Below are 57,671 nucleotides of genomic sequence, written 5' to 3'. Positions count from 1 at the left end.
CGCCGAGGACGGGCCGGTGGTGCTCGCCGCGCAGGTGCACGCCGACGGCTACCGCGCGGCCCTCGTCGGACTCGGCGGCCGCATCGTCGCCACGACCCCGGGCTGCGAGATCATCGACCCCGATCCGGCGGACGTGCTGCGCTCCGTCGTGGAGGCGGGCGTCCGGCTCCTTCAGACCACCGGGCGGCGCTGTGCCGGTGCGGGCCTCGCCGTGCCGTCCGCGGTCGCGGAACCCGAGGGCACCGCCCTCAACCCGCTGCACCTGGCCTGGCCCGCCGGGTCCCGGGTGCGGCAGATCTTCGCCGACTGCGTGCGCGAGGCCGCCCCGGGCATCCCCGCGTTCGCCGCGAACGACGTGAACCTCGCCGCGCTCGCCGAGCACCGGCACGGTGCCGGGCGCGGCGCCCGCGACCTGCTGTGCGTCGCCACCGGACACCGCGGCGTCGGCGGCGCCCTGGTCATCGACGGCCGTCTGCACACGGGCAGTTCGGGGCTCGCCCTGGAAGTCGGGCACCTCACCGTCAACCCCGAGGGCCGCCCCTGCCACTGCGGCAGCCGCGGCTGCCTGGACGTGGAGGCCGATCCGCTGGCCTTCCTCACCGCGGCCGGCCGTGCCCCGGACCCCGACGGTTCGCTCCTGGAACAGGCGCTCGGGCTGTTGCGCGAGGCCCGGGACGACCTCGGTGTGCGCGCGGCCGTCGAGACGCTCGTCGACCGGCTCGGACTCGGTCTCGCGGGCCTGGTCAACATCCTCAACCCGGACCGCATCATCCTCGGCGGACTGCACCGCGCTCTCCTCGACGCCGCCCCGGAGCGGCTGCGCGCCGTCGTGGCCGACCGCAGCCTGTGGGGGCGCAGCGGCGGCGTCCCCATCCTGGCGTGCACGCTCGACCACAACAGCCTTGTAGGGGCGGCCGAGTTGGCCTGGCAGCCCGTTCTCGACGATCCGCTGGCCGCGCTCGCGGAGGCCTGATCCGTCAGACGCGTGCGCCGACCGGGTCGGGCTCGCGTTCCCCGGACACGGCGGCCGCCCTCTTCCCGCGCTCCAGCAGATCCGGCACCAGGGTGGCGATGCCCGCGACGGCGAGCACCAGGCCGAGCCAGAGCGGCGCCCGCAGCCCGTACGCGTCGATGGCCACGCCACCCACCGAGGTCGCCACGATGATGCCGAGCGTGATGAACGACGTGTGCACGGAGGTGACGAGCGCGCCCGCGTTCGCCCTGCGCTGCACCCGCACCGCCATCGCCGGATTCATGGTGACGCCGACCAGCCCGATGCCCAGCATGCACAGCACGGCCGCGGCACTCAGCTGGGCGAACAGCGCGAAGCCCAGCAGGAACAGGGAGTTGAGGGCCAGGCCGGCGAGCAGCACGGTGAGGGTGTGCCGGTCCGCGAGCCGCCCGACGACCATGTTGCCGACGACGGTCGCCGCCCCGTACGCCACCAGCAGCAGCGGCACGGTGCCCGTGGTGAATCCGGAGATCCCGGTGAGGATCGGGTTGAGGTAGCTGAACGCGGCGAACGTCGCGCCGATCACCAGGGTGCTGGTGGACAGTGTCAGCCACAGCCGCGCGGAGCGGAACACCCGGAATTCGGCGCGGAGTTGCCCCGAGCCGCTGGTCCCGGGGATGTTCGGTACTCCGGCGAGCGTGGCCACGGCGGCGAGCACGGCCAGCGCCGACACGACCCAGAACGCGGCCCGCCAGCCGAGCCGGTCCCCGATGTACGTGGCCAGGGGCAGTCCCAGCAGGGTGCCCAGCATCAGCCCGTTGAGCGCCACGGACACGGCCCGGCCCCGCACCTCGGGCCGGGTCAGCTGCGCGCACAGGGACAGGGCCACACCGAAGAAGGCCTGCGAGGCGACACCGGTCACGAGGCGCGCGGCCAGCATCACGGCGTACGTCGACGCGGTCGCGGCCAGCACGTTGCCGGCGAGGAAGACGGCGAACAGGATGGCCAGGGCCCGCTTCTGCGGGACCTTGAGCAGGGCCACGGTGAGGAACGGGCCGCCGAACGCCATCGCTGCGGCGAACGCGGTGATCAGATAGCCGATTTGCGCGATCGTCGCGTGGAGCCCGTGCGCCATCTGCGGCATCAGGCCCGCGACGACGAACTCACTGGTCACCATCGCGAAGACGCCGAAAGCCAGGACGTAGACGGCACGTGGCATGAGGGTCCCTCCGGAGAACGTTGTGCTGGATGCACGTTTTGGATGGAGCAGTACAAAATTTGGTCATGCGTGAGCCGGGAGCCGGGTCGGGCGCCCGGCGGCGGTGCCCGGCGTCCGGTGGCGTACGGGGTCAGTGTGTGAGGGCGTCCAGGGCGATCCGGGCCGTGGACTCCAGGGTGGCCCGGTCGGCGCCGCCCTGGCCGGAGACGCGCATCCCGCCGATCACGGCGTTGAGGAAGCGCGCTAGTTCACCGGCGGAGCGGCGGGACGTGATGGTGCCGTCCCGCTGGCCTGCCGCGATGGCCGCCTCCATGGCGGCGAGCCGGCTGCTCAGATCCCGCTCGAGCAGTCCGGTCGTCTCCGGATCGCGGCCCGCCAGCTCCACGGTCGTGTTCACTGTGAGGCAGCCGCGGCTGCGTCCGTCCCTGCGGGTCCCGATCTCGATGTCGATGACCGTCGCGAACAGGTCGCGGATGCGGTCGAGCGGCTCCCGCTCCACGTTCTCCAGAAGGGTCACATGGTTCGCGCCGATGCTCTCCATGTAGCGGACCAGCGAGCGCGTGAACAGCTCGTGCTTGCTGGCGAACGTGTTGTAGATGCTGCTGCGACCCAGGCCGGTGGCGGTGCACAGGTCCTGCGTGGAAGTGGCCTCGTAGCCGTTCTCCCAGAAGGCGTGCATCGCCGCGTCCAGGGCCCGCTCCTCGTCGAACGTCCTCGGTCGGGCCATGGAGGAACCGTAGCTGTTTTGGATCGCTCAGTGCAATACCTCGGGAGGCGGCACGCGGCAGGACTCGCCCCGATGCCCGCGCCGGAGCGCGACCCCCACCGGCCGCGCCGTCACGCCCACTCGACCGCGAACGCCTCCGCGGGATTGCCCACGAGTACGCGCTCCACCGTGTCCTTGCCGAGGGCCTCCACCAGTCGCGGTCGCACCCGGCGCAGCAGATGGGGCATCCCGGGGCCGCCGCTCACCGACCGCGCCCCGGCGGTCGTCGTGTCGCCGCCCAGCAGCAGCCGGTCCGCGTACCCGGCCTCGGCGAGGGCCGCCATCGCGTCCGGCATGCGCCAGTCCGTCGCGTGGTTCGCCCGCGAGGGGCCGTCGAAGGCCAGGTAGGCGCCCGAGCGCGCCGCTTCCTTCTGCGTCACGAAGTCGGGGGAGCGGTTGAGATGCCCGAGGATCACCCGTCGTGCCGGTACCGCCAACTCCCCGCACAGCAGGTCCAGTACGTCGAGCGCGGCCGTGCCCAGCTCGTGGTGGACGGCGATCGGAGCCCCGGTCGCGTGGTGCGCCTCGGCGGCGGCCCGCATCGTCCACCGCGCGTGGGCGTCCAGGGCGTGGAACCCGCCGGCGACCTTGATCAGACCGGCCCGGACGCCACTGTCCGCGATGCCCACGGTGAGTTCGCGCACGAACACCTCGGCGAGATCGGTGGCACGGGATGCGAGCAACTCCGGTGCGTAGTGCGCGGATTGATGCATGCCGGTCGCGGCCACGACGCGTACCCCGGTAGCCGCCGCGAGCGCGGGCAGCTCCTCGGCCCGCCGCCCGAGCCCGTACGGCGTCCACTGCACGACGGTCCCGCCCCCGACGGCCGCGAACGCGGCCAGCTCCTGCCGGGCGAGGCCGGCATCGTCCAGCTCCTGCCCCACCAGCAACGGGCTGCGGAAGAAGAGGTGATCATGTGCGTCGACCACACCCAACTCGCCCGGCAGAACGTCCCCTTCGACGGTCCGCACGACGCCGCTCACCAGTGCCTCACGCGGGGCAGCAGGTCCCGCTCGGGCTGCGAGAGGTGCAGAACCTGGTAGATGTCGCCCGGCGCCTTGGGGGAGTCGTGGTCCCAGACGGAGAAGGTCAGCAGCTCCCAGGTGCGAGGGTCGACGGCGGCGGCCGCCAGCAACACGCCGTCCAACACGCCGAGTTGCTCGATCTCGTGAACCGACTGCGCGAGCACCTCCGAGAGTTCGGCATCCGGCTCGATCGGAGTGCGCCGTCGCACCGCTGTCCGCGCGGCAGTTGAGACCGCGGGCCCTTCCGCGTACGCCGCCCCCGCCCAGTGCTGGACCACGGGCCGCCCGAAGTCGGCCGAGAGGCCCTGGAACGCCGGACCCCACAGGAACGTGTTCATCCCCTCCGGGGTGCGCCACAGATACAGCGGCGCGTACGCGTTCACCGGCGAGCCGTCGACGCCCTTCTCCCGCATCAGGTACGCCTTGACCCCGAGCCCCTCGAACGCGTCCGTGAACGTGTGCCGGGTCGCCACCCGCTCACGGATGACGCCCATGTCGTAGTCGGCCGGGAACGTGATCTCGTACTGCATCACGTGCATGCTCGTGCCCTCCTCGAAGTGCGGGTACGCCTCAGAGCGCCGGGTGCGCCTCGTCGTCGCCGACGTGCGCGCCCCAGCAGACGGTCGTCCCGTCCGCCGCCGCCTCGACGGCCGCCAGATGCGTCATGAAGCTGCGCGGGCCGGCGCCGTGCCAGTGCCACTCGTCCGGCTCGATCCAGACGGTGTCGCCCGCCCGGATCACCTCCACGGCGCCACCCTCGCGCCGCACCCGGCCCTCGCCCTCCAGGACGTGCAGGACCTGGCCGTGCGGGTGGGTGTGCCACGCGGTGTGCGCGCCAGGGGCGAAATGGACGCTGAACATCCGCAGCCTGGAAGGGAGTTCGGGGGCCGCGACCTCGTCGAGCCAGACCGTGCCGGTGAAGTTCTCGGCCGGGCCCTGCCGCGTGTCGGGGCGGGTGCGCGTGATGTGCACGTTCGTGTCCTCAGTCGGCCGAAGGGGTGCGGGCGGGGGCGAGGAGCGCGAGCAGGCCGCGGGCGCCCGCTTCGAAGGCGTCCGTGTCACCGGAGGCGCGGGCCAGGACGTAGCCGCCCTGCACGGTCGCCACGATCGTCGCCGCGATGTCGCGCGGTACCAGATGTGGCCCGAACTCGCCGTTGTCGACGCCCTCTTGGACCACCTCGGCGAGCCGGGTCCTGACGTAGGCGATGGTCTCGTCCACGGGTGCCCGCAACTCCTCGCTCGTGATCACGTCCGGGTCCATCGTGAGCCGGCCGACAGGGCAGCCGCGCAGCACGTCGCGCTCCCGCAGCAGATACGCCTCGATCCGTTCGTACGCCGTCCCTCCGGCGGCGAGCAGCCGGTCGACCGTGGCCCGCAGCTCCTCGCCGGTGCGCCGGATCGCGGCGAGCGCGAGGTCCTGCTTGCCGGTGAAGTGGTGGTACATGCTGCCCTGGCCGACGCCCGCGCGCTGCAGGATCGCCTTCGGGCTGGTGCCGACGTATCCGCGCTCCCACAGGAGGTCCCGGGTGGTGTCGATCAGTCGCTCCTGAGTGCTCATGAGCACACCGTACATACTAGTAGTTACAGTTGGCAAGGCAGCTTTGAGAGGCCGATGGCCAGAGGGCGGGGAGGGGCCGGGAGCAGGGCCGTACCCCTCCCCGTACTCCCACGGTGGTACGCGTGGTGCCGCTGGCCGTACGACGACGGCGACCCCCTGCCGGCGCGACGCTCGACTCATCACCCACAGCACCGCGACCCCTTCGGGAGATGAGTCAGATGCAGACCCTCGCGCACTTCGGCGGCGACGGCCCCGGCCCGTGGATGCTTCTCTTTCCGCTGGTCTGGGCGGCCGTCGCGATCGGCGTCGTCACCCTGCTGCGCCGCACCGCCGGACGCGGCCGGCGTGGACCGTGGCGGGCCGGGCCGCGGATCGACGAGCACTCGCCGATCGCCGTGCTCGGCCGCCGGTTCGCCGCCGGTGAGATCGACGAGGACGAGTACTGGCGCCGACTGACCGTCCTGAACGAGGAGTTCGGGCACTACGCCACCGGCGACGCCAGGGCCAAGGGCGGTGCGTCATGACCACCACGACGCTCACCGGGGCGGCAGCGGCCTCAGCCCGCGGCTCGCCCCGGCCCTCGCCGAGCGTCCCGAGGTGGCCACGGCCGTCGGACTCGGCAAGGGCGTCGCGGACATCGACGGAAAGGGCCGCGCCCTCACCGTCACCGACCCGGCCGCCCTCGCCGAGGCCTTCGACCTCGGCACGGTCCAGGGCTCGATGGACGACCTGGGCACGGACGGCATCGCCCTCACCCGCACCGAGGCGGACCAGCGGCACCTCCGGGTCGGCGACACGGCCCGGCTCACCTTCACCGACGGCAAGCGGGAACCCTTCACCGTCCGCGCCGTCTACGGCCGCTCCGAACTCGCGGGCGACTACGTCATCACCCGTGCGGCCTGGACGCCGCACCGCACCCAGGACGCGGACACCCTGATCTCGGTGACGTTCAAGGACGGCGTCGGCAGGGCGGACGGCACAGCCGCCGTCGAGAAGGTCGCGTCCGGCTACGGGAATCCGGAGGTGCAGACCCGCCAGGAGTACGCGCAGTCCTCGGCGGGCGGCATCGACATGATGCTCACCCTCGTCTACGCGCTGCTCGCCCTGGCTGTCCTCATCGCGCTGCTCGGCATCGCCAACACGCTCGCCCTCGCCGTCCACGAACGCACCCGGGAACTGGGCCTCCTGCGGGCCGTCGGCCAGACCCGGGCCCAGCTGCGCGCCATGGTCCGATGGGAGTCGGTCCTGGTCGCCGCGTCCGGTACGGCCGGCGGGCTCGTGCTCGGCGGATTCCTCGGCTGGGTCCTGGTCGAGGCCTCCGACGGGGCGAGCGACAGCGCGTTCGCGTTCGCGCTGCCGCCCGTACGACTGCTCGTCGTCGCCCTGGTCGGGCTCGTGGCCGGCGCCCTGGCGGGTCTGTGGCCGGCGAGCCGGGCGGCCCGCCTGGACGTGCTCCGCGCGATCGCCACGGAGTGACGTGCGGGTGCGGTCGTCACCGCCCGGTCAGCCTGCGACGGCCGACCGGGCGGGAGCGGGTTCCGACATGTGGTGCTCGGCCGCGTCGGCACACAGCGTGGCCGCCGGTCCGTACACCGGCTGCGGCGCGGCCACCGCGGGGGGCGGGGCGGGCAGGGTGAACCAGACGGCCTTGCCGCCTTCGCCGTGCGGACGCACCCCCCAGCTCTCGCTGACCGCGGCGACCATCGCGAGGCCCCGACCGCAGGTCGAGAGCGAATCCGCGTCGCGCAGCACGGGAAGCCGTGGATCGTGGTCGTGCACCGAAAGCGTGAGCAGGTCCCTGCGCAGCTCGATCTCCACGGTGCACATCTTGTCCGGCTCGGCGTGCCGGTGGACGTTGGTCAGCAGCTCGGTGACACCGAGCGCCGCGAGTTCTATCAACGGATCGAGATGCCAGTAGCGCAACTGCGCCGATACGATTCTGCGGACCTGTCCGATCCGCGACGGCAGGGCCTGGAGCTCCACCGTGCAATGCCTGCTCGGCTGGCTGATCACGGCTGCGACTCCCCGAATGAGGTCCGGAAGAAGACGAGAACGGATCGAGCGGAGCGATCGAGCTGTGACAGGACCGCCCGCTACTTTTGTCCGGCGGGCTGGTTCGCAGCGTCATCGCCGGTGCACCCTGAGTAGTGATGTGTGACCAGAGTGGCCCAGGGGATGCAGGCGTGCAACTTCAAAGGCTGTTCCCCGGTGCTGTGAAGGTCAGGTGGTGCGCGCCGCGGCGCTGCGCACGGCCTCGATGAACCGGCGGGCCGTAGGAGGTCCGGCGTCCGCGCTCTGACCGCCGAGGCGCAGCAGATACCGCCTGCCGTCGACCTCCGCCGTGGCCCGGTCGTCGGAGCCGAACCAGGGTTTGCCCGCACGGACTTCACGCAGAGGGGCGCTGTCGATCTCGCTGCCGTAGCTCGTCAGCAGTTCGAGCCTGCCGCCCGTGATCCGGATCTGCCCGGCCCGGGTCAGCGAGCGCAGCCGCCGCCCGATCCGTACGCCCGTCGCCGTGAACTCCGGCTCCGCCATGCTGTCTCGCCCCCTTGAATGCCTTCTGCGGTGCAGTCTGCACGCACCTGGCCAGGAGCACCAGTACGCATGTGGACGTGCTGTGAAGCAGCAGGCGCGTCCGGAATATGCCATCCCCGCGCCTCGGTGCTCCCGCACTCCGCCAGGCTAGCCTTTGAGCCGCCCAAAGGTGTGTTTATGCAGGTGAGAAGCGTGCGGAAGGTGTCTATGATCGAGACGTCCGGTCGCCTCCGACCGGATCCGCACCGGTTCGCTCGGCACCCGTTTCGTGAGGTCTCGCCCGGGCCGACACCCGGAACGACACGAAGGAGCCGCGCGGTGAGCACGACGCAGCAGGGCCGTCCCACGGGCGACGGCACGGCCGGTGAGCCGATGCCGACGCTCGATGTCGACCACACGGATTCCGTATACCGAACGTGGCTGAAAGAGGCCGTCCGAAAGGTCCAGGCCGATGGCAACCGTTCGGCCGACACCCACCTGCTGCGCTTCCCGCTCCCCGAGCCCTGGGGCATCGACCTCTATCTGAAGGACGAGTCGACCCACCCCACCGGCAGCCTCAAGCACCGCCTCGCGCGCTCCCTCTTCCTCTACGGGCTCTGCAACGGCTGGATCCGGCCGGACCGCCCCGTCATCGAGGCGTCGAGCGGCTCGACGGCGGTCTCGGAGGCGTACTTCGCGAAGCTGATCGGCGTACCGTTCATCGCGGTGATGCCGCGTACGACGAGCGCCGAGAAATGTCGGTTGATCGAGTTCCACGGCGGGCGGTGCCACTTCGTCGACGACTCCAGGACGATGTACGAGGAGTCGGCGGCCCTCGCCGCGCGCACCGGCGGGCACTACATGGACCAGTTCACGTACGCGGAGCGGGCGACGGACTGGCGCGGCAACAACAACATCGCCGAGTCGATCTACCGGCAGATGGAGATGGAGCGCTACCCCTGCCCCACCTGGATCGTGGCGACGGCCGGGACCGGCGGCACGTCGGCGACCCTCGCCCGGTACGTGCACTACATGCAGCACGACACCCGCGTCTGTGTCGCCGACCCGGAGAACTCGTGCTTCTTCGAAGGCTGGACGACGGACAATCCCGACGCCACCAGCGACTGCGGCTCCCGGATCGAGGGGATCGGCCGGCCCCGGATGGAGCCGAGCTTCGTGCCCGGCGCCATCGACCGGATGATGAAGGTGCCCGACGCGGCGAGCATCGCCGCCGTCCGCGCCCTGGAGCGGGCCATCGGCCGCAAGGCCGGCGGGTCGACGGGCACGGGCCTGTGGAGCGCGCTCAAGATCGTCGCGGAGATGGTGGCGCAGGGCCGCAAGGGCAGTGTGGTCACGCTGCTCTGCGACCCGGGGGACCGGTACCTCGACAAGTACTACTCGGACGAGTGGCTGGAGCGACAGGGCCTGGATATCGGCCCGTACACGCGGACGATCGAGCAGCTGCTGGTGACAGGGGCGTGGCCTGTTTCGACGTCCGGCTCCTCAAGCCCCTCCGGCGATTGAGATGCGGGGCCCGTCCCTGACACCGCGACCTCAACTCCCCGCGCGGGGCGCCGAAGCCAGCCGGTGATCAAGTGCCCGCACCGCGTCCCGGAAAGCCCGCCCGAGCCCGGCCCGCCCCACCTTCAGCCCCAGCCGGAACGGCGCGACGCCGTCCGCCGCGAACGTCCACTGCACCCGCGTCCCGCCGGGCACGGCCACGATCCGCCACTCCTCCAACAGGGCCCGGATTCCAGGGGCGTTGGTCTGGTCGACCCGGTACGCGTACAGCGCGCCGGGCTCGGCGGCGACGATCGTCTCCAGGAACCGCGTCCCACCCTTGAGCCGGATCTCCCGCCGTGTGTTGTCGTCCAGCGGCCGCGCCAGCGTCACCGCCGAGAACCACTGCGGCCACCCGGCCACGTCCTCGGCGAGCGCCCGGTACACCGCGTCCGGTGAGGCCGACACCTCGCGGGCGAACACGAGGCGGAGCGGAGCGATCTCGACGAAGTCGAGGCCGACGGGCAGAAGACGGCGTGCCACGAACGAGTCGCCCCCAAGCAGAACGCCCCAACGGGCAAGCGGACCAGGCTGGTTGACCGAGCACTGTCACCATAGCTGGCGACCCGTCAGATGTCTGTACCGGTATCCGGCTCGCCGGCGACGACGAGCCGCACGTGCTCGGAGACCTCGGCGCGCGCCTCGACCGGCAGCCCCGCGTCCGTCACCAGGGTGTCCACCTGGCCGAGGGAGGCGAACGAACTCAGGCCCACCGTCCCCCACTTGGTGTGGTCGGCCACGACCACCACGCGCCGCGCGGACTGCACGAGCCGCCGGTTCGTCTCCGCCTCCGCCAGGTTCGGCGTGGAGAGCCCGGCCTCCGGGCTTATGCCGTGCACCCCGAGGAACAGCACGTCGAAGTGGAGCGCCGCGATGGCCTGGTCGGCGACGGGGCCCACCAGCGAATCGGACGGCGTACGCACACCGCCGGTCAGGACCACGGTGGCCGCACCCGGCCGGGTACCCGAACTGCGCTGCGCCGCGTGGAACACATCGGCCACCCGCACCGAGTTGGTGACCACCGTCAGGTCCGGCACGTCGAGCAGCTGCTGCGCCAGCGCGTACGTCGTCGTCCCCCCGGACAGGGCGATCGCCGAGCCGGGCGCGGCCAGCGTCGCCGCGGCGCGGGCGATGTCCTCCTTGGCGGTCAGCTCCAGGCCCGACTTCGCCTCGAAGCCCGGCTCGTGCGTGCTCGCCTCGACGACCGGTACGGCGCCGCCGTGCACCTTCTCCAGGACGCCCTGGCGGGCCAGCGCGTCGAGGTCGCGGCGGACCGTCATGTCGGAGACGCCGAGCTTCCTGGTCAACTCGTTGACCCGGACGCCGCCGCGGCGGCGGACCTCGTCGAGAATCAGGGCGCGGCGCTGCTCTGCGAGGAGGTTCTGATTCTCGCTCACGTCCCGTCGGATCCCTTCGCCCGGTCACGCCTGTCACACATCTGCCCTGCCGCGTCATCCTCGCACGCGCCACCGACAGCCGTCCCACCGCCCGCGCGGGTGCTACCGGCGCGACCTGCGCATCGGTGCCACAACGATCGGGGAGATTCAGTGACGAGGGATGCGCATGCGAGCCCTGAGCCGGGATTCTGGTAGTGGTCAGGAACGGGGGACACACATCATGGCGCGTGAGAACCACGAGATCCACGAGAAGCACGGGCACCACGAGACGCCGGCGGCCGACGAGACCGCCCTGGAACTGCTCGTCCACGGCGTCGGGGGCACCACACCCCAGGAGATGCTCGACGACCCGCGCACGGTCCGGGTGTCGGGTGACGAGACCGCGGCGGTCTTCCGCCGCGTCGAGGACGTGGACGCGGAGAGCCGGCCGGAGGACTACCGCGGCAAACCCGTCCCCGAGGCCTACGTGTGGTGCAACCTCACCTCGGGCAACGGATCACGGGCCCTGTGGCTGTTGCTGTTGCCCTTCATGGTCGTCAACCTCGCCCACTGGATGCGCCCCAACGCCCGCCGCAGATCCGGCGCCGTACGCCTCTACGGCCTGCTCGTCCGCCTGGCCGGCCTCAGCCTCACCGTCCTCTTCGTAGCCGCGGCCTGCGAGGTCGCGCTCGACCTGACGGCGTGGCAGTGCGCGGGCACCCCGGCGTGCGGCGCGCAGCGGGCATGGCTGGGCTTCCTCTCCGTGGACGCCCACGGCGACGGCGGCTGGTGGAGCCAGCCCGGCCGCCGCCTCGCCCTCGCCGCGCTCGTGCCCGCCGCCCTGACGGCCCTGCTCTGGTACCTCTCGCACCGCACGTGGAGCGCCTACGAGTCCCAACTCCCGCTGTCGCACCAGCCCGAGCCCGACGACGGCGACGGAAGCACCGCCCTCGGCAAGCCCGGCTTCTGGTACGGGCGCCGCCTGGTCGCCCGGCTGCGCGCCGCGCACACCGCGGCGGGCCTGCTCACCGTCGCCGCGGCCGTCGGCACGTCCGCCGCCCGGCACGACCGGGCACCCGGCGGCCCCGCGCTCCTCGACGTCCTGGGATGGGTCTTCGTCGGATCCCTGCTCGCGGGGGCACTCGCCGTCATCGGCGTCGTCGTCCACCGCGGCCGCAGCGAGAACACGGTCGACGTCCGCCTGGACCGCGTGCTCGTCCGCGCCCTGCCGTACGGCGCACTCGCCCTCCTCGCGCTGAGCATGCTGTACGCGGGCTGGTCCCGCCCCGAATGGCGCTCGTCGGGCCGGCTGCCGGGGGACGCGACGTTCGGCGGCATCGCCCTCGTGGAGGGCGCCCTGGTGGTGGCCCTCGCCGTCGTCGCGAAGGTCATCTACCGCAGGGCCCGCGACCGCCGTACCGCCCTGCGCGGCCTCGGCGGACCCGCCACCGCGATGCTCGCCTGCGCTCTCGGCGGCGTGATGACCGGCGGCGTAGCGCAACGCGTCGCGGACTGGCTCGACGGCACCAGCGGCCTCATCGAGGGCCCGCCGGTCCTGCTCTCCTGGCAGGCGTCCGTGATCCCGCCCCTGCTGCTCGTCCTCGCCGTCCTGTGCGCCGGGCTCGCCCTGCGCACCGCACGCGTCAAGAAGCGGGAGAAGGCCCGGATCCCGCTGGAATACCACCTCGACGGCCGCCTCGACGAGAGCAGCGAGCCCTCGGACGAGGCCCGCACCGACCGTATCGCGGGCACCCGCGCGCGTGCCGCCCTCACCGACCGGGCCCCCCTGATCATCGGCGTCGTCTCCTCGGTGACACTGCTGCTCGGCGTCCTCGCCGTGGCCGGCGCCTGGTCCACCGGCGAGGTGCCGGGGGCCGCGGCCGAGGGCACGTACTCCGTCGTCGAAGGCGCGGCGGACACCGCGCAGGCGCTCGGGTCCTGGCTGATCGGCGTCGGCTTCATACTCTTCGTCACCTGGGGGAGGCGTGCCTACAAGGACCCCTCCGCGCGGCGCACCATCGGCATCCTCTGGGACGTGGGCACCTTCTGGCCGCGTGCCGCGCACCCCTTCGCGCCCCCCTGCTACGCCGAGCGCGCCGTGCCCGACCTGACCTGGCGCATGGCCACATGGACGCGCGCCACGGGCGGCCGCCTGGTCCTGTCCGGCCACTCGCAGGGCAGCGTCCTCGCCGCCGCGGCCGCCTGGCAACTGCACCCTTCAGTAAGGAAGCGCGTCGGACTGCTCACCTACGGGTCACCCCTTGAGCGCCTGTACGGACGATGGTTCCCCGCGCACTTCGGACCCGCCGCCCTGTCGTCCCTGCACCGGCAGGTCGACTGCTGGCGCAATCTGTACCGCAGGACCGACCCCATCGGCGGCCCGATCAACCTGTCCGGCGAATGCGGCCCCCAGGTCGACCACCCGGCGCTGCTCGACCCGCTCGCCTACGGCCGCACCGAGCAGCACCCGCTGCCCGCACCGATCCTGGGCCACGGCGACTACCAGGCCGACCCGGTCTTCGCGGAGGAACGGGAGCGCTTGCTCGCCCGGCTCAAGCCGGGCGTCCCGCAGCCGCGGCCCGAGGGCGAGCCACAGGAGCCCCTGGGCGCGCCTCAGGGCAGCTCGGGCAGATCGTCCGGGTAGAGGAGCGTCAGCTCGTCCGTGCTCGGCTCGTCGACCTGCGCGACCCGCCCCGCGTGCCGCTCCACCATCGACTCGAACGTCTGGCGCGCGGTGCGGCCGTTGCCGAACGCCGGCCCCTTCGGGAGCGCCGTGAAGTACTTGAGCAGTGCTTCCGGTGTCCCGGAGGCGAGCCGGTACTCGTGCTCGTCGGCCTGCTGCTCCACGATGTGCAGCAGCTCATCGGGAACGTAGTCGGAGAAGGTGATGGTCCGTGAGAAGCGGGACGCCACACCGGGGTTGACCGACAGGAACCGTTCCATCTCCGCGGTGTAGCCCGCGACGATGACGACGACGGAGTCCCGCTGGTCCTCCATCAGCTTCACGAGCGTGTCGATCGCCTCGCGGCCGAAGTCGCGTCCGGAGTCCTCGGGGGAGAGGGCGTACGCCTCGTCGATGAACAGGACGCCTCCATGGGCCCGTTGAAAGGCTTCCTGGGTGCGGATCGCGGTCGATCCGATGTGCTCGCCGACCAGGTCGACGCGGGACACCTCGACGAGGTGCCCCTGCTCCAGGACGCCGAGCCCCGCCAGGATCTCGCCGTACAGACGCGCCACCGTCGTCTTGCCGGTACCGGGGGAGCCCGTGAACACCAGGTGCCGCCGCACGGACGCCGCCTTGAGGCCGGCCTGCTGGCGTCTGCGCCCCACCTCGATCATGTCGGTGAGGGCCCGCACCTCCCGCTTGACGCTCTCCAGGCCCACCAGGGCGTCGAGTTCACCCAGCACGTCCGTCGACGTACGCGCGGGCTTCGTCGCCTCCGGGGGCGCGGCGGCGGGCCGCGGGTCGGGCACGGCGCCGAGCAGCCCGACCGTCTGGGTGGCGGTCTGCGGGACCGGTATCGGAGCGGTCGTAGCGCCTCCGGGGCGGACGCCGCCGCTCTCGTCGCTGGTGCACTCCTCCACGACCGGGCCGTCCTCGGCGAACTCGTAACCACCGCGGGAACACCGTTCCGTACGGCACTTCTTCAGGGTCGTGCGGCAGCCGTCGATGATGTGGAAGCCGTACCCGCCGCTGCCGGTCACGCGGCAGCCTGTGAGGCTGCCCCGGCCGCCCGCGGACACGTAGAAGCCCGCTTCCGCGGGGGACGTGACCGTGCAGCGCTCGATCGTGGGGTCCGCGCCCTTGGTGACGATGACGCCCGTCTGCACCGCGTCCACCGTGCAGTTGGCGAGGGTGCCGCCGCTGCCGTGGTCGCGGAACCAGGCGCCGGTCGCGGCCTCGCGGATGCGGCAGTCGTCCAGTTGCGCGCTCGCCCCGTCGCTCACCGACACGGCGGTGTTGCGCACCTGGGACAGGTCGCTGTCGACGACGTCGACGCGCGAGCCGCGGTCGAGCACGAACAGCGCGTCCGGCACGTCGTGCACCCGGCACGCGTCGAGCACGGCGGTCGCGCCGTCGCTCACCCACACCGCCGGGTAGTCGCCCGTGCTGTCGTGGATCTCGCACTGATTGGCGTCCACGCGCGTGCCCGGGTCCCACACCGACAGACCGTTGCGCCCGAACCGGCGCACCGTGGACCTCGTGAGCGTGAGCACGGACCGGGACCGCAGGTCGATCGCGTTCTCCGGGATGTCGTGGATGCGGCAGTCCGCCAGCGTGAGCACCGCGTCCGTGTCGAGCGTGACGCCGTCGGCCGTCGTGCGGTGCACGTCGCAGTCGGTGAGATGCGCCGCGGCCCGCCCGGTGATGTGCACGCCCGAGCCCTTGACCTCGTACACCTCGCAGCCCACGGCCTCCAGGCCGCTGTGCTCGCCGGTCACGGAGAGTCCCGCACCGGACGTGTGGTGCACCCGGCAGCGCTCCAGGCGCGGGTGCGCGCCGCCGCGTACGGCGATCCCGGCCTGCCCGGCGGCGACGACCTCGCACTCCTCGAACACGCCGCCCCCGCCGTCCAGGACGGCGATGCCGATGCCCGCGGGATTGTCGACGGTGCAGCGCCGCACGGTCGGCCGGGCGCCGCCGCGCACCTCGATCCCGGACGCGGAGCGGGTGACGACGCGTATGTCGACGAGTTCGGGGGCGCCCTCCTCGACGAGCAGCGCGGGCGCCGCCGCGTCCTGCCCCTCGATGTGCAGGCCCTGCACCGTCGCCGAGGCCCGCACGGTCAGCGGCACCCCGTCGACGGGGGCGATGCGCACCGACCCGGGGGAGCCCTCGGGGCCGCGCAGGGTCACCGAGCGCTGAACGACGAGGTTCTCTCTGTAGGTGCCCGGCGCGAGGGTCAGCACGTCCCCGTCGCCGGCTGCCTCCAGGGCGGCGGCCAGCGACGCGTACTCACCTGTGCGGCGCCGCCACCGCGATGTGCCGGTGTGTGTCACCTGGACCGTGCCCTGTGCCATGGCGCTGATCTGCCCCCACCTCGTCGTACGCGGGTCGTGTGCACGCCCTGCCCGGCGCTCTTCCTGCGAAAGGTGGGTCCACCGTAGCGTGCGTGGAGCACGGCAGTTGACCGTGGCCGAACCCCGTCAGCTGCCCGTGCCGGTCCTGCCCCAGTCGGGACCGGTGATGTCCCAGGCGCGGTCCCAGCGCGCGTACCGACGGCGGACCATGCGCCATACGACGAGGCGGCGGGCGCCCTCGACCAGCCCGGTCATGGCGGCGGCCGCGCCGAACCCGGCGAGCACCGCGTGCGTGGTGGCCGTCGCCCGGTCGAGCGGGCGGCCCACGACGTGGCCGTGGCGGTCGGTCCAGAGCGGGAACGTGTCGCCCGTGTGCGGGGCCTTGAGCGCGGCGACGACGCGGTCACGGTGCGCCGAGCCGTCCGGCGCCCGCCAGGTCGCGACGACCCGGCTGTGCGCGTCCCGCGCGGTCGACGTCTCCGGATCGGGGTCGAGCGGCGGCTGCGCCACCTTCTTGACCACCGTCGCCGTGACCTTGTGGCGCCGGTCGTGCTGCTCCTGCACCGAGCGGTACAGGGCGTCACGGGACAAGGAGCCCGCGACGGCGCCGACGGCCGGTGCGGCGACGACCATGAGGATCAGCGCGACCAGTGCGACCCAGGCTTCCGCCAGGTCGGTCCCGCGGCGCAGCGCATTGCGGCGCCAGCGCCAGAGCCCGGTGATCGCTCGCACGGACTGCACCCCCTTCCGCTCCCGTCGTGGCCTCGCACGGCAGCCCATTGTCTCTCAACGAGCATGCCGGGCCGCCGGGTTCCCCACCGGGTGACGGTTATGCGAGCACGGTGACCGGATCGCCCACCCGCACGGAGCCGTGCGACTCGGGCACCAGATTGGTCCCGAAACAGAGCTGGTCACCGAAGCGGCGATGCCGGGCGAGGGTGCGCAGCGGCTCCTTGCCGCGCTCCGCCGTCTCCTGGTTCGTGGTCGTGACCACACAGCGGCCGCACTTCTTGGCGACACGGAAGGTGACCTCGCCGATCGCGATCCGCGACCAGTCGTCCTCCGCCCAGGGCGCGGTCCCGGAGACGACCACACTCGGCCGGAAACGGTCCATCGGAAGCGGGCCCTCGTCGGCATGATCGCCCTGTGCGATCAGGGAGTTGAGGGCGTCGAGCGACGAGAGGGTGGTCACCAGCAGTGGATACCCGTCGGCAAAGCTGACCGTCTCGCCCGGTTCGGCGTACTCCGGGTCGATGGGGCGCCTGGTCGCCGGGTCGTCCAGGTACAGCACCCGTATGTCGCTCTCCAGGTATGCGCTCCACCACGCGTGGGCCGCCGGATCGGCGAGCACCGCTTCGACCTTGTCCTTCCAGACCTCGATCGTGGTGGTGGCGCGGGGCTCGGGCACCTCGACCGTCAGCGGGTCCATGCCGGGTGCGGACACCCGGACGCCGCCCCCGGGCAACTGCTCGGCGGCGGCCAACGCCAGACGCGGATGCGGGCGTTGCGTGACGATCTTGTTCGCGCTGTCCACCAGCACCCAGCGGCGGTCGCCCGCGAGCCCCCACGGTTCCACGACCGCCTCACGCGGAGCGTGCCCCCGAACCGCCTTCAGCGGGTGGACATGGATCGAACTGAGCACGGGTTGCGACATGGGGCCATCCTGCCAGCAGGCACCGACAGCCCCCTGTGCGGGCGAGACGAATCCGTCGTCGTTCAGTACCCGCGGTATTGCTGGCGGTTGTACGGATCCTCGTACGGCGCCGGGGCGGGCCGGGGCGCGGCCGGACGCATCGCCTCGTAGCCGGTACCGGGGGCCGGGCGCTGCGGCTGGGCCTGCGGTGCCTGGTAGCCGCGCGGAGCGGCGGCCTGCTGCGGGATGTACGCGGTCGGGGCCGCCTGCATCGGGGCGTGCTGCTGGGGCGCGTAGCCGTACTGCGGCGACGGCGCGGAGGGAAGAGCGGGCAGGGCCGCCGGCAGGGCGGGCAGATGACTGCCGGTGTCGTACGCGGAGGGAACCCGGATCGGGGCGATCTGGGGAGTGCCCCGCTCTGCGACGAGGGAGTCGTAGATCGGAGTGTCCGGGAAGGACGGCGCGGAGTAGTAACCGCCGCCATAGGTGGAGCGGGGGGAGGTCATGGCACATAAGTTAAGCCCACGATGTGGTCGTTGGGGTAGACCGATAAGAGGGTTCTTTTGCGTGTCGGCAGTGACGGCGTGTCCCCAATGCGAGCGAACTTGGGAAAATCGGTCGTCTCGCGGCGTAGAAATCGTGTAAAGGCCGCGTTCCTGAAGGGTTACCAAGGGTTGGCCAGCGATCTTCGAACGTGCCTCTGGGGTCCTTTGCGGGCCGGGGAATAGGTTGACGGCGGAACCCGGAGTTGAGCGTTGGGGGCAGACATGACAATGGCCAAGGGATCGAATGTCGCGGTGCCGGCTCCCGCGGTGCGCGTCGAATTGGGATGGCGTTCAGGTCCCGGTGTGCCCGACGCGGACGCGTCGGCGCTCCTCCTCGCCGCCGGAAAGGTGCGTTCCGACGCGGACTTCGTGTTCTACAACCAGCCCGCGCACGCCTCCGGCGCGGTGCGGCACGACGGCAAGAGCACCGCGGGCGGTGCCGTGACGGACACACTCTCCGTCGATCTCGCGCGCGTGGAACCGGCCATCGAGCGGGTGGTCCTCGCCGCGTCCGCGGACGGCGGCACGTTCGGCCAGGTGACAGGGTTGTACATCCGGGTCGTCGACGCGGTGGGAGGCGCCGAGATCGCGCGTTTCGACAGCACCGACGCCACCGTGGAGACCGCGTTCGTACTGGGCGAGCTGTACCGGCGCCAGGGCGCCTGGAAGTTCCGCGCGGTCGGCCAGGGCTACGGCAGCGGACTCGAAGGGCTCGCCACGGACTACGGGATCAGCGTCGACGAGCCGCAGCACGCGACCGCCGCGCCTCCGGTGCCGTCGGCAGCTCCGGTGGGCCCGCCGATCGCGGCGACGCCACCCGCGCCCGCGTCCGCACCCGAACCCGTACGGCTCACCAAGATCACGCTCACCAAGTCGGCGCCCACCGTCTCCCTGGCGAAACAGGGCGGCACGTCGGGCACGATGCGGGTCAACCTCAACTGGGAGATGCGCAAGCAGTTCAGCGGCTGGGGGAGCAAGCTCGGCCGGGCGACCGCGATGCACCGCGACCTCGATCTCGACCTGTGCGCCCTCTTCGAACTCGCCGACGGACGCAAGGGAGTCGTACAGGCCCTGGGCAACGCCTTCGGTTCGCTGTACCAGCCCCCGTACATCCACCTCGACGGCGACGACCGCAACGGGACCGTCTCCACCGGTGAGAACCTCGGCATCAACCTCGACCACAAGAACGACTTCCGCCGCATCCTGATCTTCGTGACCATCTACGAAGGCGCCCGCAGCTTCGCCGACCTGCACGCGACCGTGACGCTGCAGCCGTTGAACGGGGCGCCCATCGACTTCTCCCTGGACGAGTGCACGGTGCCCTCCACGGTGTGCGCGCTCGCCCTCATCACCAACGACGGCGGCGATCTGACCGTCCAGCGAGAAGCCCGCTATCTCGTCCCCGACCGAGGCGTCAGCCCGCAGCGCACCGTGGACCAGGTCTACGGATGGGGCATGAACTGGACCCCGGGCCGCAAGTAGCTCTCCGTAGCGCCGAATTCACCGCCCTTCGGGTGCGGCGTCGGGACGGGCGTAGGTACGCCCCTTCCATGCCGCGCCGCGCCCCCTGTAGTGCTGCACCGCGGAATCCACGGTCATGAGGAGGTACAGGAACGCGGTGAAAGGCAGCAGAGGGGCCAGCCACAGAGGCTGCCGGTAGTAGCGCAGCATCGGAAGGTACGTCCCTGTCATGACGGCCCACGCGAGCGCGCCGAGCAGCACGGCCGGCCCGCTGTGGGTGGCCGGCCCGACGCACACGGCGGCGGGCGGCACCAGATAGACGAGCGCGAGGCCGAGCACGGTGCCGAGCAGCACCACGGGGTTGTGCCGCAGTTGCGCGTACGCGCTGCGCGACACCATGCGCCACAGATCGGCCAGCCGCGGATAGGGCCGCACGCTGTCGACGTGCTCGGCGAGGCCCAGCCAGATGTGGCCCCCCGAACGCTTCACGGCCCGCGCGAGCGACACGTCGTCGATCACCGCCTGCCGGATGGCGTCCGGGATACGCGCCCGCTCCGCCGCCGACGTGCGCAGCAGAACGCAGCCGCCGGCCGCGGCGGCCGTACGCGAGCCCTTCTTGGCGATGCGCCGGAACGGATAGAGCTGCGCGAAGAAGTAGACGAACGCGGGCACGACGAGCCGCTCCCACAGACTCACCACCCGCAGCCGGGCCATCTGCGACACCAGGTCGAAGCCGCCCGCGCGGGCCGCCGCCACCAACTCCCGCAGGCTGTCCGGCTCATGGGCGATGTCCGCGTCGGTCAGCAGCAGGAACTCCGGGCCACGCGCGCGTGCCAGGCCGATGCCGTGCCGCACCGCCCACAACTTCCCCGTCCAGCCCGGGGGCGGTTCGCCGGGGGAGTCGACCGTCAGCGGCAGCCCGCCGTGCCGTGCTGCCAGAGCCCGGGCCACCTCGCCCGTGCCGTCGGAACTGCCGTCGTCCACGAGGAAGATCTCCGCCCGCCCGGGATAGTCCTGCGCGAGCAGCGACGGCAGGCTGTCCGGCAGGACCTCCGCCTCGTCCCGGGCCGGCACCACGACGCACACATCCGGCCACGCACCGGGCTCCGCGCGGGGCGGCAGCCGCAGGTCCGTGCGCCAGAAGAACCCCTGGCAGAGCAGCATCCACAGCCATGCGGCGAGCGAGGCCGCGGTGATCCACGCAACGACGTCCATCCGCCGCAGTCTGCCCCACCGGCACGGCCCTGTCGGGCCCATCGTCTATGGTTTCCGGGTGAAGATCGCGCTGATGGACTCGGGAATCGGACTGCTCGCGGCCGCCGCCGCGGTACGGAACCTGCGGCCCGACGCCGACCTCGTGCTCTCCTCCGACCCTGACAGCATGCCGTGGGGTCCGCGTACCCCCGAGGACGTCACGCGGCGGGCGCTCGCCGTCTGTGAGGCCGCCGCCGCGCACCGGCCGGACGCGCTGATCATCGCCTGCAACACCGCGTCCGTGCACGCCCTGCCGGCCGTGCGCGCCCGGCTCGAACCGGCGATCCCCGTCATCGGCACCGTCCCCGCGATCAAGCCGGCCGCGTCGGGCGGCGGCCCCCTCGCCATCTGGGCCACGCCCGCCACCACCGGCAGCCCCTACCAGCGGGGACTGATCCGTGACTTCGCGGCCGGCGCCGAGGTCACCGAGGTGCCGTGCCCCGGCCTCGCCGACGCGGTGCAATGGGCCGACGAGGAGGGCATCGACCGGGCCGTCGCGGCCGCCGCCGCCCTCACCCCGCCCGGCGTGCGGGCGATCGTCCTGGGCTGCACCCACTACGAGCTGGTCGCGGAGCGCATCCGCGCCGCGGTGCAGCGGCCCGGCGCCGCCCCCCTCGTGCTGCACGGCAGCGCGGGGGCCGTCGCCGCGCAGGCCCTGCGCCGCATCGGCGAGCGGCCCCCGGCCGTGCCGGGCGCCCGCGGCTCACTCACCGTGATCCTCAGCGGCCGCACGGAGTCGCTGCCGCAGGCCGCACTCACGTACGCCGAGGGCCGTTCACTGCAGGCCGTCAGCCGCGTCGGCTGAGGGGGACCCCCGATCCGGAGCAGTTACGCTCCGCAAGCCAGTGCCTTCGCCCCGGAACATGAGTACGCTCGTGTGCATGAGGAAACCCGCCGCCGACGAACACCCCGGGCGACGCTCTTCCGCCCACGCGAGCGACATCTGGACCGGTCGCGCGCACAACCGCGTGCAGTGGCTCCTGGCCCTGGGCGGCTTCGCCTGCCTGGCGCTCGGCATCGAGCTCGCCGTGGACAACTCGTGGGCGACCGGTATCGCCGCTCTGGCCATGTCCGTGGTCGGCCTCATCGCCGTCGGACTGCTCATCCTGTTCGGCACCCTCGCCTTCCTCCACGTCGCCGTGAAGGTCGACAAGGACCACCTCGAAGTGCGCTGCGGCCACGTCGGACTGCCGCGCCGCCGCATCCCTCTCGCCCATGTCGTCGACGCGGCCTTCGCGCCGCGCGTCACGCCCCGGCAGTGGGGCGGCTGGGGCTACCGCTGGCGCCCCGAGATCGGCACGGCCGTCGTGGTGCGACGCGGCGAGGGCCTGGTGCTGATCCTCGGTGACGGCCGCAAGTTCACGGTGACGGTGGACGACGCGGAGAGCGCCGTGCGGCACATTCGTGACCGCCTCAAGCCGACCCCGGCCGGCCCCGTCCTCTGAACTCCTCGCACGCTATTCGCGGCCGTCCCGGACACCTGCCGGGGCGGCCGCGTCGTGCGGTGGGCCGTCCGTGAGCGGTTCCGCGGTGGCGATGCCCGCGAGCAGGCCCAGGCCCACGGTCACCGTCGTGAAGCTGAGCGCGTTGCCGAGCGACGCCAGCGCGGCCACCGCCGTCAGCGCCCCGCCCGCGGCCAGGACCACCTGGGTGGAGCGGGCCGAGCGCCACAGTGCGTACAGCAGCCAGCAGTACGCCGCCGCCAGCAGAGCCGCGCCGACGGCGCCCTGCTCGGCGGCCACCTGAAGGACCGCGGAATGCGGTTTGCCGCCGGACAAGGGGGAGTGCGCCAGCGTGGGGCTGAGCTCCTCGAAGCGGCCGGGTCCGACACCGAGCGCGGGGTCGGATTCCGCCAGGTGCCAGGCATCGCGCCACAGAAGAACGCGGTGCGCGGTGAGCCGGCCCTCCAGCGCGGCGGCCGTCCCGGACGGCAGCACGCTCCCGGCGAGGGCCACGCCGACGGCGGCCACCGCGGCCGTCGCCAGGCCGAGACCCGCGAGGGCGACCGCCCTGCGGCGCGTGCCCGCCGCCACGAGCGAGTACAGGACGATGCCCGCGCAGACGGCGCCCCCCGTTCCGGAACCGATGGCGAGGGCCACGACGACCGTCCCGGCCGCGCCTGCGTGCAACGCGATGCGCAGCCGGCGCTGCCGTGCCGACCACGCCGCGCAGCACAGCGCGCCCGCCGACAGGGCGAGCAGCGCGGCCGTGGCACCGGCCCGCCCGAGCGGCGCCATGGTGTCCGGGGCCGGGCCGCCCTGCGGTGCGACCGCGGCCAGCCACAGCCCGCCGCCGCCCGCCGCGACGGAGGCGGCCACCGGGACGAGCGCCCCGCTGATCCGGCCGCACGCATAACCCGCGGCGACGGCGAGCACCGCGAGCAGCACTCCTTCGGGCCGGCCCGCCCGCGCGGCCGCCGTGATCATGGACCACACGGCACAGCCGCCCAGGACGGTGAGGCCCGCCGCGTCGGTGACCCGATGCCGACGGGCCGCGTCCGGCCCGGTCTCCGCCGACCACCCCGTGCTTCCCACCGTCGCCCCCCGGCCGTGACGGGCCCCGGACGCATTGGCCGGATCCGGCGGTACGTCAGGGACTCGGGCACACGGTAACGGCTGGTGCGGCCCTTTGTGCCGGAGTTGCGCAGGAACGTTTCGCAGGCGTCCGGGTGCGGGAGCGGCGGGACGGGCGGCCGACCGGACGCCGTCGTCCGGCGTCCTCGGTGCGGCCTCGTGGACCGGGCCGACCGCCATGTCCCGCCGACAGTGACGCGCCGTACACTCCCCGGGTGACCGCCACCGCACCTCCCGTCGCCCCGCCGGACGAGCCCGCAGAGCAGCCCGCTCGCCCTTCCTACCTGCGACGGCTCGTGCCCGTCGGCCTGGCGGTGCTCGCCGGGCTCTTGCTGTACGTGAGCTTCCCGCCGCGTGAACTGCCGTGGCTGGCGCCGCTGTCGTTCGGGCTCTTCGGAGCCGCCGTGTACGGGCGGCGGCTGCGCGCGGGCTTCGGTCTCGGACTCGTCTTCGGCCTGGCCTACCTGGTCCCGCTGCTGTCGTGGACGGGCGTCGACGTCGGCCCCCTGCCGTGGCTGGCGCTCGCCGTCGCCGAGGCGCTGGTGCTGTCGCTCGCGGGCCTCGGCATCGCGTACGTGTCGCGGCTTCCGCTGTGGCCACTGTGGGCGAGCGGTGTCTGGATCGCGGACGAGGCGCTGCGCGCCCGCTTCCCGTTCGGCGGTTTTCCCTGGGGGAAGGTCGCGTTCGGACAGCCCAGCGGCGTCTTCCTGCCGCTCGCCTCACTGGGCGGCACCCCGCTGCTCGGGTTCGCCGTGGTGCTGTGCGGGTTCGGGCTCGCCGCGCTCGCCCTGCGCGTCATCGGCCTGCGCCGCTCGGGCGACAGCGCCGTACGAGTGCTGCGCGACCGTACGGCCGTCACCGCCGCCGTCCTCACCGTCGCGCCCGTCGTCGCCGGAGCCGCGGTCATGCCCTTCGTGTCGAACGCGGCGCAGGCCGGCACCGCGCGCGTGGCGCTCATCCAGGGCAACGTGCCGCGCATGGGCCTCGACTTCAACGCCCAGCGGCGGGCCGTCCTCGACTACCACGTACGCGAGACCATGAAGCTCGCGGCGAAGATCAAGTCGGGTGAGGTCAAGCGGCCCGACCTCGTCCTGTGGCCGGAGAACTCCTCGGACATCGACCCGTACGTCAATCAGGACGCGTACGACGAGATCACCGAGGCCGCGCAGGCCGTCGGGGCGCCGATCTCGGTGGGCGCCGTCGTCACCGCCAAGGACGGATCCGAGCGCAACCGGCTGATCCTGTGGGACCCCAAGAAGGGCCCCGGCGCGGTCTACGACAAGCGGCACCTGCAGCCGTTCGGCGAGTACATGCCGTACCGCAGCTTCTTCCGGATCTTCAGCAAGGATGTCGACCGCGCCGGGGAGTTCGTGCCCGGCAAGAAGGCCGTCGCCTTCGACATGGCGGGCACGAAGATCGGCAACGTGACCTGTTACGAGGCCGCCTTCGACGACGTCGTCCGCGACCAGGTCCGCGAAGGCGCCCAGATCCTCTCCGTGCCGAGCAACAACGCCACGTTCGAGCGCAGCCAGATGACCTACCAGCAGCTCGCCATGGACCGGGTGCGCGCCGTCGAGCACGGCCGTGCCGTGATGGTCCCGGTCACGAGCGGCATCAGCGCCGTGATCCGGCCCGACGGATCCATCGCCCAGCACACCGGCATGTTCGAAGCCGACACGCTCCTCGCCGACGTCCCCAAGCGCACCTCCCAGACGCTTGCCACGCGCGCGGGTGTCTGGCCCGAGGCGCTGCTCGTGGCGATCGGCGTCGGCGGTCTGGCGTGGGCGGTCGTGGGCTCCCGCCGGGGACGGCGCACGGCGGACTGAGCCGCCGGTCCGAAGGACCGTACGTATAGGGTCGACGGCATGGCGACTCCAGACTTCATCCGGGCGATCCGGGCCAGTGCCGGCCATCAACTGCTGTATCTGCCGGGCGTCACCGCCGTCGTCTTCGACGACGCGGGGCGGGTGCTCCTCGGGCGGCGCAGCGACACCGGTCAGTGGGCGGTGCCCGCGGGGATCGCCGAGCCGGGCGAGCAGCCCGCGGATGTCGCGACCCGCGAGGTGTTCGAGGAGACGGGCGTCGAGTGCGTCGCCGATCGCGTCGTCCTCGTCCAGGCCCTCGAACCCATCACCTACCCCAACGGCGACAAGTGCCAGTTCATGGACACGACGTTCCGCTGCCGGGCCACGGGCGGAGAGGCCCGCGTGAACGACGACGAATCCCTCGAAGTGGCCTGGTTCGCCCTCGACGCACTGCCGCGGCTCAGCGAGCACGCCCTCTTCCGCATCAAGCAGGCACAGTCCGAGGGACCGACATGGTTCGAGACCATGAGCGAGCGCTGAAGTATGGGTGCCGGCCACATCGGGGGGCGTCGCCGGGCTGCCTAGGGTGCGGAGCATGACCCCGCACCCCCCTCCTGCCGCACTCCACGCCGCACCGCTCGACCTCGGCGGACGTACCGCACTCGTCACCGGTGCCGCCGGCGGCATCGGCCGGGCCTGCGCCCTGCGGCTCGCCGCCGCCGGCGCCAAGGTGAGAGCGGTGGACCGGGACCGCGAGGGCCTGGCGGAGCTGGCGGAGCAGACCGACGGCGTCGAACCGTACGTCCTCGACCTCACCGACCTCGATGCCGCCGAGGCCGCCGCGGCCGGCGCCGACGTCCTCGTGAACAACGCGGGCATCCAACTGGTGCGCCCCATCGAGGAGTTCCCGCCCGAGGTGTTCCACACCGTCCTGACGGTGATGCTGGAGGCCCCGTTCCGGCTGATCAGGGGAGCGCTGCCGCACATGTACGGGCAGGGCTGGGGCCGTATCGTCAACGTGTCGTCGGTGCACGGCCTGCGCGCCTCCCCGTTCAAGTCCGCGTACGTCGCCGCGAAGCACGGCCTCGAAGGCCTGTCGAAGACGGCGGCGCTGGAAGGAGCCCCGCACGGCGTCACCTCCAACTGCGTCAACCCCGCCTACGTGCGCACGCCGCTCGTCGAGAAGCAGATCGCCGACCAGGCCACCGCGCACGGCATCCCCGAGGAACAGGTGGTGAGCGAGGTGCTGCTGCGGGACAGCGCGCTGAAGCGGCTCATCGAACCGGACGAGGTCGCCGAGGCGGTGGCGTATCTGTGCACCCCGCAGGCGTCCTTCATGACCGGTACGTCGCTGTCCCTCGACGGAGGCTGGACCGCTCACTGAGCGCGGGTGATCCTGTTGAGCATGGAGCAGCACCCACCGCACTCAGCCGCCGCCTCCGCCCCGGTGACCACGGGCGACGCGCAGGCCCCGTATCTGGCACTGCTGGCCAGGGGCGCCTCCGCCGACGCGTACGAACAGCCCGTACTGGTCGCGCGCGCCGACGGGGCGACGTCCGCGCGGGTGGCGGCACTGGAGGACGCCAAGCGCCTCGCGCTGCGCGTGCGGGACGAGATGGAGGGCAGGCGGCGCCGCGAGGCCGAACTGTCCGCACTCTTCGAGACCGCCCACGACCTGGCGGGGCTGCGCGACCTCGACGCGGTCCTGCAGGCCATCGTGCAGCGGGCCAGATCGCTGCTCGGCACCGACGTGGCGTATCTGACGCTGAACGACCCGCCGCGCGGCGACACCTACATGCGGGTGACCGAGGGCTCCGTCGCGGCCCGCTTCCAACAGCTGCGCCTCGGGATGGGGGAGGGGCTGGGCGGACTCGTCGCGCAGACCGCCCGGCCGTACGTCACCGCGAACTACGGGCAGGACGTGCGCTTCCAGCACACCCGCACCATCGACGCGGGGGTCCAGGACGAGGGCCTCGTCGCCATCCTCGGAGTGCCGCTCATGCTGGGGCCGCACGTGATCGGCGTGCTGTTCGCCGCGGACCGGCGCGCGCGGGTCTTCGAGCGCGAACAGATCGCGCTGCTCGGTTCGTTCGCGGCGCTCGCCGCGGCGGCCATCGACACCGCGAACCTGCTCACCGAGACCCGTGAGGCACTCGGCGAACTGGAGCGGGCCAACGAGATCATCCGGGACCGCAGCGGCGTCATCGAGCGGGCCTCCGACGTCCATGACCGGCTCGCCGAGCTGGTGCTGCGCGGCGGCGGCGTGCACGACGTGGCGGCCGCGGTCTCGCAAGTGCTCGACGGCACCGTGGAGTTCACCGACGCGGACACCGCGCCGGGTGAGGCCGTCGAGGGCTCCCGCACCGAGGGGCACGCCGTGCGCCGCGGCGACGACTGGGTCGCGGCGGTCGCCGCCGGCGGTGAGCTCCTGGGCGCCCTGGTGCTGCGCGGCCACCCGGGCCTCGACCCCGTCGACCAGCGCACCCTGGAGCGCGCCGCCATGGTCACGTCGCTGCTGCTGCTCGCCCGGCGCTCCGCCTCCGAGGCCGAACAGCGCGTCCGGGGCGAGCTGTTGGACGACCTGCTCGACGCCCGCGACCACGATCCGCGTCTGCTGCGGGAGAGAGCCGCGCGGCTCCACGCCGACCTGGACGCCACCCACGTCGTGCTCGCGGCACGCCTGGAGGCGTCCGGCGCCGACGCCGAGCAGGAGGCCGCCACGCGCCGCCGCCTGTGGTCGGCGGCGAACCACCTCGCGGCGACCCGGCACGGACTGGCCGCGGCACGCGACGGCGGCACCGTCCTGCTGCTGCCGCTGCGCTCCGGGACCACGGCCTCCGCCGTCGCGGCGCACGTGGCCAAGCGGCTGTCCGCGGCGATCCACGAGACGGTCACCGTGGGCGCCTCCGCCCCCGTCGCACACCTGGCCGCCCGGACCGACACCGCCGCCGTCGCCTACGCCGAGGCGCGCCGCTGCCTGGATTCGCTGCGTCTTCTCGGCCGGGCGGGCGAGGGCGCGGCCGCCGAGGACTTCGGGTTCCTGGGGCTGCTGCTCGCCGACAGCCGGGACATCAGCGGGTTCGTCGCCCGCACCATCGGTGAGGTCGTCACGTACGACGAGCGCAGAGGAACCGATCTGGTGCGCACGCTCGACGCCTACTTCGCGTCCGGCATGAGTCCGGCCCGCACGAAGGAAGCCCTGCACGTCCATGTGAACACCGTCGCCCAGCGCCTGGAGCGGATCGGCCGGCTGCTCGGCCCCGACTGGCAGTCGCCCGCGCGCTCGCTGGAGATACAACTCGCCCTGCGGCTGCACCGGTTGGCGGGCCCGGACATGCGGTGACCCCGTACGCGCGGGGCGTACGGGGCCGGTGTACCGGGCCCGTCAGACGCTGTGGACGTCGGCGCGGCGGTCGGCCGTGGCCGCGCTCGCGGTGTCCGCCGTCTCGACGTCGGCGAGGTCGCGGTGGCGGGTCTCCTTCGCGACACCTACCGCGAGCAGCGTCAGGAGCGCGGCCGCGATCACGTACAGGGAGATCGGCGTGGAGCTGTCGTAGTCCGCGAGCAGCGCCGTCGCGATGAGCGGCGCGGGCGCGCCCGCCGCGACCGAGGCGAACTGGGCGCCGATCGAGGCCCCCGAGTACCGCATCCGGGTCGCGAACATCTCGGAGAAGAAGGCGGCCTGCGGCGCGTACATGGCGCCGTGCAGCACCAGTCCGACGGTGACGGCGAGGATCAGGTTGCCGAAAGTCGCCGTGTCGACGAGGGAGAAGAACGGGAACATCCACAGGCCGACGCCGGCCGCGCCCAGCAGATACACCGGGCGGCGTCCGATCCGGTCGGACAGGGCGCCCCAGGCCGGGATGACGGCGAAGTGCACGGCGGACGCGATGAGCACGGCGTTCAGCGCGGTCTGTTTGGAGACGCCGGCCGAGGTCGTGGCGTACACGAGGATGAAGGCGGTGATGACGTAGTAGCTGATGTTCTCGGCCATACGGGCTCCGATGGCGACGAGGACATCGCGCCAGTGGTGCCGCAGGACCGCGACGAGCGGCATCTTCTCGACCGTCACGCCCTCCTCGGCCTTGCGGGCCTCGGCCCGGGCCAACGCCTCCTTGAAGACCGGCGATTCATCGACAGAGAGACGAATCCACAGACCGACCATCACGAGCACACCGGAGAGCAGGAACGGTATGCGCCAGCCCCAGGAGGTGAACTGCGCGTCCGAGATCAGGGCCGTGAGGGCCGAGAGCACGCCGGTCGCGAGGAGCTGCCCGGCGGGAGCGCCGGTCTGGGGCCACGACGCCCAGAAACCGCGGCGTGCGGCGTCCCCGTGCTCGGACACCAGCAGCACCGCGCCGCCCCACTCGCCGCCGAGGGCGAAACCCTGGACGAGACGCAGCACGGTCAGCAGCACCGGCGCGGCCGCGCCGACCGTGGCGTAGGTGGGCAGCAGGCCGATCGCGAAGGTGGCGCCGCCCATCATGAGCAGGCTGAGCACCAGGAGCTTCTTGCGGCCGAGGCGGTCGCCGTAGTGGCCGAAGACGAGCGCGCCGAGCGGCCGGGCGGCGAACCCGACGGCGTACGTCAGGAAGGACAGCAGGGTGCCGACGAGCGGGTCGGACCCGGGGAAGAACAGCTTGTTGAACACGAGCGCGGCGGCGGAGCCGTACAGGAAGAAGTCGTACCACTCGATGGTGGTGCCGATGAGGCTCGCCGCGACAATGCGCTTGAGGCTGGCCGGTGTTGGCGGAGCGGTTGCTGCGGAGGCCATGTGCACCACTTCCAGGCGGGGAGGGGGACGTCTGCGTGCTGCCACAAGGTAGGAAGACGCAGGTCAGTGGCACATGTGGTGGGGCACCATACTTTTGGCCCGGGGTGTGGTTGCGCCCGTGCGGCGCCCGCCCGCCGGCTCACATGCCGTAGGGAAGGAAGCGGTAGGCGTCCCCGTCGGTGACCACATGGCCCGCTGTCGGGGCGGGGAAGTGGCTGCCCAGCACGAGGGTGTCGGTGCCGGCCAGCGAGGCGAGCAGCGCGCGCCGGGTGGCGGTGGCCTGCTCCGGGTCGATGTCCACGCAACTGCCCAGCGCGTCGTCCGCCAGCTGGACCGGGTGATGGACGCAGTCGCCGGTGACCAGGGCGGTGGCGCCCCGGCTGTCGATCCGGACGGCCACCTGGCCCGGGGTGTGCCCGGGCGTGGGGAGCAAGGTCAGGCCGGGGGCGACCGTCGTACCCTCCGCGGAGACGTCGACGACGTCGAGCAGGCCCGCGTCGCGGATCGGGTGGATGGAGTCGCGGAACATCTGGGTGCGGGGCTCGTCCAGCTCCGTGGTGCTCCAGAAGTCCCATTCCGTCCGGGTGGTGAGGTAGCGGGCGTTGGGGAAGGTGGGGACCCAACTCCCGCCCTCGGCGCGGGTGTTCCAGCCGACGTGATCGGTGTGGAGGTGGGTGAGGAGGACGAGATCCACCGATTCCGGAGTGAAGCCGATGGCGGCGAGCCGGGTCAGGTAGTCGGTGTCCAGGTCGTGCCAGGCGGGGTTGGCCCGGGTCTTGGCGTTGCCGATACCGGTGTCGATGAGTACCCGCATGCCGTCGACGGTCAGGGCGAAGCTGTGGCTGGCCAGTCGCAGGACGTTGGTCTCGTCGGCGAAGTCCGGCTTCAGCCAAGGGAGTTGGGACACGACTTCGGGGGTGGCGCCGGGCAGCAGCCACGGGCCGGTCTGCGGGGGCAGTGCGATCTCGTCGATCCGTCGGACGGTGATGTCGCCGACGGTCCAGGCCGCGGCGGACGGGAGGCGGGTGGCGGAAGCGTGCATGGGTGATGCCCTTCTGTGTGGGGCGGGGCGGAACCACGGTTGTGTCGTCATGTGCGCCCCATCGCCTTAATGCAATGCGTTTGCTTTAAGTGACGGTAGGTCCTATGGTCGCCTAAAGCAAACTGTTAGCGTTTGCGTGCCGGGGGACCACCGTCTCCACCCGGCACAGCTACAGAGAGGGATCCGTGAACACCGCCGAACTCACCCCGCACGAGGCCGCCCGCTGGGCGGGCCGGGCAGGGCTGCCCCTGCCGGAGGCCCGTCATGCCGACGTCGCCGTCACCGCCGATCACATCCGGGCCGTCGTCGCCACCCTGCGCGAGCTGGACTTCCAGGACACGCCGCCCGCCGCCGTCTACGACGTCACCGGTGAGGACCGCCATGGAACCGTATGAGCTGACGCTCTCCGCAGCGGCCGAGGCCATCCGCACCGGGGAACTGTCGCCGGTCGACCTCACCGACTCCGTCCTGGCCCGCGTCGAACAGGTCGACCCGCACGTGCGGGCCTACGTCACGGTCGTCGCCGACGGTGCCCGGCAAGAGGCCAAGGAGGCCGAGCGTGAAATCTCCGCCACCGGACCGCGGGGCCCGCTCCACGGCATCCCGATGGCGCTGAAGGACCTGATCGACGTCGAGGGGCTGCCCACGACGGCCAGTTCCAAGGTCAGGGACGGACACCGGGCGTCCGCCGACAGCGCGGTCGCCGCACGCCTGTCGCAGGCCGGCGCCGTCCTCCTCGGCAAGACCCACACGCACGAGTTCGCCTACGGTCTGACGACACCGCAGACGCGCAACGCCTGGGATCAGGGACGTGTGGCGGGCGGCTCCAGCGGCGGATCGGCCGTCGCCGTCGCGACCGGATCGGCCACGTTCGCCCTCGGCACCGACACCGGCGGTTCCATCCGGGTCCCCTCCGCGCTGAACGGCGTCGTCGGCCTCAAGCCCACCTACGGCCTCGTTCCCCGCAGCGGAGTCACGTCCCTGTCCTGGTCCCTCGACCACGTCGGGACCGTCACCCGCAGCGTCCAGGACGCCGCGACGGTACTGGAAGCGCTCGCCGGCCCCGACCCCCGCGACCCCGCGAGCCTGCCCCGGACGGCCTCGGCCCGATACACGCCCGGCGCCGAGGGCGACCTGAGTGGCATGCGCATCGGCGTGCCGCGCAACTACTACTTCGATCAGGTGGAACCGGACGTCGAGGAAGCGATCCGCGGCGCGATCGACGCCCTGCGTGACCTCGGTGCCGAACTCGTCGACGTCGAGATCCCCATGACGCGCTACATCCAGGCGATCCAGTGGGGGCTGATGGTGCCCGAGGCGAGCGCCTACCACGAACAGACGCTGCGTACGACGCCCGAACTGTACGCGGGTGACGTGCGCATCCTGCTGGAGGCCGGCGAACTGGCCCTGGCGGGCGACTACTTGCGGGCCCAGCGCGCCCGGACCCTGATGCGCGACCGCTGGCTGGAACTCTTCGCGCACGTCGACATCATCGCTGCCCCGTCCGTGCCGGCGCCCGCGGCGCCCTCCGGGCAGGAGAGCATCCGATGGACGGACGGGAGCCTGGAGGCCGTCTCCGACGCGTACGTCCGACTGTCCGCACCCGCCAACATCACCGGAATCCCGGCGCTCACCGTTCCGGCGGGCCGCGACCGGGCGGGCTTGCCGATCGGCATGCAGCTCCTCGGCAGGCCGCTCGGCGAGGCCGACGTGCTGCGCGTCGGAGCCGCACACGAGCAGGTCGCCTCCTTCGGGCGCGGGCGGATCGCGCCCGCCGTCGCCGCATGACCTGGCCCCGGGGGCCTCACCCCGTGGCCCCCGGTCGCGGTCGACGGGAGCCGGAAGACCCGCCCCTCTCCTAGATGCAATATATTCGCGTTAAGGTGGTGTGGTGAGTCCGAAGCCCATGGCCCGCCCCGGCGGGCGCAGCGCACGAGTACAGCAGTCCGTCCACGACGCGGTACGGCAACTCCTGGAGGAGGTCGGCCGGGACGGGCTGGCCGTTCCCCTCGTCGCCACCCGCGCGGGCGTCACTCCCTCCACCATCTACCGACGGTGGGGAGACCTCCAGGAACTCCTGTCGGACGTCGCCGTCGAACACCTGCGTCCGGAGAACCCGCCCGCCGACCTGGGCGGTCTGCGGGAAGACCTCGACGCCTGGGCCGAGCAGTTCCTCGAAGAGATGGCCTCGCCCCCCGGGCGGGCCTACATCCGCGACGCCCTGCTGGGTGACGCCGAGGGGACCAACGCCGGCCAGTGCTCGGCCTATGCCGCGGACCAGATCGACACGATCCTGAGCAGGGCGGCACAGCGCGGCGAACACCTGCCGGACACCGAGCGCGTCATGGACCGGGTGGTGGCCCCGATCATGTACCGCATCCTCTTCCGGCCGACCCGGCTGACTGCCGAGTACGCGCACACCCTGGTCGGCGAGGCACTGGAGAACGCGACGGAGTGACGCGCTCCCGCGTGGCAGGGCCGGAGGGGCGTGTGCCTGCAGGAACGCGCAGGTCAGTGGCACATGTTGTGGGGCGCCATACGGTTGGTGCGGAGTGGGACGCTCCGGTCGGCGAACAGGTGTGATCCCGCGCTCTGTTGACACGGGAAGAACTGATCGCTTTACTCCTCGAAACGCCGTACCGAGCACTCTGAGCAGGGCTCGCGGCGTCAGAGGTACGCCTAGCCGGTAAACGCCAGGGCCACACGGCCTCGCAAGCCCGGACACAGTCGCCAGGGTCACTCCAGGGCCCGAGGCGGGGACGTACCCTCCATCACACTGGAGCTCGACAGTGAGCATCGATCGTGCCCGTACCCGCCGCATCTCCGTCGCGGGCGTGGCCCTCACGGCAACGCTGGTCGCCCCTCTCCTCACGGCGTCCCCCGCGTCCGCGGCCGTCACCCTCCCCCCGGCCCACGCCGGTTTCGACTACCAGATCGGCGGCGCGTACACCCCGCCCGCCGGGGTGTCCGTGGTGAGCCGTGACCGCGGGGCATCGCCGGCCCCCGGCCTGTACAACATCTGTTATGTCAACGCCTTCCAGGTGCAGCCCGACGAGCTGGACTCGTGGGACGCGGACCTCCTGCTGCGCGACTCCGCGGGCGACGTCATCATCGACGAGGAGTGGAACGAGGCCATCCTCGACGTCAGCACGGCAGCCAAGCGCACACGGATCGCGGCCAAGGTGAACGGCTGGATCGACGGCTGCGCGTCCAAGGGCTTCCAGGCCGTCGAGCCCGACAACTACGACAGTTACTCCCGCAGCCAGGGCAAGTTCGGCACCTCCGCGGCCATGGCGTACATCACCGAGCTGTCCGCCCACGCGCACTCCAAGGGCCTGGCGATCGCCCAGAAGAACACCGCCGACCTCGCCGAGTACCGCTCCACCACGGGCCTCGACTTCGCCATCGCGGAGGAGTGCGGGGAGTGGAACGAGTGCGACTCCTTCACCGACCACTTCGGTGACGACGTGATCGTCATCGAGTACACCGCCAAGGGCCTCAAGACCGCCTGCGACGGCTGGAAGGACGAACTCTCCATCGTCCGCCGGGACATGGACGTCTCTCCGGCCGGCAGCAGCGGCTACCTGCGCCAGACCTGCTGACCCGCCACCCTCCTTGTTCGGCGATTCGGCACGGCGTGCTCCGCACGCCTCCTTGGAGGTGCACATGGCCGCGAACCCTCGTATGTCCCACCCGTCCCGCCGCGGAATCCTGCGGCGGGGCACGGGGCTTGCGTTCGGCGCCACCGCGACGGCCGCGCTGTCCGGCTGCGGCGCGGACGCCTCGGACGGCGTCGGCCCGGACGGCCGGGTCACGGTCGAACTGTGGCACGGCCAGACCGACACCGCGCGCACCGCGATCGAGGCGCTGGTCCGGGAGTTCAACCGGACCCACCCCCGCATCCGCGTCGACGCGGGCGGCGGCGTCCTCTCCGACGCGATGCTCCAGAAGATCACCGCGTCGATCGCGTCCGGTTCCTACCCGGACATCGTGTACGTCTTCGGCTCGGACCTCGCCAGCGTCGCGCGCAGCCCGTCGGTGGTCGACCTGACCGACACGCTCCACTCGGCTCCCGTCCCGTGGGACGACTACTGGAAGCCGGCGCGGGACGCCGTCACCCTCAACGGCCGGGTCCGTGCGGCCCCCGCACTCATGGACTCGCTCGCCGTCGTCTGCAACAAGAAGCTCTTCCGTGACGCCGGTCTGCCCCTGCCCGAACCCGGCTGGACCTGGCGGGAGTTCACCGACACGGCCGCCCGCCTCACCGACCGGCGGCGGTCCGTGTTCGGCACCGGCTGGCCGGGCCTCGGCGACGAGGACACGGTGTGGCGGCTGTGGCCGATGGTGTGGGACCTGGGCGGTGAGGTCATCGCGCCGGACGGGAAGTCGATCGGCTTCGCGAAGGAAGGCGTACGGGCGCTGGAGACGGTGGACTCGCTCGCGCGGGCGCGCAGCGTGTACATCGACCTCAAGCCCGGCAGCGAGCAGATGTACCAGGTCTTCCTCGCCGGACGGATGGGCATGGTCGCCACGGGGCCGTGGCAGCTTCCCGACATCCGGAACGCGAAGATCGACTACCACGTCGTCCCGCTGCCCAGCTACAGCCGCCGTCCGATGACCATTTCGGGGCCGGACACCTGGACGGTCTTCGACAACGGACCGGCGCGGGTACGGGCCGCGCGCACCTTCGTGACGTGGCTGACGCAGCCCGCCCAGGACGTGCGCTGGGACGTCGAAGCGGGCAGTCTGCCGCTGAGCCGGCCGACCGCGGCGCTGCCGGCCTGGCGGACACAGGACGCGGAGATCGAGGGACTCTCGGTGTTCACCCGGGCGCTGGAGTCCGCCCGGGTCCGCCCGGTGCACGCCGCGTATCCGCAGATCTCGCAGGCGCTCGGCCAGGCCATCGCCGCCGTACTGCTCGGCAGAAGCAGCCCGGCCGAAGCGCTTCGCCGGTGCGCGCGGGAGGCCGACGCCGCGCTGCTCATCCCGCGGTGACCCGGTAGGCGGCATCGACGGTGCACGGACGTGCACGTCCGTGCACCCACGCACCCGCGTACAGCCCACGGGCAGCCCCGCCCGTGCGGACAGCACTGCCCCGCGCAGACCGCGTACACCGCGTACACCGCGCTCAGGAGAACCGCCATGCCGCGACTTCCCGCACCGCTCACGCTCCCCGACACAGACCCCGGCGCCACCCGCGACGGCCGCGCCCGCCGTGCCCGCGGGAAGGACCCCGGGCGGCCGGCGGGCGGCGCCGGGGACCGGCCCCCGCGTACGGGCCGTTCGCCGCTGCGCCGCGGTGAGACCGTGACCGCCTGGGCCTACATATCGCCCGCCGTCCTGATCATCCTCGGGCTGAGCGTCGTCCCCGTCCTCTGGTCCCTCCTGCTCTCCTTCCAGGCGGACGACCTGGTCACCCCCAGCCGCTGGGTCGGCCTCGACAACTACCGCGCGCTCCGCCAGGACCCGCACTTCGCCGAGGCCGTGGGGAACACCCTGCTCTACACGGCGCTGTACGTGCCGCTCTCCATCGGCCTCGGGCTCGCGCTCGGCCTCGCACTGAACCAGCGCATCCGGTTCGTGGGGCTCTACCGGACGCTGTTCTTCGTGCCGTTCGTCGTCTCGGCCACCGCCCAGGGCGTGCTGTTCTCCTTCATCCTCGACCCGGAGTTCGGCGTCGCCAACTCCGTACTGCACCATCTCGGCATCTCCTCGCAGGGCTTTCTCTCCGACCCGGGACAGGCCCTTCTCGTGCTGGTGGCGATCTCGCTCTGGAGCGGCACCGGCTTCTGCGTCGTCGTCTTCCTCGCCGCCCTCCAGGACGTGGACCCGTCCCTGATCGAGGCGGCGCGCCTCGACGGCGCCGGACGGTGGCACCTGCTGCGGCACGTCACCCTGCCCGCGCTGGCGCCGGTGGGCGTGTTCCTGCTGGTGTGGCAGACCATCAACGCCCTTCAGGTCTTCGACCTGGTGTACGTGACGACCAAGGGCGGGCCGCTCGGCTCGACCACGGTGATCGTCTACTTCATCTGGGAGCAGGCGTTCAAGAACTTCACGGCCGGCTACGGCGCCGCGGCGGCCTATGTGCTCGCGCTGGCGCTCGGCGTGGTCACCGTGGGGACGCGGCTGGTGCGGAGCCGTTCCGCACGCCAGTCACCCCCGACATCCCAGTCACCCCCGACATCCCAGGCGTCGCTGGAAGGAGCCGGCAAGTGACGGTCACCACCCCCTCCGCCGCGCGGCCCAAGAGCTGGGCACGGCTGCCGTTCAGCCCCTGGCACCTGCTGCTCGCCCCGCTCGCGCTGGTCTTCGCGATCCCACTGATCTGGCTGCTGCTCAGCTCCGTGATGACCGACGCCGAGATCAACCGCTTCCCGCCCGCCCTGTGGCCGTCCGGCATCGACCTCGGCGGCTACCGGTACGTCGTCGGCAACGCGATGTTCCCCCGCTGGTTCGCCAACTCGCTGATCGTCTCGGCCGTCGCGGTCGTGTCCAACCTGGTCTTCGGCGCCCTCGGTGGCTACGCGTTCGCCCGGATGCGGTTCGCCGGGTCCCGGCTCCTCATGGGGCTGATGCTGGCGACGATGGCGATCCCGTTCCAGCTCACGATGATCCCGACCTTCCTCGTCATGAAGCGGCTCGGGCTGATCGACACCCTGGGCGCGCTCATCGTGCCGTCACTGGTCACGCCGTTCGCGGTCTTCCTGCTGCGGCAGTTCTTCCTTTCGCTCCCCAGGGAACTGGAGGAGGCCGCCTGGATGGACGGCTGTTCCCGGCTGCGCGTGCTGTTCCTCATCGTGCTGCCGATGTCGCGGCCCGCGCTGAGCACGGTGGCGGTACTGACCTTCCTGACCACCTGGAACGACCTGACCTGGCCGCTGATCGCCATCAACCACGACACGCAGTACACGCTGCAACTCGGACTGACGACCTTCCAGGGCCTGCACCACACGAAGTGGTCGGCGGTCATGGCGGGCAACGTGCTCACCGTGCTGCCGGTGCTGCTCGCCTTCCTCTTCGCACAGAAGTCCTTCGTCCAGTCCATCACGTCATCGGGACTCAAGGGATGAACAAGCGATGAGACCGGACCACCCCGCACACCTCTCCCTCTCCCTCTCCCTCTCCACCTTCTCCGTATCGCGATCCCAGGGAAACCGCATGCCGCACACCTTCGATCTGCTGGTCATCGGGGACGCCAACCCCGACATCGTCCTCGGCCCGCTCGACGCGCCGCTCGCCTTCGGCCAGCGCGAACAACTCGTCGACACCGGCCTGCTGACCCTGGGCGGCTCCGCCGCGATCATGGCGTGCGGCGCCGCCCGCCTCGGACTGAAGGTCGCCTTCGCGGGGCGGGTCGGGGACGACGAGGCGGGGCGCTTCGTCACGGCCGCGCTCGCCGCCCGGGGCGTCGACACCGGCGCCGTACAGGTCGACCCGGCGCTGTCGACCCCGCTGACGGTCGTGGTGACGCGTGGCGACGGCGACCGTACGATCCTCACCGCGCCCGGCACCCTCGCCGCCACCGGCGCCGACGACGTGCCCGAGGCGCTGCTGCGCGACAGCCGCCATGTGCACGCCGCCTCGTACTTCCTGCTGCCGAAGCTGGCCGAGGCGCTGCCCGCGCTCTTCCGCACGGCGCACGCGGGGGGCGCCACCACCTCGCTGGACACCAACGACGACCCGGCGGGGAAGTGGGACACCGGCGGGCTCGAAGCGGCGCTCGCCGTCACCGACTACCTGCTGCCCAACGCCCGCGAGGCCCGCGCGCTCGCCGGCCTGCCCGAGGACGCGCCGCTGGACGAGGCGGCCCGCCGGCTCGCCCTGCGCGGACTGCTGGTGGCCGTCAAGGACGGTGCGGACGGCGCCCTCCTGCACGACGGCAGGGCCGCGCTCCGGACGCGGGGCATCCCGGCCGAGCCGCTGGACACGGTCGGGGCGGGCGACAGCTTCGACGCCGGGTTCGTCGCCGCCGTGCTGTCCGGCCGTTCCACCGCCGACGCGCTCGAACTCGCCTCGGTCTGCGGGGCCCTGTCCACCAGGGCGTACGGCGGCACGCCCGCCCAGCCCACCTGGGACGAGGCGCAGGGCGCGCTCCCCGCCGCTCCCCGCCCCCAGACGTACGCGTAACAGCACCCGTAACAGCACCCGCAACGGAAAGAACCACTCATGACCACGAAGATCGCCTTCATCGGCGCCGGAAGCGTCGTCTTCACCCAGGGGCTCCTGACGGACCTCTTCGCCTTCCCCGACCTGCGCGACCTGCACATCGCCCTGCACGACATCGATCCGGAGCGGCTGGAGACCGCCCTCGGCGCGGCCCGTCACATCGCCGACCGCGCGGGGGCCGCCCCGCACGTCGGCGTCACCGCGCACCCGGACCGCCGCGAGGCCCTGGCCGGCGCCGACTTCGTCATCAACATCGTCCAGGTCGGCATGGGCGCGTCGACCCGCACCGACTTCGACGTACCCGCCCGGTTCGGGCTGCGCCAGACCATCGGCGACACCCTCGGCGTCGGCGGCATCTTCCGCGCGCTGCGCACCTTCCCCCTGCTGAAGGCGCTCGGCGAGGACATCGCGGAGCTGTGCCCGGACGCGTGGCTGCTCAACTACACCAACCCCATGGCGATGAACGTCCAGTACCTCACCGCCGCCACCGGACTGACACGGGTCGTGGGCCTGTGCCACTCCGTCTACTGGACCCTGCGCGACCTCTCCGACCTGTTGAACGTGCCGTACCAGGAGGTCACCTACCGCGCCGCCGGGGTCAACCACCAGGCGTGGCTGTTGCGGTTCGAGCACGAGGGCGTGGACCTCTACCCGCGGCTCGACGAACTCATCGCCTCCGACCCGCAGTTGCGGCGCCGGGTGCGCGTCGACATGTACCGGCGCCTCGGCTACTACCCGACCGAGACGAGCGAGCACTCCGCCGAGTACGTGCCCTGGTACCTGCACCACGACAGCGAGATCGAGCGGCTGCGGCTGCCCGTCGGCGCGTACCTCGGGATTGTCGACGAGAACGTCGCCCTGTACGAGAAGACCCGCGACGCGCTCGCCGCCGGGACACCGCTCGATGTCGAGGGCACGATGGAGTACGCGCCCCAGGTCATCCACAGCATCACCACCGGCACGCCGCGCACGGTCTACGGAAACGTCCCCAACCACGGCCTGATCGACAACCTCCCGGCCACCGGCACCGTCGAAGTCCCCTGCCTGGTCGACGCGTCGGGCGTGCAGCCGACCAGGATCGGTGCCCTGCCCGCCCAGTGCGCGGCGCTCAACCGCGGCTATCTGAGCATGAACGACCTGGTGGTCAGGGCCGCCGTGGAGGACGACCCGCGCTCGATCCGGCAGGCCGCCATGGCGGATCCGGCGACCGCCGCCGCGCTGCCGGTGGAACGGATCTGGGAGCTGTGCGACGCCATGGTGCTGGCGCACGGCGAGCTGCTCCAGCCGTCGCTGCGGGCGACCGGCCTGCTCTGACCCGGCCGGCCCCCTCCTTTGCCCGCAGCCCGGTGCGGGGTCAGGCGTCGGGCAGCCCGGGGCCGGCGCAGTGCAGGCCGGATACTGGCGGGAGAGTGCCGTCGTCGAGATAGGCGGCCACCGCACGGTCCACGCAGGCGTTGCCGCGGCTGGCGAACACGCCGTGGGAGTAGTCGGCGTCGAGCGTGATCAACCGAGAGCCGGGCAGGACGCGGGCGAGTGCGCGGGCCCCGGCGACGGGCGTGACCGGATCGTGCGCGGAGTTGACCAGCAGGACCGGCGGGGCGTCCGGGCTGCCGAGCGCCGTCCGGCGAGCGGGGCGGTGGTGCCAGTACGTACACGCCGACGCCTCCAGACCGGTCAGGACGGGCTGGGGGTCCAGGGCACGGAGGGCACGGACGCCGGCGACGACCTCGCGGGGCGTAGGGCCGGGGCCGTCCGCGCACTTCACGATGCGGTTGGCGGCCTCGTAATTGCGGGAGCCGGGGCTGTCGAAAGGTGCCGTCGGGCGCAGGCCGTCGCCGCCGCCGTTACGCAAGTATCCGCGCAGTCCCTCGGCGAGGGGTGCCCAGCGTTCCGTGCGGCCGAGGGCGCGGTACACGGCGCGGTCGAACTCGGCGGAGCCGAATCCGTTCACCGGGTCTGCCCCAACTCCCGTACGCACGCGCAGATATGAGGCGCGCACGGCTCGCGCGTCGGCGCCGAGCCCGAAGCGGCCCGCGTGGGCGGCGGCCCAGGCGAAGAAGGTGTCGCGCTGGGCGAGCAGGGCGCGGCTCTGCCGCAGGTCGAAGGCGTACCAGTCCTCGGGTCCGACCACGCTGTCCAGCACCATGTGTCGCACGCGCCCGGGGAACAGGGCCGTGTAGGCGGCGCCGAGGTAACTCCCGTAGGAGACCCCGAGAAAGCTCGTCCGCCGTTCCCCGAGCGCGGCACGTATCGCGTCCATGTCGCGCGCCGTCTCCTCGGTCGAGATGTACGGCAGAGCGCCGGCCGCACCTGCCGCGCAGTCGTCGGCGAGCGCCCGCAGGGAGCGGAGATGATTCCGCTCGGCTGCCGTGTCGCGCGGGACGGGATCGGCCCCTGGACTGTCGAACAGGCCGCCCGTCCGTCCGCACGAGACAGCTGAGCTGAGCCCCACCCCGCGCGGGTCGAAGCCGATGACGTCGTACGAACGGCGAACCGATTCAGGCAGTTTGGCCCGCTTCGTGACCGCGTAGGGAAGACCGGAGCCGCCCGGGCCGCCGGGGTTGACCAGCAGGATCCCGCGGCGTTCGGCCGGCGTGCCGGTGGCCGGGACGCGGGAGACGGCGAGGGACAGGTGCGGGCCGTGCGGGCGGTGCCGGTCGAGCGGCACGTCGAGGGTGGCGCACTCGACGCGGGCCGGGGCGGCGGGAGCCGGCACCGAGGGCGGACAGGCGCCGAACCGCAGGGCGGCGGCTTCGGCATGGGCCGGTGCGGGGGCCAGGAGGGCCGCGGCCAGCAGCGGCAGGGCGGACAGCGATCGGGACGTGCGGCGGGCGAGGGGCGTCACGGCGTTCGGGGCTCGCAATCGGTGGTGGGGAGACGCGATCGGTGGTCGGCGTCGGCTGTCGGTGAGCCGTCGGATGACAATGAAAACGATTGTCGATAACGTGGCCCCGGTCAAGTCGGCGACCCCCACCGCAGGGGGTGCGCCGTGCTGCCGTACCGCTGTGCGTGAAACCTCAACCGCACGCCACGAAAGGGGAGTTGTGGGACATCTGCTGGTGGTCGAGAGCTGGGTCGGGTCGATGAGCAGACTGCTGCCGGAGGCGCTGCGCGAAGGGGGACACGAGTTCACGTTCCTCACCCGGGACCTGGGGCACTACCTGCGGGCAGCGCCCGAAGGCGTCCGGCATCCACTGCTCGGGGCCCGCAACGTGATCACGGCCGACACCAACGACCTCGACGCGCTGCTGCCGGTCGCCGAGCGGCTGCACACGGCCCTCGGCTTCGACGGTGTGCTGAGTTCCTGCGACTACTACCTGCCGGCCGTGGCCGCCGTCGCGGCCCGGCTCGGACTGCCCGGCCCTGCCGCCGACGCGGTCGGGCACGCCTGCCGCAAGGACCTCACCCGCCGGATCCTGGAGGACGCCGGAGTGCCCGGGCCGCGGTTCGCGGTGGTGGAGCCGGACGAGGAGCCGGGTGCGGCGGAGGTCCGGGCGGCGCGCGCTCTGGGCTTCCCACTGGTGGTCAAGCCGGTCGACCTGTGCGCGGGCATGTACGTACGACGCGTGGACGACGAGGCCGAACTGGTGGCCGCCTGCCGGGCGCTCGCCGGCTTCCCCGTGAACGCGCGCGGTCAGCACCGCCCCTCTCTGGTCCTCCTGGAGGGACTGCTCGACGGGCCCGAGGTCAGCGTCGAGACCGTGTCGTCCGGGGGGCGGATCCGGGTCGTCGGAGTCACCGACAAGAGCATCGCGGGAGCGCCCGCGTTCATCGAGACGGGACACATGTTCCCCGCGGCTCTGACCCCCGCCGAACGAACGGCCGTACAGGACACGGCAGTTGACGCACTGAAGGCGCTGGGTCTCTCGGACGGTGTCGTCGCGCACACCGAGATCAAGCTGACCTCCGCGGGACCGCGCGTCGTCGAGGTCAATCCACGCCCCGCCGGCAACCGCATCACGGAACTCGTCCGGCACGTCACCGGCATCGACCTCGCCGCGGCCGCCGTGGACGTGGCGCTCGGCCGCGAACCCGACCTCGCCGTGCGCGCCACCGGGCTGCGCAGCGCCGCCATCGGATTCCTCGTACCCGAGGTCGACGGAACCCTCGCCGCGCTCGACAGGCATGAGCAACTCCAGCAGGAGACGGGCGTGTTGGAGGCGCTGCTGGCCGAGCCCGGACATGCCGTCACCGCCGCGGGCAGCAACAACGAATACCTCGGGCACGTCATGGCCGGCGACCCGCACGGCCTCGGGGCACGCGCACGTGTCGAGACGCTGCTGGCCGGTGTGCGGGACCGGATGGTGATCCGGTGACGAGGGCCATGACGGCGCGCAAGGGGCCGGTCACGTACGACCGTCTCGTCGAAGAGGTGCGGGCCGGTGCCCACGGACCCGACCCGGCCACGCTCCGCATCTCCGTGGCCTTCGTCACGCGCCAGGCCGTACGGCACGACGGGCGCGGCACCGGCTACCGCAACGAGGTGCTCAGCCTGCGCCTCGCCGAGGCCGTCGGATCCTGTGCCGTCGAGCCGGGCACGCTGCCCGACGCGGCGATCGACGACTGTGTCGGCGCCGACGTGGCCGCCTTGCTCGCGCACCCGCTGCTTCCGGTGCGGATCGCCGCGCTCGACGCGTACCTGATGCATCTGCTGCCGCACACCGCGGTCAACGGCGCGAGGACGGTGGCGCTGGCGCCCGGCACGTCCCTGGAGAAGTCGCGGGCGAGGGCCGCCGCCGTCGTCGACCTGCTCGACACGGAACGGCTCCCGCAGGGGGCGTGCGTGCTGGTCGTCGGCGTCGTCAACTCCCTTCTGCAGGAGCTGCGTTCCCGCGGGCTGCGCTGCATTCCCTGCGACCTCAAGGGCGGCACGACCGAGTGGGGCGAGCCGATCGTCACGGACGCGGGCGCAGCACTCGATCGCTGCGACGCGGTGCTGGCCTCCGGAATGACCCTCGGCAACGGCTCCTTCGACGCCCTGCGCGCGCACGCGCTGCGCGAAGGCAAGCAGCTGGTGATGTTCGCGCAGACCGCAAGCGCCGTGCTGCCGCGCTTCCTCGGGGACGGGGTGAGCGCCGTGTGCGCGGAGCCGTACCCGTTCTTCTGGCTGGACGGCGGGCCCGGTGTCCTCCACCGCTACCGCGCCCCGGCGCTCGAGGGGGTGCGGCGACGATGACGACCGCCGTCCGCTCGGGGCCCGTCGCGCGGCCCGAACTGCTCGATCTGCTGGGCCGGACCCCGCTCGCGCGGATCACCGCCGACCTGCCCGGGCCACACCCCGGTTTCTGGGCGAAGCTCGAAGGACTCGGCGCCGGCGGGATGAAGGCCCGCGCTGCCGTCTCCATGCTGCGGGGCGCCCGGCGGCGCGGCGAGCTGCTGCCCGGCGCGCCCGTCGTCGAATCGACCTCCGGCACGCTCGGCATCGGACTCGCCTTCGCCGGGCAGGCCCTCGGGCACCCCGTCGTCCTCGTCGGCGACACCGAACTGGAGCCATCTGTACGGAAGTTGCTGCGCGCACACGGAGCCAGGCTCGAACTGGTGCGAAGGCCCGCGGCGCAGGGCGGCTGGCAGGCCGCCCGGCTCGCCCGGTTGCACGAGGTGCTCGCCGAACTGCCCGGCGCCTACTGGCCCGACCAGTACAACAACCCCGACAACATCGCCGGCTACGCCTCGCTCGCCTCTGAACTCGTCGCGCGGCTGGACGTGTTGGACATCCTCGTGTGCAGCGTCGGTACGGGTGGGCACAGTGCCGGAATCGCCGGACCGCTGCGCGAGCGCTTCCCCGCACTGCGGCTCATCGGTGTCGACGCCACCGGCTCCACGATCTTCGGCCAGCCCGCCAGGACCCGCCTCATGCGCGGCCTCGGCAGCAGCATCCACCCGCGCAACGTCGCGTACGGCCTGTTCGACGAGGTCCACTGGATCGGTCCCGCCGAAGCCGTGGACAGCTGCCGGCGGCTCGCCCGGTCCAGCTTCGTCACCGGTGGCTGGAGCACCGGAGCCGTCGCGCGCGTCGCGGCGTGGGCCGCGCACACCCACCCCGGCGCCTGCGTCGCCACCGTGTTCCCCGACGGGCCGCACCGGTACCTCGGCAGCATCTACGACGACGACTTCACGGCACGCCACAACCTGCGGCCCGGCGCCGCCGCGGCCGCCCCCGCGGAGATCCCGCATCCCCGAGCGGCCGAGGCCACGGGCTGGACCCGCTGCCGCACGGTGACCGACCCCCTCCGCCCGGGCCCCGCCCTCCCCGGCCCCTTCCGTCCTGACCCTCTCCGCCCCGAGCACCTCGCCATGAAAGAGACCCCGTGAAGGCAACCCACCGCACCGCCCGCCTCCACCTGGCCGAACCCCTGCGCATCTCCCGCTCCGTCACCACCGCGCGCGACGCCGCGTGGCTCACCCTCGAACACGAGGGGCAGCACGGCCACGGCGAGGCCGTCAGCAGCGTGTACTACGGCCTCGACATCGACACGCTCCACCGCCACGTCGACCGCATCGCGCGCGAGGAACTGCCCCGGTTCGCCGGACCCGAAAGCGCACTGCAGGCCTTGCGCGACGGTGAGTTGACGCGAGACGCGACCCCGGCCGCCGTGACCGCCGCCGTCGAGTCCGCCCTCCTGGACCTCGTCGGGAAACGTGCGGGGAGCCCCGTGCACCGCCTCGTGGGTCTGGCCGCACCCCGCGTCGCCACCGCCCGCACCCTCGGCATCACCTCACCGCTGCGCGCCGCCCGCCAGGCCCGCCGGCTCGCCGGGAGCGGATTCCGGATCATCAAGGTGAAGGCCGGCACGCCCGATCCCGAGGACGACATCGAACGCGTACGTGTCATCCGGGACGCCGCGCCCCACGCCCGCATCCTGCTCGACCCGAACGGCGCCTGGACCCTCCGGCAGGCGCGGAAACTCCTGCCGCGCTACGCCGAGTTGGGTGTCGAAGCGGTCGAGCAGCCGGTCGCTCCCGGGGACCCCGAGTCGTTCGCCGCGCTCGCCGAACGCTCCCCGCTGCCGCTGATCGCCGACGAGGACGCCGTCGACCTCGCCGACGCCCGCCGCCTTGCCGGACGCGTCCACGGCATCAACGTGAAGCTCGCCAAGTGCGGAGGCGTCCACGCGGCCCTGCGCATCGCCGCGCTCACCGAGGGCAGCGGCACCGACCTGATGCTCGGCTGTCTCGCCGCCAGCACCCTCGGCCTCGCCCCCGCCGTCCACCTCGCGGCCCGGGCCCGCTGGATCGACCTCGACGGCCATCTGCTCCTCGCCCATGACCCATGGACCGGGATCGGCGGCTCGGACGGCATCCTCCACACAACTGGGTTCCCTGGACTGGGAGTTGACGAGCGTCACGGAGCGACGACGACGGAAGGGGCGTGCCGTGAAGACGTGGCATGAGATGCGCCGCTTCCCGCTCGCCATCCGCCTTCTCCTCGTCAACCAGCTCGGCGTCAACACCGGCTTCTACCTCCTCATCCCCTACCTCGCCACCCACCTGAGCCAGGACCTCGGCCTGTCGGCGGCGGTCGTCGGCATCGTCCTCGGCGTGCGCAACCTCAGCCAGCAGGGCCTGTTCCTCATCGGCGGGTCCGCCGCCGACCGGCTCGGCGCGCGCGGCGTCATCATCGCCGGCTGCGGTCTGCGCACCGTCGGGTTCGCCCTGTTCGCGCTGGGCGACGGGCTGCCCGTGCTGCTCGCCGCGTCCGTCCTGAGCGGACTGGCCGGCGCGCTGTTCAACCCGGCCGTGCGGGCGTACCTCGCGCAGGAGGCGGGGGAGCGGAAGGCGGAGGCGTTCGCCCTGTTCAACGTGTTCGCGACGACGGGCGCCCTGGTCGGACCGCTGCTCGGCAGCGCCCTGCTCCTCGTCGACTTCCGCGCCTCCGCGCTCACCGCCGCCGCGATCTTCGCGGTCCTCACCGTCGCCCAGGCACTCGTGCTGCCCGCCCGCTCCGTCGCACCGGCCGAGGGAGGCGTCCTCGCCGACTGGCGCGAGGTCGTCGGCAACCGGGTCTTCCTGGCGTTCGCACTCGCCATGGTCGGCATGTTCACCCTGGAGAACCAGCTGTACCTGCTGCTGCCCGACGGAGCGCGCACGGCCACCGGCTGGGACGGAGCGGCCGGGATCGTCTTCCTCGTCGGCACCGTCGTCAACCTCACCCTCCAGATGCGTGTCACCGCCGCGCTGAAGTCCCGTGGGGACAGAGCGCGTTGGATCGCTGTCGGCCTGGCCGTCATGGCGCTGGCGTTCGTGCCGTCGATGGCCGCCGCGGGCCGCGGGGCCGGGGGGACGGCGGCCGTCGCGGTACTTCTCGGGGCGCTGCTGCTGTACGTCGGCGTGATGATCGCGCAGCCGTTCGTCATGGAGCTGATCCCCGGCTTCGGGCGCCCCGAACTCACCGGCACGTACTTCGGGATCTTCTACGTCGTCTCCGGCATCGCCGCTGCCGTCGGCAACACCGTCGTCGGCTGGGCCATGGACACCGGCACCCGCGGCGCCGCCTGGCTGCCCTGGGCGTGCTGCCTCCTCTTCGGTCTCACCTCCGCGGCCGGCGTGGCCTGGCTGCGCCGCCTGGGCGCCCTGCCCGCCCGGGAACCCGCACTGGCGGCCGCCGCATGAACGAGGACACGCACCGCATGGCCACCTGCGCGGAACGTCCGGGCGCTCTCCCGGAACAGCCGTGCCGCAGCAACCTGTTGACCGACAATCCGGCGCTCTACGAAGCCCGCTTCCCCGACCTCGAACGCCGCGCCGGGCGGTGGGCCGAGGACTGTCTGCGGCGCCACGCAGTGGGCCCACGGGTCCTCGACCTGGGCTGCGGCACCGGGCGCGACGCCGCGTACCTGAGCCGCGCGGGCCGGCACGTCGTCGGCGCGGACCTCTCCGAGCCGATGCTCGCGCACGCCCGCAGCCACCACCCGGGGCCCGAGTACGTCCATGCCGACCTCCGTCATTTCGACCTGGGCGAGCGGGAGTTCGATGCCGTCGTGTGCCTGGACAGCGCGCTGCTGTACTGCCACACGAACGCGCAGCTCGACACGTTCCTCGACTCCTGCCGCCGCGCCCTCGCACCCGGCGGGCTGCTCCTCGGCGAGATGCGCAACGGCGCCTACTTCCTCGGCCGCACCGATCTCCTCGACGCACCGACCGTCGACTCCGTGTCCTGGCGGGGCGTCACCTACCGCTCCACCACCACACTGCACGTGGACCGCGCCGCCCAGCTCCTGTGCCGCACCCGAATATGGGCCACCGGCGACGCCGCCGAGCCCATACGGCAGCGGTCCGCCTGGCGGCTGTTGTTCCCCCAGGAGATCCGGCGCGCGCTGACCGCGCACGGATTCGAGGTCCTCGCGCTCTACGACACACCTGGACCCCGCACCGAACCCCCGTGGCGGGACGGGCAGTTGCCCGCCGACCCCGCGCGCACCGACGGCGACCGGCTGCATCTCGTCGCCCGCCTCGTCTGACGCACCGCGCCCGCCCACCCCACACGGCCCACACCACAAGGACGTACGCCATGCATGACGCCATCCCCTTCTCCGGGCTGCGCCGACGCGGCTTTCTCGCCGCCGCGTCCGGGGCCGCCGCGCTCGCCCTGACCAGCTGCTCGGGCGGCACCACCACAACCGACGGCGCCGGGAAAGGCGGGGCCACGCCCCGGCGCGGCGGCCGGCTGCGCGCCGCGTTCGCCGGCGGCGGTGCCAGTGAGACGCTCGACCCGCACCTGGCGAACCTGTTCGCCGATGTCGCCCGGGCCAAGGCCCTCTACGACAAGCTCGCCGACTACGGCGCCGATCTGTCCGCGGTGCCCAGGCTCGCCGAGGAATGGAAGGCGAACAGAACACTCGACCGCTGGGACGTCACGCTGCGCGAAGCCACTTTCCACGACGGCAGTCCGGTCACCGCCCGGGACGTGCTCCACAGCTACCGGCGCATAGCCGACCCCGCCCAGGCGTTCCGCGCCAAGGCGTCGCTCGAACCCATCGACCTGGCCGCGAGCCGGGCGACGGGCGAGCGGACCCTCACGTTCGTACTGAAGCGGCCGACGGCCGAATTCCCCAACGTGATGGCGGCGTTCGGCGCGTACATCGTGCCCGAGGACGCGTCCGACTTCGACCGGAAGCCCATCGGCTCCGGCCCCTTCCGCCTCGTGTCCTTCGCGCCCGGCCGCAACGCCGTCTACCGCCGCAACGACGCCTACTGGGACGGCGCCCCGCACCTCGACGAGCTCGAAATCGTCGTCGCCAACGAGGAATCGGCGCGCATCAACGCCCTGCTCGGCGGCCAGATCGAGTACGCGCACGAACTCGCCCCCGCCACCGCGCGGGCCCACGAAGGCCAGGGGCAGGTCGAGATCGTGCGGCTGCGCGGCAGCGCCATGCAGGCGTTCGCGATGAAGACCGACCGGCCGCCGTTCGACGACAAACGGGTGCGCGAGGCGTTCTTCCTCATCGCCGACCGCAAGGAACTCGTCGACGGCGCGCTCTCCGGCGCGGGCCAGATCGGCAACGACCTGTTCGGCAAGGGCTACGAGTACTACGCGGACAGCCTGCCGCAGCGCGCGCAGGACCTCGACCGGGCCCGCTCGCTCCTCAAGGAGGCGGGCGCCGACAAGCTCCGCGTCACGCTCGACACCTCCGATGTCGCCGCCGGATTCACCGAGGCCGCCGGCATCTTCCGCGACCAGGCGGCCAAGGCCGGTGTCACCATCACCGTGAAGACCGGCAGCAAGGACTCGTACTGGAGCGACATCCTCGACTCGGGCACCCTGTGCTGCTACCGCTCCGGCGCCATGCCCATCGAGGCCCATCTCTCGCAACGCCTGCTCACCGACTCCACCACCAACGCCACCCACTGGCAGCACAAGGACTTCGACGCCCTCTACCAGCAGGCCCAGTCGACCCGCGACAAGGACGCACGGGCCGAGGTGTACCGGCGCATGCAGCGCCGTCTGTACACGGAAGGCGGCTTCCTCGTCTGGGGATTCGCCGACTGGATCATCGCAACAGCGCCCAAGGTCGGGGGAGTCGAACGCACGGCGCCGGCCAACACCCTGGACTGGGCGCGCTTCGACAAGGTGTGGCTCGCGTGAGCGGACCACGCTCCTGGCTCGCCCGCCGGCTGCTCCTCGGCGGCGCGCAGACCGTGGCCGTCGTGCTCCTGGTGTTCGTGCTGACCGAGGCGCTGCCGGGCGACGCGGCCGTGGCCCTCGCCGGGGACCAGCCCGACCCGCAGCGGATCGCCGCCATCCGCGACGCCATGGAACTCGACCGGCCCGCGCCCGAACGGCTCGCCGCCTGGGCATGGGGGCTGCCGCACGGCGACTTCGGCACCTCGCTCACCTCGGGCCGCCCGGTCGGCTCCTACCTCGCCGACGGATTCGGCCCCACTGTGCTGCTGGCCGCCTCGACGCTCGTCCTCCTGGTCCCGCTCGGCGTCGGACTCGGCGTGTTCGCCGCGCGGCACGCCGGACGGCTGGCCGACCGGTGCGTCAGCGCGATCACCCTCGGCGTGTACGCCGTACCGGAGTTCGCGCTCGGCGTGCTCCTGATCACCGTGTTCGCGCTGCGTCTCGGCTGGCTGCCACCGACCGCCGTCGGCTACGGCACGGACCTGCTCGGCCACCCGACGGCCCTGATCCTGCCCGTCCTCGTCCTGCTGTCCCGGCCCGTCTGTTCCCTGGCCCGGCTCGTGCGCGCCGGAATGATCGACGCGCTCGCCGCGCCGTACACGGCGCAGGCCCGCCGCTACGGAATCCCCGGCGCCCGCGTCCGCTACACCCACGCGCTGCCGGCGGCGTTCGCCCCGGCGGCGCAGCAACTCGCACGCACCGCCGACTGGTTGCTGTGCGGCGTCATCGTCGTGGAGGCCCTGTACGTGATCCCCGGACTCGGCACCGTCCTCATGAACGCGGTCGCCGAACGCGACGTGCCCGTGGTGCAGGGGCTCGCCGTCGTCTTCGGCGTCCTCACCGTGCTGCTCAACCTCGGCGCGGACCTGATCGCCCGCCGCCTCGCACCGCGGGCGGGGGTGGCGGCGTGAGGCGCTTCCTGCCCGGGACGGCCGTCGTGGCCGTCCCCCTGGCGCTGGCCCTGCTGGGGCCGCTGTTCGCGGGAGAGCCGGGGCCCCGGGGCGTGTCGTTCACCTCCGGCGACGGGCATGTGCTCGGCACCGACTTCGTGGGCCGCGACGTGGTGGCGCAGGTGGTGCACGGGGGCCGGACCGTCGTGGTCGTCGCCCTCCTCGCGACGGCCCTCGCCTACCTGGTGGCGCTGCCGCTCGGCCTCGTCGCGGCGCTGACGGACCGCCGCCGCCTGGAGGACCTCCTGATGCGGCCCCTGGACGTCCTGCTCGCGGTGCCGTCCCTGCTCCTGATCCTGCTCGTCGCCGCCGTGTTCCCGCCCGGCGCGGGCGGCCTCGCCCTGCTCATCGCCCTGGTCAACATCCCGGACGCGGCCCGTATCGTCCGCGCCGCCGCGGCACAGACAGCGGCGGGCCCGTCCGTGGAGGCGCTGCGCATGCAGGGGGAGACGTGGTGGCGCACGGCCGTCGGCCACGTCGGCCGTGCGAGCCTGCGCACCCTCGCCGCCGACGCGGGCCTCCGTCTCACCGGGGCCCTGTACCTGGTGGCGACGGCCGCGTTCCTGGGCGTGGGCGTCACCCCGGACGCGGCGGACTGGGCGGTCATGGTCGACCGCAACCGCCCGGGTCTCTCCGTCCAGCCCTGGGCGGTCGTCGTGCCGGCCGTGCTGATCGTGGCCCTGACGGTCGGGACCAACCTGCTGTTCGACGCGGCGCTGGAGGGCGAACGACCCGGCCGCCGTCCATCGAAACCATCGAAAGGAACGCGCCGGTGACCCAGGACATCGCCCCGGCCACCACGCTCCCCGCCGACCACGTCGCCGAGATCCGAGGACTGCGCGTCGAGGTCGGCGGCAGCGCGCTCGTCGACGGCATCGACCTGTCCGTACGCCCCGGTGAGATCGTCGCGCTCGTCGGCACCTCCGGCAGCGGCAAGACCACCACGGGGCTCGCGCTGCTCGGCGAGTTCCCGGCGGGGGCCACGGTCTCCGGGGAAGTACGGGTCGCCGGGGACGGACCGGTCGGCTATGTGCCGCAGCATCCGGCGGCCGTCCTCAACCCGACGCGGCGCACCGACGCCCTGCTGCGCGACATCGCCCGCACCCAGGTGCGGGCCCTGCCGTGGCGGGCACGGCGGGCCGAGATACGCCGACGGGTCCTGCGCGCCGCCGAGTCCGCACAACTCGCCGACGCCGAAGCCCTGTTGAGGCGCTACCCGCATCAGCTCTCCGGCGGGCAGCAACAGCGGGTCGTCCTCGCCCAGGCGCTGCTGCTCGGCGCCCGCGTCGTCGTCGCGGACGAGCCCACCACAGGGCTCGACCCGGTGACCAAGGGCCGCGTCGTCGAGCGCCTCGCCGCCGTCGCGGCACAGGGCGTGGCCGTCGTCCTGCTCAGCCACGACCTCGACGTCGTACGCGCCCTCGCCGACCAGATGCTGGTGCTGCGGAACGGCCGCGTCGTCGAGTCCGGGCCGCCCGAACGCCTGTGGACCGATCCCCGCCACCCCTGGACCCGCGAACTCCTCGCTCCACCAACGGAGTTCGGGCAACGGACCGCCCCGAGCGGGACACCCGTGCTGCGCGTGCGCGACCTCGTCGCCCGGTACCGCGACGGCTCCCGCGCGGCCGTCGACGTCCTGCGGCTGCCCGCGCTCGACGTGCGCGCCGGCGAATGCCTCGCCGTGCTCGGCCGCTCCGGCAGCGGCAAGACCACCCTCGCCCGCTGTCTCGCCGGACTCCACCGCGACCACAGCGGACAGCTGCTCCTCGACGGCGCCGCCCTGCCGCGCAGCGTGCGCGGGCGCGACACGGCACAGCTCGCCGCCGTCCAATACGTGTTCCAGGACGCCCGCGCCTCCTTCGACATGGTCCGCGGCGTCCTCGACCAGGTGGCCCGCACCGCTGTGACGCTGCGCGACGCCACCCCCGCCGCGGCCCGCGAGGAGGCCCTGGACACGCTCGAAGGGCTCGGGCTCGCCGCCGGCCTCGTGCGGCGCGGGCCCGGGCAGCTCTCCGGCGGTGAACTCCAGCGCGCCGCTCTCGCCCGCGCCCTGCTGGCCCGGCCGCGCGTCCTGATCTGCGACGAGGTCACCTCCGGTCTCGACACCGTCACCCGCCGCGACCTCCTCGGCGTCCTCGCGAAGCTGCTGGAGGAGCGGGACGACCTGTCGCTCGTCCTGATCACGCACGACCTCGACACCGCCGCTCTCGCCGACCGCGTAGCCGTACTGGAGAAGGGCACGCTCGTACAGCAGGGACCGGCCCGGGACGTGCTGCACGATCTCGGGGCAGGGCCCTTTCGAAGAGGGGCCGGGCACGAGATATCTTGATGTCGAGCAATATGAGCAAGACTGCAGACGACGATGGAAGACGTGGAGCGGAGCCCCCGGTGACTGACTCGACCATTATTTACACGCACACTGACGAGGCCCCGGCCCTCGCGACGTACTCCTTCCTTCCGGTCATCGAGGCCTACGCGTCCACCGCAGGTGTGCGCGTCGAGACCCGTGACATCTCCCTGGCCGGCCGCATCCTCGCCGTGTTCCCGGAGTACCTGGAAGAGGGCCAGCGCATCCCCGACGCCCTCGCGGAGCTCGGTGAGCTGGCGAAGACGCCGCAGGCCAACATCATCAAGCTGCCGAACATCTCGGCGTCCATCCCGCAGCTGAAGGCGGCCATCGCCGAGCTGCGGGAGCAGGGCTACGCGCTGCCCGCCTACCCGGACGAGCCGAAGACCGACGAGGAGCGCGAGGTCGGCGCCCGCTACGACAAGGTCAAGGGTTCCGCCGTGAACCCGGTCCTGCGCGAGGGCAACTCCGACCGCCGCGCCCCCGCCTCGGTCAAGAACTACGCCAAGGCCCACCCGCACCGCATGGGCGCCTGGACCGGCGACTCGAAGACGAACGTCGCCACCATGGGAGTCAACGACTTCCGCTCGACCGAGAAGTCAGCCGTCATCGCCGCCGACGACGCCCTGCGCATCGAGCTCGTCGCCGACAACGGCACCACCACGGTGCTGCGCGAGTCCGTACCGGTCCTCGCCGACGAGGTCGTCGACGCCTCCGTGCTGCGGGTCGCCGCGCTGCGCGAGTTCCTGACCGCGCAGGTCGCCCGCGCCAAGGAGGAGGGCGTCCTCTTCTCCGCGCACCTGAAGGCCACCATGATGAAGGTCTCCGACCCGATCATCTTCGGCCACGTCGTGCGCGCGTTCTTCCCCGAGACCTTCGCCCGCTTCGGCGCCGACCTCGCCGCCGCCGGTCTCACCCCGAACGACGGCCTGGGCGGCATCTACAAGGGCCTGGAGTCGCTGGCCAACGGCGCCGACATCAAGGCGTCCTTCGAGGCCGAGCTGGCCGCGGGCCCGGAGCTTGCCATGGTCGACTCCGACCGCGGCATCACCAACCTGCACGTGCCGTCCGACGTCATCATCGACGCCTCCATGCCGGCCATGATCCGCACCTCCGGCCACATGTGGGACAAGAACGGCGGCGAGGCCGACACCCTCGCGGTGATCCCGGACTCCTCCTACGCCGGCGTCTACCAGGTCGTCATCGACGACTGCCGCGCCAACGGCGCCTACGACCCGTCGACCATGGGCTCCGTCCCGAACGTCGGCCTCATGGCGCAGAAGGCCGAGGAGTACGGCTCCCACGACAAGACCTTCGAGATCCCCACCACCGGCACCGTCCGCCTGGTGAACAAGGCCGGTGACGTCGTCCTGGAGCAGGCGGTCTCGGAGGGCGACATCTTCCGCGCCTGCCAGACCAAGGACGCCCCGATCAAGGACTGGGTCAAGCTCGCCGTCACGCGCGCCCGCGCCACCGGCGACCCGGCCGTGTTCTGGCTGGACGAGGGCCGCGCCCACGACGCCCAGCTGATCAAGAAGGTCGAGCAGTACCTGACGGAGTTCGACACCGAGGGCCTGGACATCCGCGTCCTGTCCCCGGAGGACGCCACCAAGCTGTCCGTCGAGCGCATCCGCCAGGGCCTGGACACCATCTCGGTCACCGGCAACGTGCTGCGCGACTACCTGACCGACCTCTTCCCCATCCTGGAGCTGGGCACCAGCGCCAAGATGCTGTCGGTCGTCCCGCTGATGAACGGCGGCGGCCTCTTCGAGACGGGCGCCGGCGGCTCCGCCCCGAAGCACGTCCAGCAGCTGGTCAAGGAGAACTACCTGCGCTGGGACTCCCTCGGTGAGTTCCTCGCCCTGGCCGTCTCCTTCGAGCACCTCGCCACCACCACGGGCAACGCGCACGCGAAGGTCCTCGGTGAGACCCTCGACCGCGCCACCGGCACCTTCCTCAACGAGGACAAGTCGCCGACCCGCCGCGTCGGCGGCATCGACAACCGCGGCAGCCACTTCTTCCTCGCCCTGTACTGGGCCCAGGAGCTGGCCAAGCAGACCGACGACGCGGAGCTGGCCAAGGCCTTCGCCGCGTTCGCCGAGACGCTGGCCGCGAACGAGCAGAAGATCGTCGACGAGCTGCTCGCCGTCCAGGGCAGCCCGGCCGACATCGGCGGCTACTTCCAGCCCGACCCGGCGAAGGCCGCCGCCGTCATGCGCCCGTCGCGGACGCTGAACGAGGCCCTCGCCACGCTCACCCGATGAACCACTGATCCGCTGGATCCACAGCATCGCCCCGGCCGGCTCCACGCCGTCCGGGGCGGTGTCGTATCCGGGACGCTTTTCGCACTCTGACCTGGGTAGGCTGCGTCGATGAGCACTCTGGATGACGCGCGCCCGGGCATGGACCCGGCGATCCGCCCGCAGGACGACCTCTTCGGCCATGTGAACGGCCAGTGGCTGGCGACCGAGCCCATTCCCGACGACCGCTCCAGCTGGGGCCCCTTCGTGCAGCTCGTCGACGTCGCCGAGCAGCAGGTCAAGGAGATCATTCAGGAGATCGCGGCCGGCGGCCCCACGGGCCTCGACCCGGCCGAGGCCCGCAAGATCGCCGACCTCTACGCGTCGTTCATGGACGAGGACGCCGTGGAGGCGCGGGGCCTGGACCCGGTGCGCCCGCTGATCGAGGAAGTGGCCGCGCTCGCCGACGTACGCCAGCTCTCCGCGTTCCTCGGCCGCTTCGAGCGCACCGGCGGCTCCGGACTCTTCGGCTCGTACATCGACTCCGACGACCGCGATTCCGACCGTTACCTCTACAACATCCTCCAGGGTGGTCTCGGCCTGCCCGACGAGTCGTACTACCGCGACGACAAGTTCGCCGAGACCCGCGAGAAGTACGAGGCGTACCTCACCGAGCTGCTCACGCTCGCCGAGCACGGCGACCCGGCAGCCGCGGCGCGCACCGTCCTCGCCCTGGAGACCCGGCTCGCCGAGGGGCACTGGGAGCGGGCCGCGACGCGGGACGTGCAGAAGACGTACAACCTCACGACGTTCGACGAACTCACCGCGCTGGCACCGGAGTTCGACTGGCGCGGTTACGTCACCGGGCTCGGCGGCGGCGACGAGACGCTCGCGCAGTCCTGCGTCCGCCAGCCGTCCTACCTGGCGCACCTGTCCACGGTCCTGGCCGAGACGCCCGTCGAGCAGTGGCGCGACTGGCTGCTGGTGCGCGTGGTGCGCGGCAGCGCCCCCTACCTGTCGTCGGCGTTCGTGCGCAACAACTTCGAGTTCTACGGCCGCACGCTCAACGGCACCCCCGAACTGCGGGCCCGCTGGAAGCGCGCCGTCGCGTTCGTCGAGGGCGCCATGGGCGAGGCCGTCGGCAAGGAGTACGTGGCCCGGCACTTCCCGCCCACGTCCAAGGCGCTCATGGACGAGCTGGTCGCGAACCTCCTGGAGGCCTACCGGCAGTCCATCGGCGCCCTCGACTGGATGACGGACGAGACGAAGCAGCGGGCATACGAGAAGCTCGCCACGTTCCGCCCGAAGATCGGCTACCCGGACCGGTTCCGCGACTACTCGGCGCTGACCGTGGTCGCCGACGACCTGCTGGCCAACGCGCTCGCCGCCGACGCCTTCGAGCACGACCGGCAGATGGCCAAGATCGGCGCGCCGGTCGACCGCGACGAGTGGTTCATGCTGCCGCAGACCGTGAACGCCTACTACAACCCCGGCACGAACGAGATCTGCTTCCCGGCCGGCATCCTGCAGAAGCCGTTCTTCTCCCCTGAGGCGGACGCCGCCGAGAACTACGGCGGGATCGGCGCCGTCATCGGCCACGAGATCGGGCACGGCTTCGACGACCAGGGCGCCCAGTACGACGGCCAGGGCAACCTCAACGACTGGTGGACCGCCGACGACAAGACCGCCTTCGAAGGCAAGTCGAAGGCGCTCATCAAGCAGTACGACGGCTTCTCGCCGCGCAACCTGCCCGGCGAGTCCGTCAAC

Annotated in this window: 51 protein-coding genes and 1 pseudogene (2 of these 52 cut by a window edge); 33 read left to right on the top strand and 19 right to left on the bottom strand. The window is 72.3% G+C overall.

From position 1 onward, the window contains the following. Nucleotides 1-973, top strand: the 3' portion of a protein-coding gene (locus AB0J02_RS24095; protein WP_363195809.1) for an ROK family protein. It extends 284 nt beyond the left edge of the window; 973 of the gene's 1,257 nt are visible here — the last part of the coding sequence; its start codon lies beyond the left edge, outside the window; the stop codon is at nt 971-973. A 4-nt stretch (nt 974-977) separates the two neighbouring features. Here the strand turns inward: AB0J02_RS24095 and AB0J02_RS24090 are convergent, their stop codons facing one another. The 6 genes from AB0J02_RS24090 to AB0J02_RS24065 all read right to left on the bottom strand — a co-directional run bounded on the left by AB0J02_RS24090 (nt 978) and on the right by AB0J02_RS24065 (nt 5,535). Next, nucleotides 978-2,171 (bottom strand): MFS transporter, encoded by a 1,194-nt coding sequence (locus tag AB0J02_RS24090; RefSeq protein WP_363195808.1) that lies wholly within the window; start codon nt 2,169-2,171, stop codon nt 978-980. Nucleotides 2,172-2,301: 130 nt separating this feature from the next. Next, nucleotides 2,302-2,898, bottom strand: a complete 597-nt coding sequence (locus AB0J02_RS24085) for a TetR/AcrR family transcriptional regulator (protein ID WP_363195807.1) — start codon at nt 2,896-2,898, stop codon at nt 2,302-2,304. Nucleotides 2,899-3,008: 110 nt separating this feature from the next. Beyond that, nucleotides 3,009-3,920, bottom strand: a complete 912-nt coding sequence (locus AB0J02_RS24080) for a phosphotriesterase (protein ID WP_363195806.1) — start codon at nt 3,918-3,920, stop codon at nt 3,009-3,011. Beyond that, nucleotides 3,917-4,501: a DUF4865 family protein gene (locus tag AB0J02_RS24075; RefSeq protein ID WP_363195805.1), complete on the bottom strand. Its 585-nt coding sequence runs from the start codon at nt 4,499-4,501 to the stop codon at nt 3,917-3,919. Before AB0J02_RS24075 ends, AB0J02_RS24080 begins: the two co-directional genes overlap by 4 nt. Before the next feature lie 31 nt (nt 4,502-4,532). Next, entirely contained in the window at nt 4,533-4,934 is a 402-nt protein-coding gene (locus AB0J02_RS24070) for a cupin domain-containing protein (protein ID WP_363195804.1), read from the bottom strand. A 10-nt stretch (nt 4,935-4,944) separates the two neighbouring features. After that, nucleotides 4,945-5,535: a TetR/AcrR family transcriptional regulator gene (locus AB0J02_RS24065; RefSeq protein WP_363195803.1), complete on the bottom strand. Its 591-nt coding sequence runs from the start codon at nt 5,533-5,535 to the stop codon at nt 4,945-4,947. A gap of 203 nt (nt 5,536-5,738) precedes the next feature. Between AB0J02_RS24065 and AB0J02_RS24060 the strand changes: the two genes are divergently transcribed. Next, nucleotides 5,739-6,044, top strand: coding sequence for an SHOCT domain-containing protein (locus AB0J02_RS24060; protein WP_363195874.1), 306 nt, complete (start codon nt 5,739-5,741; stop codon nt 6,042-6,044). 19 nt (nt 6,045-6,063) lie between these two features. Continuing rightward, a pseudogene (locus AB0J02_RS24055) lies at nt 6,064-6,996 on the top strand (ABC transporter permease); the annotation flags it as partial. Between the two features lie 27 nt (nt 6,997-7,023). On the opposite strand, the gene AB0J02_RS24050 reads toward AB0J02_RS24055, so the two are convergent. Further along, complete coding sequence (locus AB0J02_RS24050; protein WP_363195802.1) at nt 7,024-7,533, bottom strand: ATP-binding protein; 510 nt, start codon at nt 7,531-7,533, stop codon at nt 7,024-7,026. Nucleotides 7,534-7,740: 207 nt separating this feature from the next. Beyond that, nucleotides 7,741-8,055 carry a hypothetical protein gene (locus tag AB0J02_RS24045; RefSeq protein WP_363195801.1) on the bottom strand — a complete coding sequence of 105 codons (315 nt, stop codon included), beginning with the start codon at nt 8,053-8,055 and terminating at the stop codon, nt 7,741-7,743. Between the two features lie 372 nt (nt 8,056-8,427). On the opposite strand from AB0J02_RS24045, the gene AB0J02_RS24040 reads away from it, so the two are divergent. Then, the gene (locus tag AB0J02_RS24040) at nt 8,428-9,558 is read left to right on the top strand and encodes a PLP-dependent cysteine synthase family protein (RefSeq protein ID WP_363195873.1); all 1,131 of its coding nucleotides are present in this window, start codon (nt 8,428-8,430) and stop codon (nt 9,556-9,558) included. Between the two features lie 30 nt (nt 9,559-9,588). On the opposite strand, the gene AB0J02_RS24035 is transcribed toward AB0J02_RS24040, so the two are convergent. Beyond that, nucleotides 9,589-10,077 carry an SRPBCC family protein gene (locus AB0J02_RS24035; protein ID WP_363195800.1) on the bottom strand — a complete coding sequence of 163 codons (489 nt, stop codon included), beginning with the start codon at nt 10,075-10,077 and terminating at the stop codon, nt 9,589-9,591. A gap of 86 nt (nt 10,078-10,163) precedes the next feature. Next, nucleotides 10,164-10,991, bottom strand: a complete 828-nt coding sequence (locus AB0J02_RS24030) for a DeoR/GlpR family DNA-binding transcription regulator (protein WP_363195799.1) — start codon at nt 10,989-10,991, stop codon at nt 10,164-10,166. A 220-nt stretch (nt 10,992-11,211) separates the two neighbouring features. Here AB0J02_RS24030 and AB0J02_RS24025 point away from each other — a divergent pair, with 220 nt between their 5' ends. Beyond that, nucleotides 11,212-13,614: a hypothetical protein gene (locus AB0J02_RS24025; RefSeq protein WP_363195798.1), complete on the top strand. Its 2,403-nt coding sequence runs from the start codon at nt 11,212-11,214 to the stop codon at nt 13,612-13,614. On the opposite strand, the gene AB0J02_RS24020 is transcribed toward AB0J02_RS24025, so the two are convergent. The 4 genes from AB0J02_RS24020 to AB0J02_RS24005 all read right to left on the bottom strand — a co-directional run bounded on the left by AB0J02_RS24020 (nt 13,584) and on the right by AB0J02_RS24005 (nt 18,131). Further along, on the bottom strand, nt 13,584-15,992 hold the full coding sequence (locus AB0J02_RS24020) for a right-handed parallel beta-helix repeat-containing protein (protein ID WP_363195797.1): 2,409 nt from the start codon (nt 15,990-15,992) through the stop codon (nt 13,584-13,586). The two genes, AB0J02_RS24025 and AB0J02_RS24020, sit on opposite strands and share 31 nt — an antisense overlap. 126 nt (nt 15,993-16,118) lie before the next feature. Beyond that, nucleotides 16,119-16,724: a hypothetical protein gene (locus AB0J02_RS24015; RefSeq protein ID WP_363195796.1), complete on the bottom strand. Its 606-nt coding sequence runs from the start codon at nt 16,722-16,724 to the stop codon at nt 16,119-16,121. A gap of 97 nt (nt 16,725-16,821) precedes the next feature. After that, a complete protein-coding gene (locus AB0J02_RS24010; RefSeq protein WP_363195795.1) occupies nt 16,822-17,646 on the bottom strand; it encodes an MOSC N-terminal beta barrel domain-containing protein in 825 nt (274 codons plus the stop codon). A gap of 62 nt (nt 17,647-17,708) precedes the next feature. Then, entirely contained in the window at nt 17,709-18,131 is a 423-nt protein-coding gene (locus AB0J02_RS24005; RefSeq protein WP_363195794.1) for a DUF6643 family protein, read from the bottom strand. Between the two features lie 261 nt (nt 18,132-18,392). On the opposite strand from AB0J02_RS24005, the gene AB0J02_RS24000 reads away from it, so the two are divergent. Further along, nucleotides 18,393-19,652, top strand: coding sequence for a TerD family protein (locus tag AB0J02_RS24000; RefSeq protein ID WP_363195793.1), 1,260 nt, complete (start codon nt 18,393-18,395; stop codon nt 19,650-19,652). Between the two features lie 18 nt (nt 19,653-19,670). On the opposite strand, the gene AB0J02_RS23995 is transcribed toward AB0J02_RS24000, so the two are convergent. Then, nucleotides 19,671-20,846 (bottom strand): glycosyltransferase, encoded by a 1,176-nt coding sequence (locus tag AB0J02_RS23995; protein ID WP_363195792.1) that lies wholly within the window; start codon nt 20,844-20,846, stop codon nt 19,671-19,673. A gap of 58 nt (nt 20,847-20,904) precedes the next feature. On the opposite strand from AB0J02_RS23995, the gene AB0J02_RS23990 reads away from it, so the two are divergent. Both AB0J02_RS23990 and AB0J02_RS23985 read left to right on the top strand, forming a co-directional pair. Further along, entirely contained in the window at nt 20,905-21,690 is a 786-nt protein-coding gene (locus AB0J02_RS23990; RefSeq protein WP_363195791.1) for an aspartate/glutamate racemase family protein, read from the top strand. Nucleotides 21,691-21,766: 76 nt separating this feature from the next. Then, a complete protein-coding gene (locus tag AB0J02_RS23985; RefSeq protein ID WP_363195790.1) occupies nt 21,767-22,330 on the top strand; it encodes a hypothetical protein in 564 nt (187 codons plus the stop codon). A gap of 12 nt (nt 22,331-22,342) precedes the next feature. On the opposite strand, the gene AB0J02_RS23980 is transcribed toward AB0J02_RS23985, so the two are convergent. After that, a complete protein-coding gene (locus tag AB0J02_RS23980) occupies nt 22,343-23,419 on the bottom strand; it encodes an O-antigen ligase family protein (RefSeq protein ID WP_363195789.1) in 1,077 nt (358 codons plus the stop codon). Nucleotides 23,420-23,673: 254 nt separating this feature from the next. Here AB0J02_RS23980 and lnt point away from each other — a divergent pair, with 254 nt between their 5' ends. From lnt to AB0J02_RS23960, 4 genes are read left to right on the top strand one after another with little or no spacing between them, the layout of a single operon-like run. Then, nucleotides 23,674-25,284, top strand: a complete 1,611-nt coding sequence (lnt, locus tag AB0J02_RS23975) for an apolipoprotein N-acyltransferase (protein WP_363195788.1) — start codon at nt 23,674-23,676, stop codon at nt 25,282-25,284. Between the two features lie 39 nt (nt 25,285-25,323). Continuing rightward, nucleotides 25,324-25,803 carry an NUDIX domain-containing protein gene (locus AB0J02_RS23970; protein WP_363195787.1) on the top strand — a complete coding sequence of 160 codons (480 nt, stop codon included), beginning with the start codon at nt 25,324-25,326 and terminating at the stop codon, nt 25,801-25,803. A 55-nt stretch (nt 25,804-25,858) separates the two neighbouring features. Continuing rightward, a complete protein-coding gene (locus AB0J02_RS23965; protein WP_363195786.1) occupies nt 25,859-26,647 on the top strand; it encodes a 3-hydroxybutyrate dehydrogenase in 789 nt (262 codons plus the stop codon). A gap of 21 nt (nt 26,648-26,668) precedes the next feature. Continuing rightward, a complete protein-coding gene (locus AB0J02_RS23960; protein WP_363195785.1) occupies nt 26,669-28,606 on the top strand; it encodes a helix-turn-helix domain-containing protein in 1,938 nt (645 codons plus the stop codon). Nucleotides 28,607-28,648: 42 nt separating this feature from the next. On the opposite strand, the gene AB0J02_RS23955 is transcribed toward AB0J02_RS23960, so the two are convergent. Both AB0J02_RS23955 and AB0J02_RS23950 read right to left on the bottom strand, forming a co-directional pair. Continuing rightward, nucleotides 28,649-30,037, bottom strand: a complete 1,389-nt coding sequence (locus AB0J02_RS23955) for an MFS transporter (protein WP_363195784.1) — start codon at nt 30,035-30,037, stop codon at nt 28,649-28,651. A 139-nt stretch (nt 30,038-30,176) separates the two neighbouring features. After that, the gene (locus AB0J02_RS23950; RefSeq protein WP_363195783.1) at nt 30,177-31,079 is read right to left on the bottom strand and encodes an MBL fold metallo-hydrolase; all 903 of its coding nucleotides are present in this window, start codon (nt 31,077-31,079) and stop codon (nt 30,177-30,179) included. Between the two features lie 185 nt (nt 31,080-31,264). Between AB0J02_RS23950 and AB0J02_RS23945 the strand changes: the two genes are divergently transcribed. The 9 genes from AB0J02_RS23945 to AB0J02_RS23905 all read left to right on the top strand — a co-directional run bounded on the left by AB0J02_RS23945 (nt 31,265) and on the right by AB0J02_RS23905 (nt 40,559). Further along, on the top strand, nt 31,265-31,474 hold the full coding sequence (locus tag AB0J02_RS23945) for a hypothetical protein (RefSeq protein ID WP_363195782.1): 210 nt from the start codon (nt 31,265-31,267) through the stop codon (nt 31,472-31,474). After that, a complete protein-coding gene (locus AB0J02_RS23940; RefSeq protein WP_363195781.1) occupies nt 31,461-32,867 on the top strand; it encodes an amidase in 1,407 nt (468 codons plus the stop codon). The genes AB0J02_RS23945 and AB0J02_RS23940 overlap by 14 nt, the downstream gene beginning before the upstream one ends. Nucleotides 32,868-32,985: 118 nt before the next feature. Further along, a complete protein-coding gene (locus AB0J02_RS23935) occupies nt 32,986-33,537 on the top strand; it encodes a TetR/AcrR family transcriptional regulator (protein WP_363195872.1) in 552 nt (183 codons plus the stop codon). Nucleotides 33,538-33,868: 331 nt separating this feature from the next. Beyond that, nucleotides 33,869-34,681: an endo alpha-1,4 polygalactosaminidase gene (locus AB0J02_RS23930; RefSeq protein ID WP_363195780.1), complete on the top strand. Its 813-nt coding sequence runs from the start codon at nt 33,869-33,871 to the stop codon at nt 34,679-34,681. 64 nt (nt 34,682-34,745) lie between these two features. After that, a complete protein-coding gene (locus AB0J02_RS23925) occupies nt 34,746-36,074 on the top strand; it encodes an ABC transporter substrate-binding protein (RefSeq protein ID WP_363195779.1) in 1,329 nt (442 codons plus the stop codon). Between the two features lie 147 nt (nt 36,075-36,221). Further along, nucleotides 36,222-37,295, top strand: coding sequence for a sugar ABC transporter permease (locus tag AB0J02_RS23920; RefSeq protein WP_363195778.1), 1,074 nt, complete (start codon nt 36,222-36,224; stop codon nt 37,293-37,295). After that, the gene (locus tag AB0J02_RS23915) at nt 37,292-38,149 is read left to right on the top strand and encodes a carbohydrate ABC transporter permease (RefSeq protein WP_363195777.1); all 858 of its coding nucleotides are present in this window, start codon (nt 37,292-37,294) and stop codon (nt 38,147-38,149) included. The genes AB0J02_RS23920 and AB0J02_RS23915 overlap by 4 nt, the downstream gene beginning before the upstream one ends. Before the next feature lie 88 nt (nt 38,150-38,237). Further along, entirely contained in the window at nt 38,238-39,206 is a 969-nt protein-coding gene (locus AB0J02_RS23910) for a carbohydrate kinase family protein (RefSeq protein ID WP_363195776.1), read from the top strand. Nucleotides 39,207-39,245: 39 nt separating this feature from the next. Beyond that, complete coding sequence (locus tag AB0J02_RS23905) at nt 39,246-40,559, top strand: alpha-glucosidase/alpha-galactosidase (protein ID WP_363195775.1); 1,314 nt, start codon at nt 39,246-39,248, stop codon at nt 40,557-40,559. A gap of 40 nt (nt 40,560-40,599) precedes the next feature. On the opposite strand, the gene AB0J02_RS23900 is transcribed toward AB0J02_RS23905, so the two are convergent. After that, nucleotides 40,600-42,090: an alpha/beta hydrolase gene (locus AB0J02_RS23900; RefSeq protein WP_363195774.1), complete on the bottom strand. Its 1,491-nt coding sequence runs from the start codon at nt 42,088-42,090 to the stop codon at nt 40,600-40,602. Nucleotides 42,091-42,289: 199 nt separating this feature from the next. Between AB0J02_RS23900 and AB0J02_RS23895 the strand changes: the two genes are divergently transcribed. From AB0J02_RS23895 to AB0J02_RS23840, 12 genes are all read left to right on the top strand, one after another. Beyond that, nucleotides 42,290-43,561 carry an ATP-grasp domain-containing protein gene (locus AB0J02_RS23895; protein ID WP_363195773.1) on the top strand — a complete coding sequence of 424 codons (1,272 nt, stop codon included), beginning with the start codon at nt 42,290-42,292 and terminating at the stop codon, nt 43,559-43,561. A gap of 8 nt (nt 43,562-43,569) precedes the next feature. Next, on the top strand, nt 43,570-44,421 hold the full coding sequence (locus AB0J02_RS23890) for a DUF364 domain-containing protein (protein ID WP_363195871.1): 852 nt from the start codon (nt 43,570-43,572) through the stop codon (nt 44,419-44,421). Then, complete coding sequence (locus AB0J02_RS23885) at nt 44,418-45,557, top strand: PLP-dependent cysteine synthase family protein (protein WP_363195772.1); 1,140 nt, start codon at nt 44,418-44,420, stop codon at nt 45,555-45,557. The genes AB0J02_RS23890 and AB0J02_RS23885 overlap by 4 nt, the downstream gene beginning before the upstream one ends. Continuing rightward, complete coding sequence (locus AB0J02_RS23880; RefSeq protein ID WP_363195771.1) at nt 45,554-46,636, top strand: dipeptide epimerase; 1,083 nt, start codon at nt 45,554-45,556, stop codon at nt 46,634-46,636. The genes AB0J02_RS23885 and AB0J02_RS23880 overlap by 4 nt, the downstream gene beginning before the upstream one ends. Beyond that, nucleotides 46,620-47,855, top strand: a complete 1,236-nt coding sequence (locus AB0J02_RS23875) for an MFS transporter (protein ID WP_363195770.1) — start codon at nt 46,620-46,622, stop codon at nt 47,853-47,855. The genes AB0J02_RS23880 and AB0J02_RS23875 overlap by 17 nt, the downstream gene beginning before the upstream one ends. A 17-nt stretch (nt 47,856-47,872) precedes the next feature. Then, a complete protein-coding gene (locus AB0J02_RS23870) occupies nt 47,873-48,703 on the top strand; it encodes a class I SAM-dependent methyltransferase (protein WP_363195870.1) in 831 nt (276 codons plus the stop codon). Between the two features lie 50 nt (nt 48,704-48,753). Continuing rightward, the gene (locus AB0J02_RS23865; protein WP_363195769.1) at nt 48,754-50,328 is read left to right on the top strand and encodes an ABC transporter substrate-binding protein; all 1,575 of its coding nucleotides are present in this window, start codon (nt 48,754-48,756) and stop codon (nt 50,326-50,328) included. Then, on the top strand, nt 50,325-51,278 hold the full coding sequence (locus AB0J02_RS23860; protein WP_363195768.1) for an ABC transporter permease: 954 nt from the start codon (nt 50,325-50,327) through the stop codon (nt 51,276-51,278). Before AB0J02_RS23865 ends, AB0J02_RS23860 begins: the two co-directional genes overlap by 4 nt. Then, nucleotides 51,275-52,093: an ABC transporter permease subunit gene (locus tag AB0J02_RS23855; protein ID WP_363195767.1), complete on the top strand. Its 819-nt coding sequence runs from the start codon at nt 51,275-51,277 to the stop codon at nt 52,091-52,093. The genes AB0J02_RS23860 and AB0J02_RS23855 overlap by 4 nt, the downstream gene beginning before the upstream one ends. Continuing rightward, complete coding sequence (locus AB0J02_RS23850; protein ID WP_363195766.1) at nt 52,090-53,646, top strand: ATP-binding cassette domain-containing protein; 1,557 nt, start codon at nt 52,090-52,092, stop codon at nt 53,644-53,646. Before AB0J02_RS23855 ends, AB0J02_RS23850 begins: the two co-directional genes overlap by 4 nt. Before the next feature lie 59 nt (nt 53,647-53,705). Continuing rightward, on the top strand, nt 53,706-55,928 hold the full coding sequence (locus AB0J02_RS23845) for an NADP-dependent isocitrate dehydrogenase (RefSeq protein ID WP_363195765.1): 2,223 nt from the start codon (nt 53,706-53,708) through the stop codon (nt 55,926-55,928). Nucleotides 55,929-56,036: 108 nt separating this feature from the next. Then, nucleotides 56,037-57,671 carry the 5' portion of a M13-type metalloendopeptidase gene (locus AB0J02_RS23840; protein WP_363195764.1) on the top strand. Its footprint extends 330 nt past the window's final position, so the window shows 1,635 of its 1,965 coding nt (coding positions 1-1,635); the start codon lies at nt 56,037-56,039; its stop codon lies off the right edge, out of view.

Origin of the sequence: Streptomyces sp. NPDC050264 (assembly GCF_040655895.1) — a bacterium.
GTDB lineage: Bacteria > Actinomycetota > Actinomycetes > Streptomycetales > Streptomycetaceae > Streptomyces.
The sequence above is the reverse complement of the archived record's forward strand: the minus strand, read 5'-3'. Positions and strand labels throughout refer to the sequence as shown.

Coding starts and splice junctions, on each gene's coding strand:
- AB0J02_RS23960 (WP_363195785.1), top strand. CDS start 26,669: ATGGAGCAGCACCCACCGCACTCAGCCGCCGCCTCCGCCCCGGTGACC.
- AB0J02_RS24045 (WP_363195801.1), bottom strand. CDS start 8,055: ATGGCGGAGCCGGAGTTCACGGCGACGGGCGTACGGATCGGGCGGCGG.
- AB0J02_RS23950 (WP_363195783.1), bottom strand. CDS start 31,079: ATGCACGCTTCCGCCACCCGCCTCCCGTCCGCCGCGGCCTGGACCGTC.
- AB0J02_RS24020 (WP_363195797.1), bottom strand. CDS start 15,992: ATGGCACAGGGCACGGTCCAGGTGACACACACCGGCACATCGCGGTGG.
- AB0J02_RS24005 (WP_363195794.1), bottom strand. CDS start 18,131: ATGACCTCCCCCCGCTCCACCTATGGCGGCGGTTACTACTCCGCGCCG.
- AB0J02_RS24075 (WP_363195805.1), bottom strand. CDS start 4,501: ATGCACGTGATGCAGTACGAGATCACGTTCCCGGCCGACTACGACATG.
- AB0J02_RS23955 (WP_363195784.1), bottom strand. CDS start 30,037: ATGGCCTCCGCAGCAACCGCTCCGCCAACACCGGCCAGCCTCAAGCGC.
- AB0J02_RS24010 (WP_363195795.1), bottom strand. CDS start 17,646: ATGTCGCAACCCGTGCTCAGTTCGATCCATGTCCACCCGCTGAAGGCG.
- AB0J02_RS23965 (WP_363195786.1), top strand. CDS start 25,859: ATGACCCCGCACCCCCCTCCTGCCGCACTCCACGCCGCACCGCTCGAC.
- AB0J02_RS23865 (WP_363195769.1), top strand. CDS start 48,754: ATGCATGACGCCATCCCCTTCTCCGGGCTGCGCCGACGCGGCTTTCTC.
- AB0J02_RS23970 (WP_363195787.1), top strand. CDS start 25,324: ATGGCGACTCCAGACTTCATCCGGGCGATCCGGGCCAGTGCCGGCCAT.
- AB0J02_RS23885 (WP_363195772.1), top strand. CDS start 44,418: ATGACGACCGCCGTCCGCTCGGGGCCCGTCGCGCGGCCCGAACTGCTC.
- AB0J02_RS23935 (WP_363195872.1), top strand. CDS start 32,986: ATGGCCCGCCCCGGCGGGCGCAGCGCACGAGTACAGCAGTCCGTCCAC.
- AB0J02_RS24025 (WP_363195798.1), top strand. CDS start 11,212: ATGGCGCGTGAGAACCACGAGATCCACGAGAAGCACGGGCACCACGAG.
- AB0J02_RS24090 (WP_363195808.1), bottom strand. CDS start 2,171: ATGCCACGTGCCGTCTACGTCCTGGCTTTCGGCGTCTTCGCGATGGTG.
- AB0J02_RS24085 (WP_363195807.1), bottom strand. CDS start 2,898: ATGGCCCGACCGAGGACGTTCGACGAGGAGCGGGCCCTGGACGCGGCG.
- AB0J02_RS23995 (WP_363195792.1), bottom strand. CDS start 20,846: ATGGACGTCGTTGCGTGGATCACCGCGGCCTCGCTCGCCGCATGGCTG.
- AB0J02_RS23925 (WP_363195779.1), top strand. CDS start 34,746: ATGGCCGCGAACCCTCGTATGTCCCACCCGTCCCGCCGCGGAATCCTG.
- AB0J02_RS24000 (WP_363195793.1), top strand. CDS start 18,393: ATGACAATGGCCAAGGGATCGAATGTCGCGGTGCCGGCTCCCGCGGTG.
- AB0J02_RS24065 (WP_363195803.1), bottom strand. CDS start 5,535: ATGTACGGTGTGCTCATGAGCACTCAGGAGCGACTGATCGACACCACC.
- AB0J02_RS23940 (WP_363195781.1), top strand. CDS start 31,461: ATGGAACCGTATGAGCTGACGCTCTCCGCAGCGGCCGAGGCCATCCGC.
- AB0J02_RS23870 (WP_363195870.1), top strand. CDS start 47,873: ATGGCCACCTGCGCGGAACGTCCGGGCGCTCTCCCGGAACAGCCGTGC.
- AB0J02_RS23920 (WP_363195778.1), top strand. CDS start 36,222: ATGCCGCGACTTCCCGCACCGCTCACGCTCCCCGACACAGACCCCGGC.
- AB0J02_RS24060 (WP_363195874.1), top strand. CDS start 5,739: ATGCAGACCCTCGCGCACTTCGGCGGCGACGGCCCCGGCCCGTGGATG.
- AB0J02_RS23890 (WP_363195871.1), top strand. CDS start 43,570: ATGACGGCGCGCAAGGGGCCGGTCACGTACGACCGTCTCGTCGAAGAG.
- AB0J02_RS24040 (WP_363195873.1), top strand. CDS start 8,428: ATGCCGACGCTCGATGTCGACCACACGGATTCCGTATACCGAACGTGG.
- AB0J02_RS23985 (WP_363195790.1), top strand. CDS start 21,767: ATGAGGAAACCCGCCGCCGACGAACACCCCGGGCGACGCTCTTCCGCC.
- AB0J02_RS23910 (WP_363195776.1), top strand. CDS start 38,238: ATGCCGCACACCTTCGATCTGCTGGTCATCGGGGACGCCAACCCCGAC.
- AB0J02_RS23905 (WP_363195775.1), top strand. CDS start 39,246: ATGACCACGAAGATCGCCTTCATCGGCGCCGGAAGCGTCGTCTTCACC.